Annotated in this window: 51 protein-coding genes and 4 tRNA genes (1 of these 55 running past the window's edge); 22 read left to right on the forward strand and 33 right to left on the reverse strand. The window is 66.3% G+C overall.

The window, feature by feature from the left end; genetic code table 11:
• Both E1J61_RS29355 and aceE read right to left on the reverse strand, forming a co-directional pair.
• The coding region (locus E1J61_RS29355) for a biotin/lipoyl-containing protein (protein ID WP_305791068.1) at nt 1-360 on the reverse strand (360 nt) is incomplete at its 3' end.
• Nucleotides 361-527: 167 nt separating this feature from the next.
• Nucleotides 528-3,215, reverse strand: coding sequence for a pyruvate dehydrogenase (acetyl-transferring), homodimeric type (gene aceE, locus E1J61_RS29360; protein ID WP_133097424.1), 2,688 nt, complete (start codon nt 3,213-3,215; stop codon nt 528-530).
• Between the two features lie 423 nt (nt 3,216-3,638).
• Between aceE and E1J61_RS29365 the strand changes: the two genes are divergently transcribed.
• Both E1J61_RS29365 and E1J61_RS29370 read left to right on the forward strand, forming a co-directional pair.
• Nucleotides 3,639-6,224, forward strand: a complete 2,586-nt coding sequence (locus E1J61_RS29365; protein ID WP_133097425.1) for a PAS domain S-box protein — start codon at nt 3,639-3,641, stop codon at nt 6,222-6,224.
• A gap of 148 nt (nt 6,225-6,372) precedes the next feature.
• The gene (locus E1J61_RS29370) at nt 6,373-7,005 is read left to right on the forward strand and encodes a response regulator transcription factor (RefSeq protein ID WP_029047707.1); all 633 of its coding nucleotides are present in this window, start codon (nt 6,373-6,375) and stop codon (nt 7,003-7,005) included.
• Nucleotides 7,006-7,077: 72 nt separating this feature from the next.
• Here the strand turns inward: E1J61_RS29370 and E1J61_RS29375 are convergent, their stop codons facing one another.
• Nucleotides 7,078-7,758, reverse strand: a complete 681-nt coding sequence (locus E1J61_RS29375; protein WP_133097426.1) for a hypothetical protein — start codon at nt 7,756-7,758, stop codon at nt 7,078-7,080.
• Between the two features lie 195 nt (nt 7,759-7,953).
• Here E1J61_RS29375 and folD point away from each other — a divergent pair, with 195 nt between their 5' ends.
• The 4 genes from folD to E1J61_RS29395 all read left to right on the forward strand — a co-directional run bounded on the left by folD (nt 7,954) and on the right by E1J61_RS29395 (nt 13,871).
• A complete protein-coding gene (folD, locus tag E1J61_RS29380; RefSeq protein ID WP_133097427.1) occupies nt 7,954-8,805 on the forward strand; it encodes a bifunctional methylenetetrahydrofolate dehydrogenase/methenyltetrahydrofolate cyclohydrolase FolD in 852 nt (283 codons plus the stop codon).
• 122 nt (nt 8,806-8,927) lie between these two features.
• Complete coding sequence (locus E1J61_RS29385) at nt 8,928-11,021, forward strand: M3 family metallopeptidase (RefSeq protein ID WP_133097428.1); 2,094 nt, start codon at nt 8,928-8,930, stop codon at nt 11,019-11,021.
• A complete protein-coding gene (xth, locus tag E1J61_RS29390; RefSeq protein WP_195429544.1) occupies nt 11,018-11,848 on the forward strand; it encodes an exodeoxyribonuclease III in 831 nt (276 codons plus the stop codon). The genes E1J61_RS29385 and xth overlap by 4 nt, the downstream gene beginning before the upstream one ends.
• A gap of 178 nt (nt 11,849-12,026) precedes the next feature.
• Nucleotides 12,027-13,871 carry a SulP family inorganic anion transporter gene (locus tag E1J61_RS29395; protein ID WP_371704846.1) on the forward strand — a complete coding sequence of 615 codons (1,845 nt, stop codon included), beginning with the start codon at nt 12,027-12,029 and terminating at the stop codon, nt 13,869-13,871.
• Nucleotides 13,872-14,080: 209 nt separating this feature from the next.
• Here the strand turns inward: E1J61_RS29395 and E1J61_RS29400 are convergent, their stop codons facing one another.
• Nucleotides 14,081-14,344: a DUF1488 domain-containing protein gene (locus tag E1J61_RS29400; protein WP_029047712.1), complete on the reverse strand. Its 264-nt coding sequence runs from the start codon at nt 14,342-14,344 to the stop codon at nt 14,081-14,083.
• 226 nt (nt 14,345-14,570) lie between these two features.
• On the opposite strand from E1J61_RS29400, the gene E1J61_RS29405 reads away from it, so the two are divergent.
• Nucleotides 14,571-14,646: transfer RNA gene (locus tag E1J61_RS29405), tRNA-Lys, on the forward strand.
• A gap of 128 nt (nt 14,647-14,774) precedes the next feature.
• Here the strand turns inward: E1J61_RS29405 and E1J61_RS29410 are convergent.
• The gene (locus tag E1J61_RS29410; protein ID WP_133097429.1) at nt 14,775-16,163 is read right to left on the reverse strand and encodes an 8-oxoguanine deaminase; all 1,389 of its coding nucleotides are present in this window, start codon (nt 16,161-16,163) and stop codon (nt 14,775-14,777) included.
• A gap of 121 nt (nt 16,164-16,284) precedes the next feature.
• Nucleotides 16,285-17,193: a LysR substrate-binding domain-containing protein gene (locus E1J61_RS29415; RefSeq protein WP_133097430.1), complete on the reverse strand. Its 909-nt coding sequence runs from the start codon at nt 17,191-17,193 to the stop codon at nt 16,285-16,287.
• A 138-nt stretch (nt 17,194-17,331) separates the two neighbouring features.
• Between E1J61_RS29415 and E1J61_RS29420 the strand changes: the two genes are divergently transcribed.
• The 3 genes from E1J61_RS29420 to E1J61_RS29430 all read left to right on the forward strand — a co-directional run bounded on the left by E1J61_RS29420 (nt 17,332) and on the right by E1J61_RS29430 (nt 19,491).
• A tRNA-Lys gene (locus E1J61_RS29420) sits at nt 17,332-17,407 on the forward strand.
• Nucleotides 17,408-17,791: 384 nt separating this feature from the next.
• The gene (locus E1J61_RS29425) at nt 17,792-18,772 is read left to right on the forward strand and encodes a tripartite tricarboxylate transporter substrate binding protein BugE (RefSeq protein WP_133097431.1); all 981 of its coding nucleotides are present in this window, start codon (nt 17,792-17,794) and stop codon (nt 18,770-18,772) included.
• A gap of 320 nt (nt 18,773-19,092) precedes the next feature.
• Nucleotides 19,093-19,491, forward strand: a complete 399-nt coding sequence (locus E1J61_RS29430; protein WP_133097432.1) for a hypothetical protein — start codon at nt 19,093-19,095, stop codon at nt 19,489-19,491.
• 63 nt (nt 19,492-19,554) lie between these two features.
• On the opposite strand, the gene E1J61_RS29435 is transcribed toward E1J61_RS29430, so the two are convergent.
• On the reverse strand, nt 19,555-21,072 hold the full coding sequence (locus E1J61_RS29435; RefSeq protein WP_133097433.1) for an acetyl-CoA hydrolase/transferase family protein: 1,518 nt from the start codon (nt 21,070-21,072) through the stop codon (nt 19,555-19,557).
• 409 nt (nt 21,073-21,481) lie between these two features.
• Between E1J61_RS29435 and E1J61_RS29440 the strand changes: the two genes are divergently transcribed.
• Entirely contained in the window at nt 21,482-22,096 is a 615-nt protein-coding gene (locus E1J61_RS29440; protein ID WP_133097434.1) for a MarR family transcriptional regulator, read from the forward strand.
• Nucleotides 22,097-22,302: 206 nt separating this feature from the next.
• A complete protein-coding gene (locus tag E1J61_RS29445) occupies nt 22,303-27,171 on the forward strand; it encodes an NAD-glutamate dehydrogenase (RefSeq protein ID WP_133097435.1) in 4,869 nt (1,622 codons plus the stop codon).
• Nucleotides 27,172-27,201: 30 nt separating this feature from the next.
• On the opposite strand, the gene E1J61_RS29450 is transcribed toward E1J61_RS29445, so the two are convergent.
• The 3 genes from E1J61_RS29450 to E1J61_RS29460 all read right to left on the reverse strand — a co-directional run bounded on the left by E1J61_RS29450 (nt 27,202) and on the right by E1J61_RS29460 (nt 28,298).
• Complete coding sequence (locus E1J61_RS29450) at nt 27,202-27,573, reverse strand: hypothetical protein (RefSeq protein ID WP_133097436.1); 372 nt, start codon at nt 27,571-27,573, stop codon at nt 27,202-27,204.
• A 101-nt stretch (nt 27,574-27,674) separates the two neighbouring features.
• Nucleotides 27,675-27,863 (reverse strand): hypothetical protein, encoded by a 189-nt coding sequence (locus E1J61_RS29455; protein WP_133097437.1) that lies wholly within the window; start codon nt 27,861-27,863, stop codon nt 27,675-27,677.
• Nucleotides 27,864-27,908: 45 nt separating this feature from the next.
• Entirely contained in the window at nt 27,909-28,298 is a 390-nt protein-coding gene (locus E1J61_RS29460) for a hypothetical protein (RefSeq protein ID WP_133097438.1), read from the reverse strand.
• Between the two features lie 229 nt (nt 28,299-28,527).
• Here E1J61_RS29460 and E1J61_RS29465 point away from each other — a divergent pair, with 229 nt between their 5' ends.
• From E1J61_RS29465 to E1J61_RS29480, 4 genes are all read left to right on the forward strand, one after another.
• Nucleotides 28,528-28,803, forward strand: a complete 276-nt coding sequence (locus E1J61_RS29465) for a hypothetical protein (RefSeq protein ID WP_243737040.1) — start codon at nt 28,528-28,530, stop codon at nt 28,801-28,803.
• Nucleotides 28,804-28,841: 38 nt separating this feature from the next.
• Nucleotides 28,842-29,348, forward strand: a complete 507-nt coding sequence (locus E1J61_RS29470; RefSeq protein ID WP_133097439.1) for a cupin domain-containing protein — start codon at nt 28,842-28,844, stop codon at nt 29,346-29,348.
• A gap of 185 nt (nt 29,349-29,533) precedes the next feature.
• The gene (locus tag E1J61_RS29475; protein WP_133097440.1) at nt 29,534-29,782 is read left to right on the forward strand and encodes a hypothetical protein; all 249 of its coding nucleotides are present in this window, start codon (nt 29,534-29,536) and stop codon (nt 29,780-29,782) included.
• Between the two features lie 3 nt (nt 29,783-29,785).
• On the forward strand, nt 29,786-30,070 hold the full coding sequence (locus tag E1J61_RS29480) for a hypothetical protein (protein ID WP_133097441.1): 285 nt from the start codon (nt 29,786-29,788) through the stop codon (nt 30,068-30,070).
• A gap of 206 nt (nt 30,071-30,276) precedes the next feature.
• Here the strand turns inward: E1J61_RS29480 and E1J61_RS29485 are convergent, their stop codons facing one another.
• The 14 genes from E1J61_RS29485 to E1J61_RS29550 form a co-directional block, all read right to left on the reverse strand.
• The gene (locus tag E1J61_RS29485) at nt 30,277-30,558 is read right to left on the reverse strand and encodes a hypothetical protein (protein WP_243737041.1); all 282 of its coding nucleotides are present in this window, start codon (nt 30,556-30,558) and stop codon (nt 30,277-30,279) included.
• Between the two features lie 206 nt (nt 30,559-30,764).
• Nucleotides 30,765-30,841 (reverse strand) — tRNA-Pro (locus E1J61_RS29490).
• Nucleotides 30,842-30,897: 56 nt separating this feature from the next.
• Nucleotides 30,898-31,320: a MerR family transcriptional regulator gene (locus E1J61_RS29495; RefSeq protein WP_133097442.1), complete on the reverse strand. Its 423-nt coding sequence runs from the start codon at nt 31,318-31,320 to the stop codon at nt 30,898-30,900.
• A gap of 133 nt (nt 31,321-31,453) precedes the next feature.
• Entirely contained in the window at nt 31,454-31,864 is a 411-nt protein-coding gene (locus E1J61_RS29500) for an integration host factor subunit alpha (protein ID WP_063238522.1), read from the reverse strand.
• Nucleotides 31,865-31,953: 89 nt separating this feature from the next.
• Nucleotides 31,954-34,401 (reverse strand): phenylalanine--tRNA ligase subunit beta, encoded by a 2,448-nt coding sequence (pheT, locus tag E1J61_RS29505; RefSeq protein WP_133097443.1) that lies wholly within the window; start codon nt 34,399-34,401, stop codon nt 31,954-31,956.
• 70 nt (nt 34,402-34,471) lie between these two features.
• Nucleotides 34,472-35,503: a phenylalanine--tRNA ligase subunit alpha gene (pheS, locus tag E1J61_RS29510; RefSeq protein ID WP_029047729.1), complete on the reverse strand. Its 1,032-nt coding sequence runs from the start codon at nt 35,501-35,503 to the stop codon at nt 34,472-34,474.
• Nucleotides 35,504-35,753: 250 nt separating this feature from the next.
• On the reverse strand, nt 35,754-36,110 hold the full coding sequence (gene rplT, locus E1J61_RS29515; RefSeq protein WP_008650487.1) for a 50S ribosomal protein L20: 357 nt from the start codon (nt 36,108-36,110) through the stop codon (nt 35,754-35,756).
• Nucleotides 36,111-36,138: 28 nt separating this feature from the next.
• Entirely contained in the window at nt 36,139-36,336 is a 198-nt protein-coding gene (gene rpmI / locus E1J61_RS29520) for a 50S ribosomal protein L35 (protein ID WP_006575466.1), read from the reverse strand.
• A gap of 166 nt (nt 36,337-36,502) precedes the next feature.
• On the reverse strand, nt 36,503-37,024 hold the full coding sequence (gene infC, locus E1J61_RS29525) for a translation initiation factor IF-3 (protein WP_081479471.1): 522 nt from the start codon (nt 37,022-37,024) through the stop codon (nt 36,503-36,505).
• Between the two features lie 47 nt (nt 37,025-37,071).
• Nucleotides 37,072-38,979: a threonine--tRNA ligase gene (gene thrS, locus E1J61_RS29530; RefSeq protein ID WP_133097444.1), complete on the reverse strand. Its 1,908-nt coding sequence runs from the start codon at nt 38,977-38,979 to the stop codon at nt 37,072-37,074.
• Nucleotides 38,980-39,346: 367 nt separating this feature from the next.
• Nucleotides 39,347-39,423 (reverse strand) — tRNA-Val (locus E1J61_RS29535).
• Nucleotides 39,424-39,444: 21 nt separating this feature from the next.
• Nucleotides 39,445-41,670, reverse strand: coding sequence for a bifunctional (p)ppGpp synthetase/guanosine-3',5'-bis(diphosphate) 3'-pyrophosphohydrolase (locus tag E1J61_RS29540; protein ID WP_133097445.1), 2,226 nt, complete (start codon nt 41,668-41,670; stop codon nt 39,445-39,447).
• Nucleotides 41,671-41,685: 15 nt separating this feature from the next.
• Nucleotides 41,686-42,048 carry a RidA family protein gene (locus tag E1J61_RS29545; protein ID WP_133097446.1) on the reverse strand — a complete coding sequence of 121 codons (363 nt, stop codon included), beginning with the start codon at nt 42,046-42,048 and terminating at the stop codon, nt 41,686-41,688.
• Nucleotides 42,049-42,100: 52 nt separating this feature from the next.
• On the reverse strand, nt 42,101-42,979 hold the full coding sequence (locus tag E1J61_RS29550) for an alpha/beta fold hydrolase (protein WP_133097447.1): 879 nt from the start codon (nt 42,977-42,979) through the stop codon (nt 42,101-42,103).
• Nucleotides 42,980-43,208: 229 nt separating this feature from the next.
• On the opposite strand from E1J61_RS29550, the gene E1J61_RS29555 reads away from it, so the two are divergent.
• Both E1J61_RS29555 and E1J61_RS29560 read left to right on the forward strand, forming a co-directional pair.
• Nucleotides 43,209-43,985 (forward strand): 3-hydroxybutyrate dehydrogenase, encoded by a 777-nt coding sequence (locus tag E1J61_RS29555; RefSeq protein WP_133097448.1) that lies wholly within the window; start codon nt 43,209-43,211, stop codon nt 43,983-43,985.
• Between the two features lie 9 nt (nt 43,986-43,994).
• Entirely contained in the window at nt 43,995-44,483 is a 489-nt protein-coding gene (locus E1J61_RS29560) for a DUF411 domain-containing protein (protein WP_133097449.1), read from the forward strand.
• Between the two features lie 51 nt (nt 44,484-44,534).
• On the opposite strand, the gene E1J61_RS29565 is transcribed toward E1J61_RS29560, so the two are convergent.
• From E1J61_RS29565 to E1J61_RS29575, 3 genes are all read right to left on the reverse strand, one after another.
• Nucleotides 44,535-44,915, reverse strand: a complete 381-nt coding sequence (locus E1J61_RS29565; protein WP_133097450.1) for a putative zinc-binding protein — start codon at nt 44,913-44,915, stop codon at nt 44,535-44,537.
• 199 nt (nt 44,916-45,114) lie between these two features.
• The gene (locus E1J61_RS29570) at nt 45,115-45,753 is read right to left on the reverse strand and encodes a CoA transferase subunit B (protein WP_133097451.1); all 639 of its coding nucleotides are present in this window, start codon (nt 45,751-45,753) and stop codon (nt 45,115-45,117) included.
• A gap of 11 nt (nt 45,754-45,764) precedes the next feature.
• Nucleotides 45,765-46,466: a CoA transferase subunit A gene (locus E1J61_RS29575; RefSeq protein ID WP_063238512.1), complete on the reverse strand. Its 702-nt coding sequence runs from the start codon at nt 46,464-46,466 to the stop codon at nt 45,765-45,767.
• A gap of 189 nt (nt 46,467-46,655) precedes the next feature.
• Between E1J61_RS29575 and E1J61_RS29580 the strand changes: the two genes are divergently transcribed.
• A complete protein-coding gene (locus E1J61_RS29580) occupies nt 46,656-47,201 on the forward strand; it encodes a PAS and helix-turn-helix domain-containing protein (protein WP_133097452.1) in 546 nt (181 codons plus the stop codon).
• Nucleotides 47,202-47,204: 3 nt separating this feature from the next.
• On the opposite strand, the gene E1J61_RS29585 is transcribed toward E1J61_RS29580, so the two are convergent.
• From E1J61_RS29585 to E1J61_RS29605, 5 genes are all read right to left on the reverse strand, one after another.
• Complete coding sequence (locus tag E1J61_RS29585) at nt 47,205-47,606, reverse strand: thioesterase family protein (protein WP_133097453.1); 402 nt, start codon at nt 47,604-47,606, stop codon at nt 47,205-47,207.
• 52 nt (nt 47,607-47,658) lie between these two features.
• A complete protein-coding gene (locus tag E1J61_RS29590; protein ID WP_133097454.1) occupies nt 47,659-48,687 on the reverse strand; it encodes a DctP family TRAP transporter solute-binding subunit in 1,029 nt (342 codons plus the stop codon).
• A gap of 61 nt (nt 48,688-48,748) precedes the next feature.
• Nucleotides 48,749-50,053 carry a TRAP transporter large permease gene (locus E1J61_RS29595; protein ID WP_207951277.1) on the reverse strand — a complete coding sequence of 435 codons (1,305 nt, stop codon included), beginning with the start codon at nt 50,051-50,053 and terminating at the stop codon, nt 48,749-48,751.
• Nucleotides 50,050-50,652: a TRAP transporter small permease gene (locus E1J61_RS29600; protein ID WP_133097455.1), complete on the reverse strand. Its 603-nt coding sequence runs from the start codon at nt 50,650-50,652 to the stop codon at nt 50,050-50,052. The genes E1J61_RS29595 and E1J61_RS29600 overlap by 4 nt, the downstream gene beginning before the upstream one ends.
• Nucleotides 50,653-50,921: 269 nt before the next feature.
• Nucleotides 50,922-51,707: an SDR family oxidoreductase gene (locus tag E1J61_RS29605; RefSeq protein ID WP_133097456.1), complete on the reverse strand. Its 786-nt coding sequence runs from the start codon at nt 51,705-51,707 to the stop codon at nt 50,922-50,924.
• Between the two features lie 302 nt (nt 51,708-52,009).
• Between E1J61_RS29605 and E1J61_RS29610 the strand changes: the two genes are divergently transcribed.
• Nucleotides 52,010-53,698, forward strand: a complete 1,689-nt coding sequence (locus E1J61_RS29610) for an electron transfer flavoprotein-ubiquinone oxidoreductase (RefSeq protein WP_133097457.1) — start codon at nt 52,010-52,012, stop codon at nt 53,696-53,698.
• Nucleotides 53,699-53,780: 82 nt separating this feature from the next.
• Here E1J61_RS29610 and E1J61_RS29615 read toward each other — a convergent pair whose 3' ends face one another.
• Nucleotides 53,781-54,692: a flagellar brake protein gene (locus tag E1J61_RS29615; RefSeq protein ID WP_133097458.1), complete on the reverse strand. Its 912-nt coding sequence runs from the start codon at nt 54,690-54,692 to the stop codon at nt 53,781-53,783.
• A 244-nt stretch (nt 54,693-54,936) separates the two neighbouring features.
• Here E1J61_RS29615 and E1J61_RS29620 point away from each other — a divergent pair, with 244 nt between their 5' ends.
• Both E1J61_RS29620 and E1J61_RS29625 read left to right on the forward strand, forming a co-directional pair.
• Nucleotides 54,937-55,647, forward strand: coding sequence for a FadR/GntR family transcriptional regulator (locus tag E1J61_RS29620; RefSeq protein ID WP_133097459.1), 711 nt, complete (start codon nt 54,937-54,939; stop codon nt 55,645-55,647).
• A 55-nt stretch (nt 55,648-55,702) separates the two neighbouring features.
• Nucleotides 55,703-56,039: the beginning of an NAD(P)/FAD-dependent oxidoreductase gene (locus E1J61_RS29625; protein ID WP_133097460.1), read on the forward strand. 770 nt of this gene lie beyond the right edge of the window; 337 of the gene's 1,107 nt are visible here — the first part of the coding sequence; it begins with the start codon at nt 55,703-55,705; its stop codon lies off the right edge, out of view.

Genomic DNA, 56,039 nt, shown 5'->3' on the forward strand with positions numbered 1-56,039 from the left:
GCTCGCGGCAGGGGCTGCCGCGGGAGCCGCTGCCGGCGCGGCAGCGGGTGCGGGCGCTGCGGCGGCCGGCGCCGGAGCAGGCGCAGCGGCCCCGGCGGGCGGTGCCGCGGAGGCCTCGTTGGCCGCTTCCAGCATAACCAGCACGGAGCCTTCGGACACGTTGTCGCCCACCTTGATGCGGACGTCCTTGACCACGCCGGCCTGCGGCGAGGGCACGTCCATGGTGGCCTTGTCCGATTCCAGCGTCACCAGCGCGTCTTCCGCGTTGATGCTGTCGCCGGGTTTCACATGCACTTCGATGACGGGAACGGCGTCATAGTCGCCGATATCCGGCACCTTGATTTCAATTGCTTGACTCATTCAGTGTCTCCTGGGCAGGCCGGCGCGCACGACATCCGCAAGCGGCGAGATTACCTTCGCCGCCCGCTTCTGTCACGCCGCCATGCCGCAAGGCGCCAGCCGGCGGTTTGCCGGGGCGCCCGCGGCACGGCGTCGCCGTACTGCGGGGGTGGGTGCAGGCTGCCGGATCAGACCGACATCGGGTTGGGCTTGCTCGGGTCGAGGTTGTACTTCTTGATGGCCTCGGCCACCTTGTCGCGGCTGATGGCGCCCTCGTCGGCCAGCGCCTTGAGCGCGGCCAGCGTGACCCAGTGGCGGTCCACTTCAAAGAAGTGGCGCAGCTTCTCGCGGGTATCCGAGCGGCCGAAGCCGTCGGTGCCCAGCACCACGTAGCGGCGCGGCACGAACGGGCGGATCTGCTCGGCGAAGGCGCGCACGTAGTCGGTCGATGCAATCACCGGGCCGCGGACCGACTTCAGCTTCTGCGTGACAAAGGCTTCGCGCTGGGCTTCGGCCGGGTGCAGCAGGTTGAAGCGCTCGGCGGCCTGGCCTTCGCGGGCCAGCTCGGTGAAGCTCGGGCAGCTCCACAGGTCGGACTCGACGCCCCAGTCCTTCTTCAGCAGCTCGGCGGCGGCAACCACCTCGCGGAAGATCGTGCCGGAGCCCAGCAGCTGCACGCGCGGCGCGTTGCTGTTCTCGACGCCCTTGCGGAACTGGTACATGCCCTTGACGATGTCCTGCTCTACGCCAGCCGGCATTTCCGGATGCTCGTAGTTCTCGTTCATCACCGTCAGGTAGTAGTAGACGTCTTCCTGCTCGGCGTACATGCGGCGCAGGCCGTCCTGCATGATCACCGCCAGTTCGTACTGGTAGGTCGGGTCGTACGAGATGCAGTTCGGGATCGCGGCGTGGAACACGTGCGAGTGGCCGTCTTCATGCTGCAGGCCCTCGCCGTTCAGCGTGGTGCGGCCGGCGGTGCCGCCCAGCAGGAAGCCGCGCGAGCGCATGTCGGCAGCGGCCCAGCACAGGTCGCCGATACGCTGGATGCCGAACATCGAGTAGTAGATGTAGAACGGGATCATCTGCACGCCGTGCGTCGAGTACGACGTGGCGGCGGCGATCCAGTCGCACATGGCGCCGGCTTCGTTGATGCCTTCCTGCAGCACCTGGCCAGTCTGCGATTCCTTGTAGAACATCAGCTGGTCATGGTCTTCCGGCACGTACTTCTGGCCTTCCTGGTTCCAGATGCCGACCTGGCGGAACAGGCCTTCCATGCCGAAGGTGCGCGACTCGTCCGGGACGATGGGCACCACGTGCTTGCCGATCTGCTTGTCCTTGAGCAGCGTGTTCAGGATCCGCACGAAGGCCATGGTGGTGGACACTTCGCGGCCTTCGCCGGTGGCCTTCAGCAGCGCGTCGAACGCGGACAGCTGCGGAACCGGCAGGGCTTCGGCCTTCTGCCGGCGGGCCGGCAGGTAGCCGCCCAGGTTCATGCGCGCCTGGCGCATGTATTCCAGTTCCTTCGAGCCTTCCGGGAAGGTGATGTACGGCACCTCTTCCAGCTTGTCGTCGGCGACCGGGATATTGAACTGGTCGCGGAACTTGCGGATCGCGTCCACCGGCATCTTCTTCTGCTGGTGGGCCACGTTCATGGCCTGGCCGGCGTCGCCCATGCCATAACCCTTGATGGTCTTGGCCAGGATCAGCGTGGGCTGGCCCTTGTGCTCGCTGGCGGCCTTGTAGGCGGCGTAGATCTTGTGCGGGTCGTGGCCGCCGCGGTTCAGGCGCCAGATGTCCTCGTCGGACCAGTCGGCGACCATCGCCTTTAGCTCAGGCGTGTTGAAGAAGTGCTCGCGGACGTAGGCGCCGTCCTTGGCCTTCATGGTCTGGTACTCGCCGTCCACGCAGTCCATCATGCGCTTCATCAGCAGGCCCTTGGTGTCGCGCGCCAGCAGCGAATCCCACTTGCTGCCCCACACCACCTTGATCACGTTCCAGCCCGCGCCGCGGAACTCGGATTCCAGTTCCTGGATGATCTTGCCGTTGCCGCGCACCGGGCCGTCCAGGCGCTGCAGGTTGCAGTTGATGACGAACACGAGGTTGTCAAGCTTCTCGCGGCCGGCCATGCCGATCGCGCCCAGCGATTCCGGCTCGTCGGTCTCGCCGTCGCCCAGGAAGGCCCACACCTTGCGGTCGCCGGCCTTGGCCAGGCCGCGGCTGTCCAGGTACTTCATGAAGCGGGCCTGGTAGATGGCCATGATCGGGCCCAGGCCCATCGACACGGTCGGGAACTGCCAGAAGTCCGGCATCAGCCACGGGTGCGGGTAGGACGAGATGCCGTGGCCGTCGACTTCCTGGCGGAAGTTGTCGAGCTGGTCCTGGCTCAGGCGGCCCAGCAGGAAGGCGCGCGAGTACACGCCCGGTGCCGAGTGGCCCTGCACGAAGACCAGGTCGCCACCGCTCTGTTCCGAGGGGGCGCGCCAGAAATGGTTGTAGCCGACGTCATACAGCGTGGCCGCCGAGGCAAACGAGGAGATATGGCCGCCGACGTTGGTGTGCTTGTTGGCGCGCAGCACCATCGCCATGGCGTTCCAGCGGGTGTACGAGCGGATGCGGTGCTCGATGTCCTGGTCGCCGGGGATGCGGGCCTGCTGCTCCACCGGGATGGTGTTGATGTACTGCGTCTCGGCGTGGAACGGCTGGGTCACGCCGTTCACGCGTGCGTACTCGATCTGCTTGTCGATCAGGAACGCGGCGCGTGCCGGGCCCTCGGCGGCGAGGACGCCCTGCAGGGCATCCAGCCATTCATGGGTTTCCTGGGGATCGGCGTCGTTGGCGCTGGATGCGCCGAGAATCTGCTCTGGTACGGCGGACATGACTGTCTCCTGGGTGAATTCGTGCTTCCGTGCCTGCGCTTCCGGCGCCGGCTTTGGGGGCTCTACGGGTTGACTCGCACCGTTGCGGGTCCGGCGCTGCCGCGCCTTGCATCGGGGCCGCCGCCGGGGAACCTGTTCCGGCTCCTCCGCGCGGCAGGCGCATGGCTACCGCCCGCATTCTTGGGTCGAACCGATTCTATGGAAGCCCATTGGGCAACACAAGTGAAATTTTCAAATTGCGATATCGTTTTTTACGATGTGAAATAATGACGCAATGCACCAAGATCCACGCCACGACGCGCATGGCGCCAGCCGCAAGGGCGCCCGCGCGGACAGCGGCGGCCGGGATTTCATTGGCGCTTTCCCCAAGCGACGCACCGCAATAATCTCGGTACACTGAACGGTCAGCCGTCAATCCCTCCCATGCCGTTCCTCGATCGCTACCTCTCCCGCCTGCGTGCAGCCATGCTTTCCCCCGATGCTTCGGGCACAGCCAAGGCCGCCGGGGGCGACACCGGCCACGCCCCGCCTCCGGCGACGGGGCTCGGTCCGATCGACACCCTCGACCCCGACGACGGCGCGCCGGTGGCGGCCCCGCGCGGCCTGTGGTGGCTGCGCTGGCGCAATCTCGTCGCCACCAGCTGGTTCATGTTCATCCCGCTGGTCGCGATCGTGCTGTTCACGGTGGCAATGGGCGTGATCCTGTGGTCGCTGCACGAGACCGAGCGCCAGCAGCAACGCGATGCGCTGTACCGCGACGCCGCCTGGGCGCAACAGCGCGTACGCCTGTCGCTGCTCAGCAACCAGGACCAGCTGGCCTCGCTGGCGCGCGACATCGCCGCCGCGCAACTGGAGCAAGGCGCCTACCGTACCGCCGCCCAGGAAATCCTGCGCGAGAACTCCGAGATCGTCTTTATCAACTGGCTCGACGCCACCAAGCGCGGCCGCTGGTCGCTGCCGTCGACGTCCGAGTTCGCGGTGCGCCTGCGCGAAAACCAGGACCAGCCGCTCGAGCCCGAAGTGCTGGACACCTTCGATGCCGCGCGCGAAACCCAGCGCGTGGTCTACTCGCGCCCGCTGGTCAACGACCGCGGCGACAGCTTCATGCTGATGCAAGTGCCGATCGTGCGCGACAACGAGTTCCTCGGCACGCTCGGCGCGCTGTACTCGATCAACGGCATCCTGACGCACCTGCTGCCGCCGGAGCTGACCGAGCGCTACCGCTTCTCGCTGATCGATAAGAACAACCAGACCCGCGCCAGCACCTCGCTGCGGCCAGTGCCCGGCAACGCGCTGTCGTATGAAGTGCTGCTGGATCCGCCCGGCCACTCGCTGTCGCTGCGCGCCGACGCCTACCCGCCGCCGTCGAACCTGCCCAACAACATGCTGCTGTGGCTGGTGGTGGGCCTGTCCTGCTTCCTGCTGTGGAGCCTGTGGAGCATGTGGCGCCATACCAGCCGCCGCTCCGAGGCGCAGCGCGCGCTGCTGGCCGAGACCTCGTTCCGGCGCGCGATGGAAAACTCGATGCTGATCGGCCTGCGCGCGCTCGATCTGAACGGCCGCATCACCTACGTCAACCCCGCCTTCTGCCGCATGACCGGATGGCAGGAGAACGACCTGGTCGGCCGCCTGCCGCCCTTCCCCTACTGGCCGCCGAACGACCAGCAGGAGATGCAGAAGCAGATCGACCTGACGCTGCAGGGCAAGTCGCCCGCCGGCGGCTATGAGATGCGCACGATGCGCCGCGACGGCAGCAGCTTCTACGCGCGCATGTATGTGTCGCCGCTGGTCGACAGCCGCGGCCGCCATACCGGCTGGATGAGTTCGATGACCGACATCACCGAGCCCAAGCGCGCGCGCGAGGAACTGGCCGCCGCGCATGACCGCTTCACCACAGTGCTGGAGAGCCTGGACGCCGCGGTGTCGGTGCTCGCCACCGACAAGGCCGAGCTGCTGTTCGCCAATCGCTATTACCGCCAGCTGTTCGGCTGGGAGGCCGAGGGCCACCTCAAGCTCGCCGGCGACGATCTCGACAAGGAACAGGTCTCGAGCGACAACACCGATTACGTCGACGCCTACGCCGGCCTGCCCGCTTCCGAGCTAATGCCCTATGCGTCGGACGCGCGCGAGGTGTTCGTGCCCGACATGCAGAAATGGTTCGAAGTGCGCCGCCGCTATATCCAGTGGGTGGACGGCCACCTGGCGCAGATGCAGATCGCCACCGACATCACCGTGCGCAAGGCCGCCGAGGAAATGGCGCGCCAGCATGAGGAACGCCTGCAGTTCACCAGCCGCCTGACCACCATGGGCGAGATGGCGTCGTCGCTGGCGCACGAGCTGAACCAGCCGCTGGCCGCCATCAACAACTACTGCATGGGCGCGGTGGCGCGGCTGCATTCGGGCCGCAGCACGCCGGAAGACCTGATCCCGGTGCTGGAGAAAACCTCCGCGCAGGCCGTGCGCGCGGGCACCATCATCAGCCGCATCCGCGGCTTCGTGAAGCGCAGCCAGCCGCAGCGCCGCGAAGCGGCGCTGCACGATATCGTCGCCGATGCCGTGGGCCTGGCCGACCTGGAGGCGACCCGCCGCCGCGTCACCATCCTGACCCGGCTGCCGGCGCCGCCGATGACCATCTATGTCGACCCGGTGCTGATCGAGCAGGTGCTGGTGAACCTGCTCAAGAACGCGGTCGAAGCCATGGCCGGCCTGCCGGCGCTGCGCGCCGGCGGCGTGGTGCGCCTGCACGCGCGCGTGGAGCCGGGCGAGTTCGGCGACAACGTCCATATCGATGTCATCGACCAGGGTCCGGGCGTCGACGAAGCGACCAAGGAACGGCTGTTCGAGCCCTTCTTCAGCACCAAGTCCGACGGCATGGGCATGGGGCTGAACATCTGCCGCTCGATCATCGAGTCGCACCAGGGCCGGCTGTGGGTGGAGAACAATGTCGACGGCATTGGCTGCACCTTCAAGATCATGCTGCCGCTGCATCCGGTGATGGCCGAACAATAATCCCCGCATTCGACCGCTGTCCGATTCGTTCCGGACGCCCCCGGCAGGCCGGCGCGGACTCCCTACGCATGTGGGGGATCCGTCTCGCCACAGAGGCCCCGGGGCGGTTACACTTCGCAGCAATGAATTGTTGTCCCGAGGAGACTACATGACCGCAACGCCAAACCCCACGCCCCACCGCGGCGAGACCGTGTTCATCGTCGACGACGATGAAGCCATGCGCGACTCGCTGACCTGGTTGCTGGAGGGCAATGGCTACCAGGTTCGCAGCTTTACCAGCGCCGAGCAGTTCCTCGCCGCCTACGACGCCAGCCAGGTGTCCTGCCTGATCCTCGACGTGCGCATGCCCGGCATGAGCGGCCCGGAACTGCAGGAGCGGATGATCGCCGAGAACATCAATATCCCGATCGTCTTTATCACCGGCCATGGCGACGTGCCGATGGCGGTATCGACCATGAAGCGCGGCGCCATCGATTTCATCGAGAAGCCGTTCGACGAATCCGAACTGCGCGCGCTGGTCGAGCGCATGCTGCAGAAGGCCCGCACCGACCACTCGGCCGCGCGCGAGCAGCGCGCCGCCAAGGACCTGCTGGGCAAGCTGACCACGCGCGAGCAGCAGGTGCTGGAGCGCATCGTGGCAGGCCGCCTGAACAAGCAGATCGCCGATGACCTGGGCATTTCCATCAAGACGGTGGAGGCGCACCGCGCCAACATCATGGAAAAGCTCAACGTCAACACGGTCGCCGACCTGCTGCGCCTGGCCCTGTCGCGCAACAGCTGACCTGCGGCGCCGGCTGGCCTCCTCAAGCCCTCCTGGCCAGCCTTTCCGGGCGCCACTGCCGGCGCCCCGGTCTCAATTCTTCAGGTAATCTTCGTCCCGGAACGTGACCACCCATTGTGGCCGGTAGACCACAAAGACGGCCACCAGCAGCCCGGTCAGGAACGCCTCGCCAAACGCCAGGATCAGCGTAGCCGCCAGCGTATCGGCCACGGTGAACGGCAGCCCCGGCGCCATCACGTGCCGCCACGCCGCCTGCGCGGCGCTCGCGCCCAGCGCGGCCAGCCCCGCGGTGAAATAGCCGTGCCCCAGGATAAAGATGAACGGATGGCGCGGCAGCCAGCGCCGCATCAGCGCCTGCAGTCCGGCCGAAAGCAGCGCCGGCACCAGCGCCAGCCAGGTATAGCGCACCCATAGCGAAGGCCAGTCGAACAGCGCCCAGCTGTGGCCGGCCAGGTATTCGAGCCCGAACAGCGACACCAGGTCCACCACGAACAGCGACAGCAGCGCCAGCGGCAGCCCGAACAGCGTCACCATCAGCGTGGCGCCCAGCAACTGGATCACCAGCCCGCCGACCAGCGTGGCGCGCACCGTCCACAGCAGCGCCACCAGCACCATCGCCCCCAGCCAGGCGTGCTGCAGCGAATTGCGCCGCAGCAGGCGCCACGGCCGGCGGCTCAGCGCCCACAGCAGTCCGGCGAGGGACACGACAACGAGCAGCGGATCTGACAGCAGGGACGGGAGCGCGGTGTGCATGCGGCCGATGCTACCAGTCCCTTACCCCTACAACCCTTGCATCCGGTCAAGCTGCGCGCGCCAGCCCGCACTGACCCTTTATAATTCGCCTTTGATCCGCATGCCCGCATGACGGGCGCACGCCACCCGCGGCCGAAGCCATCTGCCGGATCCGCCCAAATTCGCACAAACCCGCCCAAACCGGTCTTTTCCTCCATGTCTGCCCAACTGATCGACGGCAACGCCCTTGCCAAACAAATCCGCTCCGAAGCCGCCCAGCGCGCCGCCAGCCTGACCGAGCGCGGTCACCGCCCCGGCCTCGCCGTGATCCTGGTCGGCGAGGACCCGGCCAGCCAGGTCTACGTGCGCAACAAGGTCAAGGCTTGCCAGGACAACGGCTTCCACTCCTCGCTGGACCGTTACCCGGCCGACCTGTCCGAGGCGGAATTGCTGGCCCGCATCGACGCGCTCAACCAGGACCCGAGCATCCACGGCATCCTGGTGCAGCTGCCGCTGCCCAAGCACATCGACAGCCACAAGGTGCTGGAAGCGATCGCCCCCGAAAAGGACGTCGACGGCTTCCACGTCGCCAACGCCGGGGCGCTGATGACCGGCGCCCCGCTGTTCCGCCCGTGCACGCCGTATGGCTGCATGAAGATGCTGGATTCGATCCAGTACCCGCTGCGCGGCGCGCGTGCCGTGGTGGTCGGGGCCTCCAATATCGTCGGCAAGCCTATGGCGATGCTGCTGCTGCAGGCCGGTGCCACCGTCACCATCTGCAACAGCAAGACGCGCGATATCGGCGCCCATACCCGCGACGCTGACGTGATCGTCGCCGCGGTCGGCAAGCGCAACCTGATCACCGCCGACATGGTCAAGCCGGGCGCCGTCGTGATCGACGTGGGCATGAACCGCGACGACAACGGCAAGCTGTGCGGCGACGTGGACTTCGCGGGCGTGCGCGAGGTGGCCGGCTACGTCACGCCGGTGCCTGGCGGCGTCGGCCCGATGACCATCACCATGCTGCTGGTCAACACGCTGGAAGCCGCGGAACGCGCCGCGGGCTGAAGCGCGCGCGCGTTCGGCGTACATTCGACCTACAGTACGCCACACGGGGTGCTGGAAATGCCCGCACCCCGCCCCCATCTGCGGGGCATCGACCTTTGAGGCCAGCCAACCGAGAACACGCCATGGACCAAGCCGCACAAGCCACCCCGGCCAACAATCCGCTGCTGGACTTTTCCGACCTGCCCCGCTTCGCCGAGATCCGGCCCGAGCACATCAGCCCGGCGCTGGACGTGCTGCTCGAAAATGCGCAGCAGGCGGTCGCCCGCGCCGAAGACCCGGCCACGCCGGCCGACTGGGCCAACGCCGTGCAGGCGCTGGAAGCGGCCACCGAGCCGCTGGGCCGCGCCTGGGGCGTGGTCAGCCACCTGAGCGCGGTCGCCGACACGCCGGAACTGCGCAAGGCACACGCCGACAACCTGCCGCGCATGACCGAGTTCTGGTCGTCGCTCGGCCAGAGCCTGGCGCTGTATGAAAAGTACAAGGCGCTGGCCGCCAGCCCCGAGTTCGCCGGCATGAGCGCGGCCCGCCACCAGCTGATCGAGAACGAGCTGCGCGGCTTCCGCCTGGGCGGCGCCGAGCTGCCCGAAGACCGGAAACCGCGCTTCGCCGAGATCCAGGAGCAGCAGGCGCAGCTGTCCAAGGCCTTCTCCGACCATGTGCTGGACGCCACCAACACCTACGCGCTGATCGTCGAGGACGAGGCACGCCTGGCCGGCCTGCCCGACGATGCGCGGGAAGCCGCCCGCCACGCCGCTGAGAAAGACGGCAAGGCCGGCTGGAAATTCACGCTGCACTTCCCCTCGTACTTCCCGGTGCTGCAGTACGCCAACGACCGCGCGCTGCGCCAGACGTTGTACGAGGCCAATGTCACGCGCGCCTCGGAACTGGGCGCGCAATACGGCCAGGGCCAGGGCGAGTGGGACAACACCGCCAACATGCGCGACCAGCTGGCGCTGCGCCGCGAAGAAGCGCAGATGCTCGGCTACCAGTGCTACGGTGAAGTCTCGCTGGTACCTAAGATGGCCGAGTCGCCGGCCGAAGTGCTGAAGTTCCTCGACGAGCTGGCCATCAAGGCAAGGCCCTACGCCGAGAAGGACTGGGCCGAGCTGAAGGCCTTCGCCGCCGCCGAACTCGGCCTGTCCGACCTGCAGCCGTGGGACGTGGCCTATGCCTCGGAAAAGCTGCGCCAGCAGCGCTATGCGTTCTCCGAGCACGAGGTCAAGCAGTACTTCCCGGAACCCAAGGTGCTGGAAGGCCTGTTCGGCGTGGTGCAGAAGCTGTTCTCGGTGCGCATCGAGGCCGAGCCGGCGCAGACCTGGCACAAGGACGTGCGCTTCTTCCGCGTGACCACTGCGGACGGCACGCTGCTGGCCCAGTTCTACATCGACCTGTACGCGCGCGAAGGCAAGCGCGGCGGCGCCTGGATGGACGACGCGCGCGGCCGCAAGGTGCTCGAGCAAGGCGGCGTGCAGACGCCGGTTGCGTACCTGACCTGCAACTTTTCCGCGCCGGTGGGCAACAAGCCCGCGCTGTTCACGCACGACGAAGTGATCACGCTGTTCCATGAGTTCGGCCATGGCCTGCACCACATGCTGACGCAGGTGGGCGAGCTGGGCGTGTCCGGCATCAACGGCGTGGAATGGGATGCGGTGGAACTGCCGTCGCAGTTCATGGAAAACTTTTGCTGGGAATACGAAGTGCTGACCGGCATGACGCAGCACGTCGACACCGGCGCGCCGCTGCCGCGCGCATTGTTCGACCGCATGCTGGCCGCCAAGAACTTCCAGAACGGCATGATGACGCTGCGCCAGATCGTGTTCTCGTCGTTCGACATGCACCTGCATACGGACTTCGACCCGGCCGGCGCCGCCTCGGTGCTGGAGCTCTCGCGCCAGATCAATGACCGCGTGCACGTGGTGCCGCAGCATCCGCTGTCGCGCTGGCCGAACACCTTCAGCCATATCTTTGCCGGCGGCTACGCGGCGGGCTACTACAGCTACAAGTGGGCGGAGGTGCTGTCGGCCGACGTCTATGCGGCGTTCGAGGAAGCGGCACAGCTGTCGGGCACCGTGCTCGACAGCGAGACCGGCGCGCGCTACCAGCGCGAGATCCTGTCGGTGGGCGGCAGCCGCCCGGCGATGGAATCCTTCGTCGCCTTCCGCGGCCGCGCGCCGCAGATCGATGCGCTGCTGCGCCACGGCGGGATGGCGGCATGAGCGCGGTTGCACTGCCCACCACCGGTCCGCTGCGGATCGCGAGCTGGAACGTCAATTCGCTGAAGGTGCGCCTGCCGCAGGTGCTGCAATGGCTGGCCGAGCAGGACCAGGCCGGCGCGCCAATCGACGCGCTGTGCCTGCAGGAACTGAAGCTGCCGGACGACAAGTACCCGCTGGCCGAACTGGAGAATGCGGGCTTCCACAGCATCTACACCGGCCAGAAAACGTACAACGGCGTGGCCATTCTCGCGCGCGACGCCAGCATGCCCGGGCCGGTCGACGTAGTGCGCAATATTCCCGGCTTCGAGGATGCGCAGCAGCGCGTGATCGCCGCCACCTACGGCGACCTGCGCCTGGTCTGCGCCTACTTCCCCAACGGCCAGTCGCCCGAGTCGGAGAAGTTCACGTACAAGCTCAAGTGGCTGGAAGCGATGACGGCGTGGCTGCGCGACGAAATGCAGCGCCATCCGCGCCTGGCGCTGCTGGGCGACTTCAATATCGCGCCCGAAGACCGTGACGTGCACGATCCGGCCAAGTGGGTCGGCCAGAACCTCGTGTCGCCGCCGGAGCGCGCCGCCTTTGCCGCACTGGTGGAACTGGGCCTGGCCGATGCCTTCCGCAGGTTCGAGCAGCCGGAGAAAAGCTTCTCCTGGTGGGACTACCGCATGCTGGCGTTCCGCCGCAATGCCGGGCTGCGCATCGACCATATCCTGCTGTCGCCGGAGCTGGTCGAGCAATGCTCCGCCTGCGTGATCGACCGCGTGCCGCGCACCTGGGAACAGCCCTCGGATCACACTCCGGTGGTCGCCACGCTGCACTGCGGCTGAGGCCCGCCACGGGCTGCGGCCGCCACGGCATGCGCCGCCAGTCCACGCATTCACGCAAGCCCGGGCATGCCCGGCTCGCCCCGCGGCGGCCTGCCCGCTACACTGCCGGCATGAACCCCGCATGAACCCCTGAACGCGGCAAGACCGCGGACAGGGGTGCCGAGGCTGTCCTGTTCCCATGTCCGTATCCACGCAAGGCTCATTCCTGCATCGCATGTTCCCGTGGCGCCAGCGCGTCGACCGCGCCACGCTGCGCGCCGACCTGGTCGCCGGCCTGCTCGGCGCGGTGCTGGTGCTGCCGCAGGGCGTGGCCTTCGCCACGCTGGCCGGACTGCCGCCGCAGTACGGCATCTACAGCGCGGTGGTGCCCTGCATCGTCGCGGCGCTGTTCGGTTCGAGCTGGCATGTGATGTCGGGGCCGACCAATGCCAATTCGCTGGCGTTGTTCGCCATGCTGAGCCCGCTCGCGTTCGCCGGCAGCCCCGCGTATATCGGGCTGGCGCTGGCGGTGACCATCGTGGTCGGCGTGATGCAGCTCGCGGTCGGCACGCTGCGGCTCGGTTCTCTCGCCAACTTTATCTCGCCGTCGGTGCTGCTCGGCTTTACCTGCGGCGCGGCGACGCTGATCGGGTTGTACGCGCTGAAGGATGTGTTCGGACTGCAGGTGCCGACCGGCACCAGTGCCTTCGGCGTGCTGCGCCACCTGGCCGAGCATGCCGAGACCATCAACTGGTCCGCAGCGGCAGTCGCCGCCGTGACGCTGGCGGTGACGCTGCTGTGCAAGCGGCTGTGGCGCAAGCTGCCGTTCATGCTGCTGGGGCTGCTCGCCGGCTATGGCGTGGCGCTGCTGCTGAACCAGGCCGGCGCCTTCGCCCAGCATGTGAACGTGGTCGGGCCGATCCCTTCGGCGCTGCCGCATTTCCATGTGCCCGACGTCGACTGGCGCAAGCTGCCCGACCTGCTCGGCATCGCCTCGGCGCTGACCATCGTCGCGCTGGGCCAGTCGATCTCGATCGCCAAGGCGGTGGCGCTGCGCTCCGGGCAGCATATCGACGCCAACCGCGAATTCATCGGCCAGGGCCTGTCCAATATCGCCGGCGGCTTTTTCTCCGGCTATATCTCGTGCGGCTCGCTCAACCGCTCGATGCCCAACTTTGAAGCCGGGGCGCGCACACCGCTGGCCAGCGTGTTCTCGGCGTTGTGGCTGGTGGCGCTGGTTGCGCTCAGCGCGCCGCTGCTGGCGCAGATCCCGATGGCGGCGATCGGCGCCATGCTGCTGCTGGTGGCGTGGGGACTGCTCGATCTCGCCCGGCTGCGGCGCATCTTCACACTCAGCCGTACCGAGTTCGCGATTGCCATCGGCACCTTCGCCGCGACGCTGGTGATCCGGCTCGAAATGGCGGTGCTGCTCGGCACCGTGCTGTCGCTGGTGGCCTACCTGTACCGCACCTCGAGGCCTGCAGTGCGCAGCCTGGTGCCGGATGCCGACGACCCGGGCCGGCGCTTCACGCCGCTGGACGAACTGCACCGCCCGCAGCCGGAATGCCCGCAACTCAAATTGCTGCGCATGGAAGGCGCGATCTACTTCGGCGCCGTCCAGTACGTGACCGACCGCCTGCACTGGCTGCGTGAGGTCAATGCCGGCCAGACGCACTTGCTGGCGATGACCAAGAGCATGAATTTCATCGACCTGGCCGGCGCGGAAATGTGGGAAAACGAGCTGGCCGAGCGCCGCGCGATGGGCGGCGACCTCTACTTCCACCGCCCGCGCACGCAGGTGCTGCAGACGTGGGAGCAGACCGGCTTCAGCAACAAGCTGGGGCCGGACCATATCTTCCCGACCAAGCGGCAGGCGCTGCACACGATCATCGGCAAGCTGTCGCCCGAGATCTGCGCGCAGTGCCGCGCCAGGATCTTTGAAGAATGCGCGTCGCGGCCGGGAGCATCAGGGCACGACGCCGTCGATGCCGATGCGGCCAGCGCACCGCGGCCGCAGGCATGCGCCACCGCGGCGGCACGCTGACGCGTCGCGCGCACAAGATGCCGTCAGCAAGAAAAAGCCTGCCGAGGACAGCGTTAGACGACCGGAAATTGAAACAGCGGGGAAGACGTTGGTGCCTGCGCCGGCGTTGCGGGGCCGGGTACGCAAGGCCGGACGGCCCTACGCGGTGATGCCTGATGGTGGATGGGCGCCCGCGGCATGCCGACGGCTGGCCGGGGCATCCATCCTCATCAGATCGGCGCCACGTGGGCGCGCTTGACGACGATTGGCTGGGGCGCGCCCTGCTCGATCAGCACCACGGCGGCGCGTTCGATGGTTTCGCGTCCGGCACGGAATGCCTCTTCCAGCGACAGCACCTGGTCGGCGCTGAAGCCTTCCCACAGTGCTTCGCGTGTCACTACGCAAGTCACTTTCTCGCCATTGACGATCGCCTGGAAGAGCAAGCCTTCATTATTGATGTCGTAGCGTTCTTGCTCTTGGAATTTGATATCCATCGGTGCAGCCCTCCATATGCAAGTGGAGAAGAATCCTAACATGGCTCCGACCATATCGTGCGGATCCGCCTTGTGCGATTGCGCTCAATCCGATGACCGGCAAGGCTGGCGTTCGGTTCCGTTCACCTGATCGTCACTGGCATCGGCATGCGCGAAAGGCGTTGCACACGGTTGTTTGCAAACTGTTGACAGCGCCGGAAATCATGCTAGAATCTCGTTCTTCGTTGGGGCGTTAGCTCAGTTGGTAGAGCAGCGGACTCTTAATCCGTAGGTCGAGTGTTCGAGTCACTCACGCCCCACCAGCGAATACAGAAAGGCCGGAAGCAGCGATGCTTCCGGCCTTTTGCTTTTTCCGCTGCTGCTTTCCGTTCCGGGTTTTCTCGAAAATGCCGCAGGCAGTGCACGCCTGCGGCAGTTCACCTCCCCGCGCTCACGTGCCGACGCTGGCGCGCTCGAACAGCGTGTGCGCCAGTGCGCGATGCCGCGTCAGCACGTTGGGCAGGTCCGCCGTCAGCAGCACGCCGTCACGCACCACTTCGCGCCCGTTGATCACGCTCGCCGCGACATTGGCCGGCGTGCAGAACACCAGCGACGCAACCGGGTCGTGACCGCCGCCGGCGAAGCCCACCCCCGACATATCGAAGGCAACAAAGTCCGCCGACATGCCCGGCGCGAGCGCGCCGATATCGTCGCGGTTGAGCACGCGTGCGCCGCCCAGCGTGGCGATCTCCAGCGCCTCGCGCGCGCTCATCGCGGCCGGGCCGTAGCCGACACGCTGCAGCAGCATGGCCTGGCGCGCTTCACCCAGCATGTGCGCGCCGTCGTTCGACGCGCTGCCGTCGACACCCAGCCCGACCGGCACGCCCGCATCGCGCATCGCCCGCACCGGCGCGATGCCGGATGCCAGCCGCATGTTCGAGCACGGGCAATGCGCCACGCCGGTGCCGGTACGCGCGAACAGCGCAATGCCTTCGTCGTCGAGCTTCACGCAGTGCGCATGCCAGACATCGTGACCGACCCAGCCCAGGTCTTCGGCATACTGCGCCGGCGTCAGGCCGAATTTCTCGCGCGAGTATGCGATGTCGTTGTCATTCTCGGCCAGGTGGGTGTGCAGCGACACGCCATAGTGGCGCGCCATCACGGCCGACTCGCGCATCAGGTCGCGCGACACCGAGAACGGCGAGCAAGGCGCCAGCACCACGCGCAGCATCGCGTGGCGCGCGCTGTCGTGGTACTGCTCGACCAGCCGCTGGCTGTCGCGCAGGATCGCGGCTTCATCTTCGACCACCACGTCGGGCGGCAGGCCGCCCTTGCTGCGGCCCACGCTCATCGAGCCGCGCGCGGCGTGGAAGCGCATGCCCATCTCCTGCGCGGCGGCGATCGAATCGTCCAGGCGCGAGCCGTTGGGAAACAGGTAGAGGTGATCGCTGGTGGTGGTGCAGCCGGACAGCATCAGCTCGGCCATCGCGGTCCTGGTCGACACGGCAATCATTTCCGGCGTCAGGTGCGACCACAGCATGTACAGGTTGGTCAGCCACGAGAACAGCTCGGCATCCTGCGCGGCGGGCACGGCGCGCGTCAGGCTCTGGTACATGTGGTGGTGCGTGTTGACCAGGCCCGGTGTCACCACGCGGCCGCGCATATCGAGCACCTGCGCGCTGCCATCGTCGACCATGCGGCGGTATTGCGGCGGCAGCCCGGCGGTCGGACCGACCCATTGCACCGCCGGGCCTTCGGCGACCAGCGCGCCGTCGCGGATCTCGCGGCGCTGCGCGTCCATGGTGACGAGTACGTCGGCGTTCAGGGCAATCAGGGTCATGGCGGCATTCCTTAGGTTCTCGGGGACGGATGCCGCCAGTCTAAGGCGAAGGCGTGCTCGCGCCTAAGCATTGAATTCCGAGCACTGTGTCCACAAAAAGTGGACATCCACCCTACCCCGCCTAGCGGGCCTGGGCGAACAACGTGGCCAGTGCATCGCCGATGCGTTCGGCCATCAGCTCCGCGGCCGCGCTGAGGGTGCCGCGGGCACGCGCCACCAGCGTTAGCGTCTGCCCCTGCAGGTGGCGGTCGCGCAGCGGCACGTACACCAGCGCCTGCCGCGCGCGCTCTTCCATCACGTCGAGCGGGTTCAGCAGCGCCACGCCAGTGCCCAGCATGACCAGCTGGCGGATCAGCACGGTCGAGGTCGATTCCGCCACCGGCGAAACTTCGATGGCATTGCGCGAGAAGGCCGCGTCCAGCAGGGCGCGGATCGATAGCGACGGCGCCGGCAGGATCAGCGGATAGCCGACGCATTCGCTCAGCAGCACGGACGGCTGCGCCGCCAGCGCATGGCCCGGCGGCACCACCGCGCCGATCTGCCAGTCGCTGCTGGCCAGGGTGCGAAAGGCGGGCAGCTCCGGCAGATCGTAGCCAAGCCCGAGATCGGCATCGCCCTGCTCGACCGCCGCGACGATATCGGCAACCGGCAGGTCATTCACCCGCACCACGATGCCCGGATAGCGCTGGCGGAAGTCATGCACCAGCGACGGCATCAGCGAGCCGGCCAGTCCCGCGGTGACCGCCACGGTGACCTCGCCGCGGCGAGCGCCCTTGAATTCCTCGATACGTTCGCGCAGCGCGTCATGCTCGCGCAGCGTCTGGCGGACGTGGGCCAGCACCATCTCGCCCAGCGGCGTCAGGCGCAGCCGCTTGTTGATGCGCTCGAACAGCGGCGCGCCCAGCTCGGCTTCCAGGTCAAGGATCTGCCGGTTCACGGCCGTCGGCGCCACGTGCAGGTGCTCGGCCGCCTTGCGGATCGAACCGCGGCGGACAACCTCGTCGAGATAGCGCAGGACTCTGGCGTGCATGGGCTGGCCGTGTCAGGGTGTATCGGGGGGTGCCGAATTGTAGCGGCGGGCGCGAGCCCCGCGGCCGTCCCCTTCGCGGAAAATGGCGAAAGGGTATTGCGCAGTATCCGATACCTTGCTACAATCTTTTTCTTCGTTGGGGCGTTAGCTCAGTTGGTAGAGCAGCGGACTCTTAATCCGTAGGTCGAGTGTTCGAGTCACTCACGCCCCACCAGCGAATTCAGGAAAAGCCGGAAGCTTGCTTCCGGCTTTTTTCATTTCCGCCTTCGTTTCCGTTCTCATTCCCGCTCGCCCTTCCCTCGCCCCCTCTCCTGCGCAAGCCGCTGCCAGGCAGCACGGCACGACCGCCGTTTTCTTGATACGCGGGTTGTCACCAATTCCTTTCCACGCGCTTTCCCGGTTGAATCGCTTCCGCGCACGTTGTGGAACTTGGTTCCGTATCGCGGAACCGCAACGCGCAGGCCGCTGCCGCACCCCGGCGCGGCCGGGTCAGCCGGCGCGGGAAGACTGACGGCGCGGGGCGCACGATGGTGGCGCCCGATAGAAACGCCTGCAGCCCGCCTGGCAAGCAATCAGTGAAAGAAGAACGGAGGCATCCTTGAAAGCAGTCAACAATGCAGGCGCAGCCGCCTGCCTCGCAGCCATCGGCCTGGCCTGTGCCGGCTTTGCCCAGGCGCAGTCCTACCCCACCAAGCCGATCCGCCTGATCGTCCCGTTCGCGGCCGGCGGCACCACCGATATCGTCGCGCGCGCGGTCTCCGACGGCCTGGGCCGCGAGCTGGGCCAGCCGGTGGTGGTGGAAAACCGCGGCGGCGGCGGTGGCGCGATCGGCGCCGACGCGCTGGCCAAGTCCGCGCCGGATGGCTACACCCTGGGCATCGCCACGGTCAGTACCATGGCGACCAACCCAGCCACCAATCCCAAGAATCCGTACGACCCGCTCAAGGATTTCGCGCCGATTACCAACCTGGTCAACGTGCCCAACGTGCTGACGGTGAACCCGAAGGTGCCGGCCAAGACGCTGAAGGAATTCGTCGCACTGCTGAAGGCCAACCCGGGCAAGTACAGCTACGCGTCCGCCGGCAAGGGCAGCATCTCGCATCTGGATGGCGAGCTGTTCAAGGACATCACCAAGACCGACATGGTCCATATCCCCTACCGCGGATCGGGCCCGGCGCTGAACGACACGCTGGCCGGCCAGGTCAACGCGCAGTTTGACAACCTGCCGTCGTCGATGCCGCATATCCAGGCCGGCAAGCTGCGTGCGCTGGCAGTGGCGGCACCCAAGCGTGTCGAGGGCCTGCCCGATGTGCCGACCTTTGCCGAAGCCGGCATGAAGGACATGAACAACATGGCCTGGTATGGCCTGGTCGCCCCGACCGGCACGCCCGCTGCCATCATCACGCGCGTGCACGATGCCGCGGTCAAGGCACTGCAGGACCCGAACGTCAAGCGCCGCCTGGCTGAAAGCGGCGCCTACACCGACGGCAACACCCCGGCCCAGTACGCCGCGCAGATCAAGCGCGAACTGGACCTGCGCAAGAAGATTGCGCATGACCAGAACATCACGCTGGAATAACCGGCCTTTGTGTCAAAGAGGACATCGAACGGCTGCCACATGGCAGCCGTTTTTTCGTCTGGACGCCACAAAACGTGCCGATTACGTCACTCTCCAATGGGAAATTTCTGTTCTCGGAGCCGAATCTTGATCCTGGACAGGACGCAACCTTCGCCCAAGCGTTTCAATATCCATAGAAGAAACTTTCACTTTGCGGACACGCGCCAACTCGGTACATTAGCTGGGTGATCCGCCACACGGCCGGCCGCATGCCGGACCACGCTCGGCCCCAACCCGTCATCGCGCAGGCGCTGCGATGCCGATATCGCGAGGATAAAGAGATGCTGAAGAAGACCGTTTCGACCCTGATCGTTGCAGCATTCGCCGCTGTGGGTGCGACGCAGGTTTATGCGCAGAAGAACTACACCGAGGGCGGCGACCTCTACGGCGGCAGCCACACCAAGAAGCAGGCCAGCCCGAACCAGAACCCGGCGAAGTCGGGCAAGTTCGATCCCTACACCGATGGCGCCAAGCAGTCGACGCGCTCCGACCTGACCAACTCGGGCAAGAAGTTCGACCCGAACACCGACGGCGCCAAGGCCGGCAAGTACGATCCGTACACCGACGGTGCCAAGGCTGGCAAGCCTGATCCGTACACCGACGGTGCCAAGACCGGCAAGTACGATCCGTACACCGATGGCGCCAAGGCGCCCGCCAGCCAGGGCGACAAGGCCCAATAAGCCCGCACTGCCCAGGCAAGACAGCCCGCTTCGGCGGGCTGTTTGCATTGTTGCGTACGCGTTTCAGGCAGCCAGCGCCTGCGCCGGCTGTGGGGGCTGCATCGTGCCGCGATCGCGGAAGCCGACGTGCCAGGACAGCGCCTCTTCCAGCAAGTGCGGCGTGTGGCCACCGTGGGCGCTGGCGCGGCGGAAATAATCGCCCAGCAATTCGCGGTATTGCGGGTCGGCGCAATTGGCGATGACGGTGTGCGCGCGCTCGCGCGGCGCCAGGCCGCGCAGGTCGGCCAGGCCATGCTCGGTGACGATGATGTCGACGTCGTGCTCGGTGTGGTCCACGTGCGCCACCATCGGCACGATGCTGGAGACATCGCCGCCCTTGGCCACCGACTTGGTCACGAACACCGACAGGTGCGCATTGCGCGCAAAGTCGCCGGAGCCACCGATGCCGTTCATCATGTGCGTGCCGCCCACGTGCGTGGAATTGACGTTGCCGTAGATGTCGCACTCCAGCGCGGTGTTGATGGTGATCAGCCCCAGCCGGCGCAGGATCTCTGGATGGTTGCTGATCTCCTGCGGGCGCAGCAGCAGCCGCGAGCGGTAGCGGTCCAGGTTCGACAGAAAGCGCTGGTAGACCTCGCGCGTCAGCGTCACCGACGATGCCGAGGCGAACGACAGCCGGCCCGCATCGAGCAACTCGATGGTGCTGTCCTGCAGCACCTCGGAATACATCTTCAGGTCGCGGAACGGCGAGTCGACCAGCCCGTGCAGCACGGCGTTGGCAATGGTGCCGATGCCGGCCTGCAGCGGCTGCAGCGACGGCGACAGCTTGCCCGCGCGCACTTCGCGCAGCAGGAAGTCATTGAGGTGGCCGGCGATGCTGCGCGTCTCGTCGTCCGGAGGCAGCGCATTGGAGGGGCTGTCGTCCTTGGCGGTGATGACGATGGCGGCAATCTTTGCCGGATCGATCGGGATATACGGCAGTCCGATGCGCTGTTCCGGCGCGATCAGCGGGATCGGCTGCCGGTACGGGCGGTGGACCGGGAAATAGATGTCGTGCAGCCCCTCCAGCTCCAGCGGCATGTTCATGTTGATTTCGACAATCACCTTGCGCGCCAGCATGGCAAAGCTGGCCGAATTGCCCACCGAGGTGCTGGGGATGATGCCGCCCTGCTCGGTGATCGCGACAGCCTCGACCACCGCCACGTCCACCGGCGCGATCTGGCCGGAACGCAGCTGCTCGACGGTTTCGGACAGGTGCTGGTCGATGAACATCACTTCGCCGGCGTTGATCTTGCGGCGCAGCGTGGCATCGGACTGGAACGGCAGCCGGCGCGCGATCACGTCGGCCTCGGCCAGCACGCGGTCGATGTCGTTGCCGAGCGAGGCGCCGGTCATCAGGGTAATGCGCAGTGGCTCGGTCGCCGCACGCCGCGCCAGCGCGAACGGGACTTCCTTGCAGTCGCCCGCGCGGGTGAAACCGCTCATGCCTACGGTCATGCCGTCGCGGATCAGCGCGGCGGCTTCGTCGGCCGAGACTACCTTGTCATGCAGCCTGGCCAGGCGAATGCGTTCCTTGTACATCCATATCTCCGGTCTGGCGGCGCAGGCCCTTGCCCATGCCGCTCGCCCCGCGCCTTGTTTGCCGAAGGCTGGCGTTGTGGGGTCTCCGGCTCGCAGTGTAGCCAGCCGCCCCCATTCCGGCTGTGATTTAAAGTCATGGGCAGCAGTCGCTTTCCTCATAGGCGGCGGCAGTGCCAGCGACCTTCGCTCCACTAACTGCAGCCAGAGTCTCAGGGCATACCCGCAATGTCACAAAAATGGCAAAAGTTTCTGGTACTGTCTCGCCCTATCGGTTGAAGGGGCCCGCCAGAGAGGTCCAGCAACCGTGCCGCCCGGGCCGGCCATGCTCGGCCCATCAACCCGTTGCACCAGCGTGACGGGTGCCCGCAGCATCGTAGTGGCGGCAATTTAAAATCAGGAGACGCCATTCATGCAGCCCAGACCTCTCGAACCCAACGAGCCGGTCGTCCTTGCACTGGTCGACGCCGTCACCGCCTGGCAAGACGCCCTGGAACAGACCCTCTCCGCCTCTGGCCTGACTTACGCCAAATGGCTGTTGCTGCGCGCGATCAAGCGCGGCGACTTCGTACGCGGCGCCCCGTTGCCGGGCGCCATGCCGATCGACGTTCCGCAGTCCGAACTGCTGCTGCATGAACTGCGTCGCGACGGCTGGATCGAGCATGCCGAAGCCACCACGCCCTGCATCGCCGACACCGCCGCGAGCCGCCTCGAACGCGTTTCGCAGGCGCTCAGCGCGCTGCACAGCGTGTCGGTGGCACCGTTCAACCCCCAGGAGCGCGTGGCGCTGGGCAGCCTGCTGGAACGGATGAAGCTCCGGCTGAACGACCACACCATGCGCCAGATCCGGGTGGGCGGCGAAGCCGCTCGCCAGGACAAGCTGGCGAGTGCAGGCGGTACCGGCGCTACTGCCGGCGGGATTGCCCCGCAGGGCGGCGCGCCGGCGCCCTGCGCCTCCTGCACGGGACTGCCCCCGGTCGCGCATCGCCCGGCCTCTTGTCCCACCCTCGCCAGCGCGCGCTTCTGAGGCGCGTAGCCAGGCCGGTTGCCGCCCCTTCTGCAGGCGGGCCGGCCGCACTGTCCGGATCGTTCGCTTTCTTCGCGACTTTATCCCGCCAGGTGCGCTGATTTTTCCTAAAGTATGAGCATGCCCCGGCACATGCCCGACCGGGCGGCGAATTGCCGCGCGGGCCGCGCGAGCCGCGTCGTCTATCGATACCGCGAGGAGAGATCATGCCGCAGGAGAACGAAGACAAAGTCGCGCACCTGCTGGACGAACTGCTTGCCTTTGCGCGGGAGCGGCTGCCGGCGGCCACCTTCAGCGCCGCCGAGCCCTTCCTGCGGCACTACTACGACCAGGCTGACCTCGACGACCTGCTGCACTGCGAAGTCGCCGACCTGTATGGCGCCGTGATGGCGCACTGGCAGACCGCGCAGAAGTTCGTCCCCGGCAGCGCGCGCATCCGCATCTACAACCCCACGCTGGAAGAGCATGGCTGGCACTCCGACCATACCGTGGTCGAGATCGTCAACGACGACATGCCCTTCCTGGTCGACTCAGTGACCATGGAGATCAACCGGCAAGGACTGGCGTTGCATTCGGCCATCCACCCGGTGTTCCGCGTCTGGCGCAGCGCCGCCGGCGGGATCGAGCGCATCGCACTGGGCGGCGCCGGCGAGCCCGGCGACAATTCGCGCCTGGAATCCTTCATCCACTTCGAGGTCGACCGCAGCGGCGAGGCCGCGCGGCTGGAAGCGCTGCGCAGCGGCATCGCGCGCGTGCTGGGCGACGTGCGCGCCGCGGTCGAAGACTGGCCGGCGATGTGCGACATCACCCAGGCCACCATCGCCGCACTGGCGCAGGCGCCTGACGCCGCCTCCCCTGACAGCACCGAGGCCCGCGCCTTCCTGGAATGGATGATGGACGACCATTTCACCTTCCTCGGCCAGCGCGACTACCAGCTGGTGGCGCAGGAAGGGCGCTATTTCCTGCGCGGCGTACCGGGCTCGGGCGCGGGCATCCTGCGCGAGAGCCTGCGCGAGCCGGACGCCGATGACCTGACGCCACTGCCCGCCGCGGCCACCGCCATCATCGAAGGCCCCTCGCCGATCTTCGTCACCAAGGCCAACTCGCGCGCCAGCGTGCACCGGCCGGGCTATCTCGACTATATCGGTGTCAAGCTGCTGGATGCACAGGGCCAGCTATTTGGCGAGCGCCGCTTCGTGGGCCTGTACACCTCGACCGCGTACACGGCGCCGATCGCCGAGATCCCGCTGGTGCGGCGCAAGTGCGCCAATATCCTGGCGCGCGCCGGCTTCCTCACCAAGGGTCACCTGTACAAGTCGCTGGTCACGATCCTCGAGCAATATCCGCGCGACGAACTGTTCCAGGCGAGCGAAGACGAACTGTTCAGCATTACCACCGGCATCCTGCGGCTGCAGGAGCACCAGCGCACGCGGCTGTTCGTGCGGCGCGACCGTTTCGACCGCTTTGTCTCGTGCCTGGTGTTCGTGCCGCGCGACAAGTACAACACCGACCTGCGCCAGAAGATCCAGAAGCTGCTGACCGCGGCCTTCCACGGCACCAGTTGCGAATTCACGCCGCTGCTGTCGGAATCGCCGCTGGCACGCATCCAGCTGACCGTGCGCGGCGAGCCGGGCACGATGCCGCATGTCGATACCGCCGAACTGGAACAGCGCATCGTCCATGCCAGCCGCCGCTGGCAGGACGACCTTGCCGAAGCGCTGCACGAGAGCCACGGCGAAGAACAAGGCAACCGGCTGCTGCAGCGCTACGGCGGCTCGTTCCCCGCGGGCTACCGCGAAGACTACCCCGCCCGGACCGCGGTGCGCGACATCGAGCTGATGGAGCACGCGCTGCGCGCCCACCACAGCGCGCGCGGCATGGCCATGAACCTGTACCGGCCGATCGAGGCCGCGCCGGGCGCGTTCCGCTTCAAGGTCTACCGCGCCGGCGAGCCGATCGCGCTGTCGCACAGCCTGCCCATGCTCGAACACCTGGGCGTGCGGGTGGACGAAGAGCGCCCCTACCTGATCGAGCCCGACAGCGGCGCGCCGGTGTGGGTGCATGATTTCGGGCTGGAGATCGCCGACAGCGGCGGCGCGGCGGACTTCGATATCGCGCGCGTCAAGGCGCTGTTCGAAGACGCCTTTGCGCGCGCCTGGCATGGCGAGATCGAGAACGACGACCTCAACCGGCTGGTGCTGCGCGCCGAGATGGCCGCGCGCGACGTCACCATCCTGCGCGCCTATGCACGCTATTTGCGCCAGGTGGGCTCGACCTTCAGCGATGCCTATATCGAACGCGCGCTGACCGGCAATGCGGGCATCGCGGCGATGCTGGTCGCGCTGTTCATCGCGCGCTTCGACACCGTGAGCCAGGTGGCTGCCGATACCGCGCGCCAGGCACGCTGCGACAAGCTGCTGGCCGAGATCGAGGCCGCGCTCGACAAGGTGCCCAACCTCGACGAGGACCGCATCCTGCGGCTCTTCCTGGGCGTGATCCAGGCCACGGTGCGCACCAACTACTTCCACCGCAGCGACGACGGCCAGCCGCGTCCCTACGTGTCGTTCAAGTTCAACCCGGCGCTGGTGCCGGGGCTGCCCGAGCCGCGGCCGATGTTCGAGATCTGGGTCTATTCGCCGCGGGTCGAGGGTGTGCACCTGCGCGGCGGCCGCGTGGCGCGCGGCGGGCTGCGCTGGTCCGACCGCCGCGAAGACTTCCGCACCGAGGTGCTGGGGCTGATGAAGGCGCAGATGGTGAAGAACACGGTGATCGTGCCGGTGGGCTCCAAGGGCGGCTTCGTGGTCAAGCGCCCGCCGCCGCCGACCGACCGCGATGCCTTCCTGCAGGAAGGCATCGCCTGCTACCAGACTTTCCTGCGCGGGCTGCTGGACCTGACCGACAACCTTGTCGGCGGGCAGCTGGTGCCGCCGCCCGACGTGGTGCGGCACGACGACAACGATCCCTACCTGGTGGTGGCGGCCGACAAGGGCACCGCCACGTTCTCCGACTTCGCCAATGCGATTTCCGCCGAGTATGGCTTCTGGCTCGACGATGCCTTTGCCTCCGGCGGCTCGGTCGGTTACGACCACAAGAAGATGGGCATCACCGCGCGCGGAGCGTGGGAATCGGTCAAGCGGCATTTCCGCGAGATGGGCGTCGATATCCAGACCACCGACTTCACCGTCGCCGGCGTCGGCGACATGTCGGGCGACGTGTTCGGCAACGGCATGCTGCTGTCGCCGCATATCAAGCTGGTAGCCGCCTTCGACCACCGTCACATCTTCCTTGACCCCGACCCGGATCCCGCGCGCACGCTGGAGGAACGCACGCGGCTGTTCAGTCTGCCGCGCTCGAGCTGGGCCGACTACGACGCCACGCTGATCTCCGCCGGCGGCGGCATCTTCCCGCGCACCGCCAAGACCATCGCGCTGACGCCGCAGGTGCAGGCGGTGCTCGGCGTCACGGCCAGCGCGCTGTCGCCGGCCGAGCTGATCCACGCCATCCTGATGGCGCCGGTCGACCTGCTCTACAACGGCGGCATTGGCACTTACGTCAAGTCGAGCCAGGAAACGCATCTGCAGGCCGGCGACCGTACCAACGACGCAGTGCGCGTCAATGGCAATGAACTGCGCTGCAAGGTGGTCGGCGAAGGCGGCAACCTGGGTTTCACCCAGCTGGGCCGCATCGAGTTCGCGCGCAAGGGCGGCCGCATCAACACCGATGCCATCGACAACTCCGCCGGCGTGGACTGCTCCGACCATGAGGTCAATATCAAGATCCTGCTGGGCCTGGTGATGGCCGACGGCGAGATGACCGAGAAGCAGCGCAACAAGCTGCTCGCCGAGATGACCGACGAGGTCGGCCTGCTGGTGCTGCAGGACAACTACTACCAGACCCAGGCGCTGTCGGTGGCCGGGCGCCACGCCACGGCGCTGCTCGACGGCGAGGCGCGGCTGGTGCGCTGGCTGGAGCGCGCCGGCCGGCTGAACCGGGCGCTGGAATTCCTGCCTTCGGACGAAGACATCGCCGAGCGCAAGCTGGCGGGCGAAGGGCTCACGTCGCCCGAGCGCGCGGTGCTGCTGGCCTACAGCAAGATGTGGCTGTACGACGCGCTGCTCGATTCCGACGTGCCCGAAGACCCGCTGGTCGGCGGCCTGCTGGCCGATTACTTCCCGGTGCCGCTGCGCCAGCGCCATGGCGATACCATGCATCGCCACCCGCTGCGGCGCGAGATCCTGTCGACGCACCTGACCAACATGCTGGTCAACCGCATCGGCGCTACCTTCGTGCACCGGATCATGGAAGAAACCGACGCGCGCCCCGCCGACATCGTGCGCGCCTGCCTGATTGCGCGCGACGTGTTCGGGCTGACCGCGCTGTGGCAGGAGATCGATGCGCTGGACAACCGCGTGCCCGATGCCGAGCAGGCACGCATGTTCGGCCAGGTGGCGGTGCTGCTGGAGCGGGCCTGCCTGTGGTTTATCCGCTATCTACGCAGCGGCGGCCAGGCCAGCGCCGAGCTGGCGCGCTTTACGCAGGCGGCGCAGTGGCTGGTGCCGCAGTTGCCCCAGCTGCTGCCGCCCGCCGATGCGGCGGCGCTGGCGGAGCATGCCAGGACCTTTTCCGATGCAGGTGTCGACGAGGCGCTCGCCTTGCGCGTTGCCGGCAGCGAGATCTCGGCGGCGGCGTTGGATATCGCCGAAGTGGCCAACGCGTGCGAGCGCAGCCTCGACCTGGTTGCGGGCGTGTATTTCGCGCTGGACAGCCACCTGAGCTTCAGCTGGCTGCGCGAGCGTGCGCTGGCGCTGCCTTCTGACACGCACTGGGACCTGCTGGCGCGCACCACCACGCTCGAAGACCTGGGACGGCTCAAGCGTGCGCTGACGGTCAGCGTGCTGTCGCAGCAGGGAGAACTGGAATCGCCGGAAGCGATGATCGATGCCTGGCGTGCCAGCCGCCATGGCGCGCTGGAACGCTTTACGCGCATGCTGGCCGACCAGCGCGCATCGGGTGCGGCGGGACTGTCGATGCTGTCGGTCGCGGTGCGCGAGATCGGGATGCTCGAGCGCGGCTAGCGCGCCATGCGTGGCGCGGGCGAGGCGCGCTTATTCGTCCGCGCTGCCTTCGTCGCCGCTGTCGTCATCGCCGTCGAGGTCGGTGTCGAGACCGTCATCGTCCCGGCGGGCGCGCAGCTCCAGCCCGAGCAGCACCAGCAGCTCGAAGGCATCTGACAACAGGTGCTTCTGCCGGGGCAGCAGGCTGGCGTAAGGCATGTCGTAGATCGACTGGTGCGCGGCGCGCTGCCCCTTCAGGCCGCGGTCGCGCGCAATATCCGACAGCAGCGCAGCAAACCCGGACAGGTCCTGCGCCGCCAGCGCCGAATTCAATACCTTGGCGATGACTTCCGGGGAAGCGTTCGCCCAGCCCATGCGTTCAGCATTGGAAGCGGAATCTTGAGGGAAGTCGGCAAAGTCCATTTTGTGTTTAACGGTCTCGCCCAATGGAGCTTAAGTCGGCAGCCATGTGAATTTGACCCCACATGCGTGGGGTTCTGCACAGGCTCGCCGCGCCGATACAGCTAGCGCGCTGCCGGCTTCGCGGCTACCTGCCGATAGACCGTGGTGCCGTCACGCGCGGTGCGGGCTTCGACATAGTTGCGGGCGCCGCATTGCGGGCAGCGGAATACCGGCCCCTGCCCTTCGTTGCGGATCTGCACCTCGTCCGGCTCCCAGCGCGCGCCGCAAGCCTGGTTCCCACAAACAAACATGAACTCTCCTGAAAATTGAAAATTAAGGGCCCAATAGCGGCCCGCTCAACCATTGCGTTGCACCCACTGCCGCGCCCATGAAATCGCCGCGGCGCGGGCATCCTCCGGCGTGGCGTGCGTGGTCGGCGGCGCCCCGCCTTCCAGCACGACGGCGCCGGACTCCCAAATATCGCACAACGCCTTGAAACGTCCCGGCCCCAGCGCGTGGCAGAACACGTGGATGACAAAGCCGCGATACTCGACCACGTCGGTCGCGTCATCGGTCAGCGCGCGATCGGCGGTGGCATTGGATGGCACCACCGGCGCGTCCACACGCGGCTCCGGCCTGCCTCGCGCCGGACTTGCCCGCAGCAACGCCGCGCAGGCACCGCCCAACGCCGCACCGATGGCCACGCCCAGGCCAAACCAGCAAGCCCTGCTTTTACACTGCGCCATCGGCATTCCCTGTCAGCGGCCTCCTGCCGGTCATCCTGTCACCCGCGCAAGACCGCCGGCAGCGTGCGCGGTATTGCTTTCAGAAGGTTATACCAATCCGGAAGAAGGCCATTGGCGGCGCGCGGTGCGCTGAAATAAGAATTCGGAACGTGACCAGACCGCGGGCGGCGACTATACTGTATATTCATACAGTAATCAGCAGGCGTCCTGCATCTGGCCGCGCTGCCGCATGGTCCTTGCCATAATGCCCCTGTACCAGTCCGATTCCATCCTGCTCGAGGCCTTTTACTTCGGCGACGATGCCGAATCCCTGCGCCTGCCCTGCGGCAGCATCAGCATTGACGCCGGCGCCATCATCGTCCACGGCATCGAGCCCAACCTGCTGTGGTCGCTGCGCTGGACGCCCGATTTTCTCTCGTTCGAAGCGCACGGCACGCATCACCGCTATCCGGTCAGCCGCCCTGCGCTGGTCGGCCCCGCGCAGGCACGCTTCGCCCTGCTTTAAGCTATCGCTTCCGCCCGCCATGCCCTGCCGACACCGACATGCCAGACCGCAGCCTTGCCGCCAACGAACTGATCCGCACGCTTGAACTGAAGCCGCACCCGGAAGGCGGCTTCTACCGCGAAACCTACCGCAGCGAAAAACGCGTCGTGTGCGCCGACCAGCGTACGCGCGAAGCCAGCACCGCGATCTACTACATGCTGTGCGGCAACGAATTTTCCGCATGGCACCGCATCTGTTCCGACGAGTTGTGGCATTTCCACGCCGGGTCGCCGGTAGACGTGCACAGCATCGCCGACGGCGGCATCGTCACGCAGCGTCTCGGCGATCCGTTGCGCCACGACGGTGCGTCCTTCCAGGCGATGGTGCCCGCGGGCCGATGGTTCGCCGCGGAACGCGTGGACCTTGGCGACAGCGTCGACTTTGCGCTGGTCGGTTGCACCGTGGCGCCGGCCTTCCAGTTCAGCGAGTTCGAACTGGCCGATGCAGCCGCGCTTGCGGGCCTGGCAAGCGGGCATGACGCCCTGCTGCGCCGGCTCTCGCGATAGCGCGCGGCAAAAAAACAGCCCACCGCGGCGGAGTGCGGGCGGGCCGTCAGCACTGCGGCGCCAGTCTACGCCGTCACCGCGCGCGCCCATCGGCAAAGAACCCGGGTAGCCCACCGCTTTTTCCTCCGACAGTCCGCACAGAGCGCTATACTGTATATCCATACAGTACTTCTTCTGTGCGCCCTATGTCACCCGAACCCGCCAACTGCCCCGTCTGCGGCGCCGCTGCCGAGCGCCTGCGTGCCGCGCCGCGCAGCTACCGCTACACCTGCCCCAGCTGCGGCATTTTCCAGATCAGCTCACGCGCGCTGACCTGCCGCCCCGGCCTGCCGGCCTCGGCGCGCGAGGATATCCGCCGGCTGCGCGCCTACGGCCACCTGCCGCTGCTGGACCTGACCCGGGACGGCGTCAGCATCAGTCCTGGCAGGCCCTGACCGATGGGCAACAACAAGCGCGCGTCCCGCTGCCACGTGCCGGCAGCGGCACCCGACAGCTATCCCGTCCCCGGGGCCAACGGCATCCTGGGCCGCATCCCCGGCCACTACATTGCCGCCGCGCTGGGTACGCTTGGCCCCGCCACGCGCGACGGTCCCGCCCACCGCGAAGTGCTGCTCGAAGCCGGCCACGCCGGCACCGTGCGGCTGTTTATCGAAAGGAAGCAGGCACGCCATGGCCGGTACACGCATTACTACTGGTCCGCATACCGCGCCGAGCCCGAGTGAGCAAGCGAATCGGAAGGCGGCACCGGCGGGCGCCAGCGGTTTGCGTCGCAAGAAGACGCGATCCGTCCTCCGTCGTAATCAGGACTAAAAACGGGACTAAAAACAGGACTAAAGCAGGAAGGACGCCATCGTCCGGTCATGCCATGGCCGCAGCCAGAACATTCACTACAGGCGTAATGCGGAAACGGTTGCGGCGAAGGTCGCGTTCATGAACGCTTGCATTCAACCTTCTCTTCATACTCTCCGTCCTCATCCCATTTACGCTCGATCAGGCACGGACCGTCGCGATACTTTTCCTTGTGCTCATAGCCGCGCGGACCGCCCTTGCACTTGCGCTCTTCCTTGTATTCGCCATCCCGCTTGACCTCGCGCTCGATCTTGCAGGGGCCGCTGCGGAATTTCTCCTTGTACTCGCCGCCGGCATGGGAAACCGGTGAGCCAATCAGGCAGGAGAAGATGACGATAGGGGTAAGGTGTTTGCGTACCATGGGAACGACCTGCGCAGGGGATGACCGAGCATAACAACAGCCGCTGCCAGCGGCTGTGTCAAAGCGTTACGCCTCGTCACATCCGTGCGCCCCGATGTGGACGCACGGCGATGCGATGCAAGCCATGGCAAACGAAATCGCCCATTGCGGGCAATGGCGCGCCAAGAAAAAACCCGCTTGGCTTTCACCAAGCGGGTTTCTTGTCCTGGTCGGGGCGAGAGGATTTGAACCTCCGACCACCTGCACCCCATGCAGGTACGCTACCAGGCTGCGCTACGCCCCGAAAGAAAAAGATTATATCAGAAGCATTTCCCGTATGACTAGCTCCGGAAGCACAAATTATCCGGGCTTCGCGATCTCGCGCAGCTGCGCGAGCAGGTGCTGCACCTCGACCAGTTCGTTGCGCAGACCGGCTACATCGATCGACAAGGCTGCCGGGCTTTCCTCGCGGCGTTCGTCAGCGGGTTCCGCCGCGGCGGCAGTGTGATGACGGCCTTCGTCGAGCCGGTTGCGCGCGCCGTTGATGGTGAAGCCTTGCTCGTACAGCAGCTCGCGGATGCGCCGGATCAGCAGCACCTCATGGTGCTGGTAGTAGCGGCGGTTGCCACGGCGCTTGACCGGCTTGAGCTGCGTGAACTCCTGCTCCCAGTAGCGCAGGACATGCGGCTTGACGGCGCAAAGCTCGCTCACCTCACCGATGGTGAAGTAGCGCTTGGCCGGGATCGGCGGCAACGCGATGCGTTCGCTGGATTTGTCCGACATGCAGTGTGTAGACGAGCGTCAGGCCATGCCGGCCATGAGGTTGGCGCGCAGGGTTTTGCGCGCCCAGAAGGATACCGATGCAGGCCTGCGGAGGCAATCCGCCTTTCGGGTGATGCGGTGACGTGGCGAAGCGTCAGCCGGCGATGTCCGCGCGCTCTTCCACCAGGCCCTTGAGCTTCTGGCTGGCGTGGAACGTCACGACCCGGCGCGCGGTGATCGGAATCACTTCACCGGTCTTGGGATTGCGGCCGGGACGCTGCGGCTTGTCACGCAACTGGAAATTGCCGAAGCCGGACAGCTTGACGCTGTCGCCCTGCTCCAGCGCTTCGCGGATGACGTCGAAGAAAGCTTCGACCATGTCCTTCGATTCGCGCTTGTTCAGGCCGACCTGGTCGAACAGCATCTCGGCAAGTTCGGCCTTGGTCAGCGTGGGAACTTCGGGCGCGCGGGTATCCGGCGTCGCGTCGTCAAGGGTGGAAGCCTGCCGGTCGCTCATGTCACCCAGTGCTGCAGCGGTCATGGAATTCGCGTCTCGATCATTCATGTCGATCGCTCTAGTGTCTGTCTGGCGATCCGCCCGGGGCAAGGCCCGGGCGCCCTTGTTTATCGTAAGCCGTCGCTAGTAGCGTCAGTCTAGCCACGCAGCCGGGCCTGGAAGGCCTCTGTCAGCGCGTCGACCATGGAGCGCACTGCGCTGTCGACGGTTTCGTCCTGGAGGGTCGACCCAGTATCTTGCAAGGTCACCCGGAACGCAAGGCTTTTCTCGTCCGCGCCGATGGCGGCCGAAGCGGCCTTGGGACGGAACTCGTCGAACAGCGCGAGGCTCTGGCAGAAGCGGCCATAGCCCTGCTTTTCCAGCGCCGCGCGCATGGTGTCGAGCATGTCCTGCACGCGTACCGATTGCTTCACCACCACGGCCAGGTCGCGCACGGCGGCCGGGAACTTGGAGATTTCGGTGTACGTGGGCAGGCCGGTCTCGCGCAGCGCGTCGAGCTCCAGTTCGAACAGCACCGGCGCGTGCTGCAGCTCGTATTCCTGCAACCAGCGCGGATGCAGTTCACCGACCACGCCAACCGGCTTGCCATCGACCAGCACGCGCGCGGCGCGGCCGGGATGCAGCGCCGGGTGCGACACCGGCTCGAAGCGCGGCACGCGCGGATGGAACAGCGCCTCGACATCGCCCTTGACGTCGAAGAAGTCGACGTTGCGCGTGGCGATGCCCCACTGCTCCTCAAACGCCGGGCCGTAGGCGATGCCCGCAGCCATCATCGGCTGGTGGTAGCCGGCCACCGTCAGGCCGCCGTCCTGCACGTTCTCGTCGCGATGGAACACACGGCCCACCTCGAACATGCGCACGCGCGCGGCCTTGCGGTTCAGGTTGTAGCGCACCTTGTCGACCAGGCCGCCGACCAGCGACGAACGCATCACGGCCAGCTGGCTGGCGATCGGGTTGAGCAGGCGGATCGGCTTGTCGTTGGCGGCGAAGTCGCGTTCCCATTTCTCTTCGACGAAGGCGAAGTTGATGACTTCCTGGTAGTCGCGCGCAGCCAGCGCGTGGCGCACCACATGCGTCGAGCGGCGGGCTTCGTTGGTCGGGCGCATTTCGCTTTCGGCGATCGGCGGACGCGCCGCGATGCGCTCGAAGCCGTAGATACGCGCGACTTCCTCGATCAGGTCCTCCTCGATCTCGATGTCGAAGCGGTAGCTCGGCGGCGTGACCTCGAACACGTCGCCTTCGGCGCCTTGCACGCGCGTGAACGGCAGCTGCAGGCGCTGGAACACATCGGCGATGGCGGCCGGCGACAGCTCGATGCCGAGCACGCGCTCGGCGCGCGCCACGCGCAGGCTGACCGGCTTGCGCACGGGCAGGTTGACCACGTGGTCGTCCACCGGGCCGGCCTGGCCGCCGCAGATCTCCAGGATCAGCGCGGTGATGCGCTCGATATGCTCGACCGTGGTGGCGTAGTCCACGCCGCGCTCGAAGCGATGGCCCGCGTCGGTCGAGAAGTTGTAGCGGCGGCTGCGGCCCTGGATCGCGGCCGGCCACCAGAATGCGGCTTCGAGGTAGATGTCGGTGGTGTCCAGCGTGACGGCGGTGCTGTCGCCGCCCATGATGCCGGCCAGGCTCTCGATCTCCTTCTCGTCGGCGATCACGCCGACCTGTTCGTCGACCTCGATGGTGTTGCCGTTCAGCAGCTTGATCTGCTCGCCCTTGCGGCCCCAGCGCACGTCCAGGCCACCGTGGATCTTGTGCAGGTCGAACACGTGCGACGGACGGCCCAGCTCCAGCATCACGTAGTTCGAGATATCGACCAGCGCGGACACGCTGCGCTGGCCCGAGCGCTCCAGGCGCTGCACCATCCACAGCGGCGTGACGGCACGCGCATTGACGCCGCGGATGACGCGGCCGGAGAAACGGCCGCACAGGTCGGGCGCCGACACCTTGACCGGCAGCTTGTCCTGGATCGTCACCGGCACCGGCTTCATGTCGGGCAGGTTCAGCGCGGCACCGGTCAGCGCCGACACTTCGCGCGCGACGCCGTGGATCGACAGGCAGTCCGCCTTGTTGGGCGTCAGCTTGATGACGAAGACCTGGTCATCCAGGTCCAGGTACTCGCGGATGTTCTGGCCGACCGGCGCGTCTTCCGGCAGCACCAGCAGGCCGCCGTGCTCCTCGGACAGCTTCAGTTCGCGCGCCGAGCACAGCATGCCGTAGCTCTCCACGCCACGCAGCTTGCCGACCTTGATCTCGAACGGCTGGCCGCCGTCCTCTGCCGGCGGCAGCACCGCGCCGACCAGTGCGCACGGCACCTTGATGCCGGGCTTGACGTTGGGCGCACCGCAGACGATCTGCAGGGTCTCGCCGGTGCCGGCATCGACCTGGCACACGTTGAGGCGGTCGGCATTGGGATGGCGCTCGGTCGACAGCACGTGCGCGACCACCACCTTGTCGAACGGCGGCGCGACCGGGCCCACCTCTTCCACTTCCAGCCCGGCCATAGTCAGGCTGTGCGACAGCGCGTCGGTGGAGATCTTTTCAGGGTTGGCGAAGGTGCGAAGCCAGGATTCCGAGAATTGCATGGCGCTTCTGATCCGGTAAGTATTCTGTGTAGTCGGTGACGAGTGATGCGGCGGCTGAATCAGTCCCGCGTCAAGCGAACTGGCGCAGGAAGCGCACGTCGCCCTCGAAGAACAGGCGCAGGTCGTTGATGCCGTAGCGCAGCATGGTCAGGCGCTCGAGGCCGGAGCCGAACGCGAAACCGATATAGCGCTCGGGATCGAGGCCCATGTTGCGCAGCACGTTCGGGTGCACCTGGCCCGAACCGGATATTTCCAGCCATTTCCCATTGCCAAAGGCCATGTCGATTTCCGCCGACGGCTCGGTGAACGGGAAGTACGACGGGCGGAAGCGCACCTGGATGTCATCGCGCTCGAAGAACTTGCGCAGGAAATCGGTGTACACGCCCTTCAGGTCGGCAAAGCTGACGTCCTCGCCGATCCACAGGCCTTCGACCTGGTTGAACATCGGCGAGTGCGTGGCATCGCTGTCGACGCGGTAGGTACGGCCCGGGCAGATCACCTTGATCGGCGGCATCGCCTTGCCCGCGTACTTCTCCACGTGCATCTTGGCGTAGCGCACCTGCATCGGGCTGGTGTGCGTGCGCAGCAGCAGGAGCTTGTCGTCGCTGTCGCGGCCATCGACGTAGAAGGTGTCCTGCATCGAACGCGCCGGATGGTTGTCCGGGTTGTTCAGCGCAGTGAAGTTCATCCAGTCGGTTTCGATCTCGGGGCCGTCGGCCACGTCGAAGCCGATCGAGCCGAAGATCTGCTCGACACGCTCCCACGTGCGCATCACCGGATGCAGGCTGCCGCGGGCGACCGCGCGGCCCGGCAGCGTGACGTCGATGGCTTCGGCGGCCAGGCGCGCGTTCATCAGCGCGTCGGCCAGCGCCTGGCGTCGCGCCTGCAGCGCGGCTTCCACCTGCTGCTTGACCTGGTTGATGCGCGCGCCCTCGCTCTTGCGGGTCTCCGGGTCGAGCTTGCCGAGGCCCTTGAGCAGTTCGGTCAGCGCGCCGGTCTTGCCCAGGAAGCGGGCCTTTTCGTTTTCCAGCGTGGCGTTGTCATTGGCGGCGGCGAAAGCGGCCTGGGCGTCAGCGACGATTTGGTCCAGATCCTGAGACATGGCGGCGGTCGTGGAGTGTTCTGACGTCGGCGGAACAATGTCAAAAAACAAAGCCGGCGCGACGTGGGTTGGCACTGCGTGCGGTATGCGTTTCCGGATGCCGTCTCGATAACAAACGCAAGACGGGATCCGGAACTGCAAATAAAAACGGGGCTCGGTGAGGAGCCCCGTTTCAGCGGACCTTGCGGTCGGCGGTCGACCTTGCGGTCGGTGCTTGCCCGGCGGCGCTTACGCGCCGCCGCAGCCGGCATCAGGCAACGGTGGCTTTCACCTGGTTGACGATGGCGGCAAAGGCAGGCTTGTCGTGAATAGCCATGTCCGACAGCACCTTGCGGTCCAGTTCAATCGAGGCCTTCTTCAGACCGTTCATGAACACGCTGTAGGTCATGCCATGCTCACGCGTCGCGGCATTGATACGCGCAATCCACAGGGCGCGGAACACGCGCTTCTTGTTGCGGCGATCGCGGTACGCGTACTGGCCAGCACGCATGACCGCCTGCTTGGCGATGCGATAGACATTATTGCGACGGCCGCGGTAACCCTTGGCAGCGTCGATGACTTTCTTGTGACGGGCCCGTGCAGTGACCCCACGCTTTACTCGAGGCATGTAATTCTCCTTTCGTTATCGTCAGGGGTTATGCGTAAGGCATCATCGCGCGCACCGACTTCAGGTTCGTCTCATGGACGTCCTGAGTACCGCGCAGTTGACGCTTGTTCTTGGTGGTCTTCTTGGTCAGGATGTGACGCTTGAAGGCCTGGCCACGCTTGAACGAACCGTTCGGACGGGCAGTAAAGCGCTTGGAAGCGCTTTTCTTCGTCTTCATCTTCGGCATGAAAAACTCCAGCTCATATGACATGCATGCAGGTGGCCGGCTCACGCCGACGCTTGCAAGACCCGCATCCACTTGTTGTTGCACGACGCCCTTGCGGGCGCGCGCGACTTCCGCACGAAGCAACGCCGGAATGCGCTGGCATCCCGGCCGCTGCACCGCGCAAGAATTACTTCTTCTTCTTGGGGGCGAGCACCATCACCATCTGGCGCCCTTCCATCTTCGGCATCTGCTCGACCTGGCCGATCTCTTCCAGATCCGCCTTCAGGCGTTCGAGCATGCGCGCGCCGATTTCCTGGTGGGCCATCTCGCGACCACGGAACCGCAGCGTGATCTTGGTCTTGTCGCCATCTTCCAGGAAGCGCTTCAGGTTGCGCAGCTTGACGTTGTAGTCGCCATCATCCGTACCCGGCCGGAACTTGACTTCCTTGACCTGGATGATTTTCTGCTTCAGCTTGGCCTCGTGGGCGCGCTTGGCTTCCTCGTACTTGAACTTCCCGTAATCCATGATCCGGGCGACGGGCGGAGTCGCGTTGGGGGCGATCTCCACCAGGTCCAAGTCCTTGTCCTCAGCCAGCCGCAGAGCGTCCATGAACTTGACGATGCCGAGCTGCTCGTTATCAACCCCTACCAGGCGCAATTCAGGCGCGCTGATTTCCCGGTTGATGCGATGACCTTTGTCCGTAGCGATGTTGCGTTACCTCAAGAAGACAAAAAAACAAGCCGTGCTCACCACCCTCAGGCTTTGCTGGCGACGTCGTGTTGCAGACGCTCAACAAACGCGGAGACGGGCATCACACCCAGATCCACGTTGCCACGGGCACGCACGGCCACTTGATTGGCATCCCGTTCCTTGTCGCCCACCACTATCAGGTAGGGAACCTTCTGAAGGGAATGCTCGCGGATTTTATACGTAATTTTCTCGTTGCGCAAATCGGCCTTGGCCCTAAACCCTTGTTTTTGCAGCAATTGCACGACGTTTTCGGCGTATTCTGCCTGCGAATCCGCAATATTCATGACCACGACCTGGTCCGGGGCCAGCCAGGCGGGCAGCGCGCCGGCATGGTTTTCCAGCAGGATGCCCAGGAAGCGCTCGAAGGAGCCCAGGATCGCACGATGCAGCATGACCGGGCGCTTGCGCGAGTTGTCCTCGGAGACGTACTCGGCACCCAGGCGCTCCGGCAGCACCAGGTCGAGCTGCAACGTGCCGCATTGCCACGAGCGGCCGATTGCGTCCTTGATGTGGTACTCGACCTTCGGGCCATAGAACGCACCCTCGCCCGGCAGCTCCTCCCATTCCACGCCGCAGGCGCGCAGCGCCAGGCGCAGGCCTTCCTCGGCGTGGTCCCAGACCTCGTCCGAGCCGGCGCGCTGGTCGGGGCGCAGCGACAGCTTCACCGAAACGTTCTTGAAGCCGAAGTCGTCGTAGACCGAGAACGCCAGTTCATTGAAGGCCTTCGCTTCCGCGACGATCTGCTCTTCCGTGCAGAAGATGTGGGCATCGTCCTGCACAAAGCCGCGCACGCGCATCAGGCCATGCAGCGCGCCCGAAGGCTCGTTGCGATGGCAGGCGCCGAACTCGGCCAGGCGCAGCGGCAGGTCGCGGTACGAACGCAGGCCGTGATTGAAGATCTGCACGTGGCCCGGGCAGTTCATCGGCTTGATCGCGTAGTCGTGTTTTTCCGACTCCGTGACAAACATGTTCTCTTTGTAGTTCTGCCAGTGGCCGGACTTTTCCCAGAGCGAACGGTCCATCACCTGCGGCGTGCGTACTTCGTCATAGCCGGCGTCGCCCAGGCGGCCGCGCATGTATTGCTCGACGGCCTGCCACACCTGCCAGCCCTTCGGGTGCCAGAACACCATGCCGGGCGCCTCTTCCTGCAGGTGGAACAGGTCGAGCGTCTTGCCCAGCTTGCGGTGGTCGCGCTTCTCGGCCTCTTCCAGCATGTGCAGGTAGGCTTCCTGGTCTTCTTTCTTGGCCCAGGCCGTACCGTAGACACGCTGCAGCATCTCGTTGCTGGAGTCGCCGCGCCAGTAGGCGCCGGCCACCTTCATCAGCTTGAAGACCTTGAGCTTGCCCGTCGACGGCACGTGCGGGCCGCGGCACAGGTCGACGAAATTGCCTTCGCGGTACAGGCCGATTTCCTGGTCGGCCGGGATCGAGGCGATGATCTCTGCCTTGTACTTCTCGCCCATCGACTCGAACAGCGCCACCGCCTCATCGCGGTTCCACACCTCGCGCGTGACCTTCTCGTCCTTGCGGGAGAGCTCCGTCATCTTCTTCTCGATGGCCGCGAGGTCTTCCGGCGTGAAGGGACGCTTGTAGGCGAAGTCGTAGTAGAAGCCGTTCTCGATCACCGGCCCGATCGTAACCTGCGCTTCCGGATACAGTTCCTTGACGGCATAGGCCAGCAAGTGCGCCGTGGAGTGGCGGATGACGTCCACGCCGTCGGCGTCCTTGTCCGTGACGATGGCCAGCTGGGCGTCGTCTTCGATCTTGTAGCTCGTGTCGACCAGCTTGCCGTCCACCTTGCCGGCCAGCGCGGCCTTGGCCAGGCCGGAGCCGATGCTCTGCGCCACTTCGGCAACCGTCACCGGGCCCGGAAACTCGCGGCGGGACCCATCCGGCAGCGTGATTGCGATCATTTGGACTCTCCAGGATTCCGCCGGCGGCGCGCTGCGCATGGGCCGGGCGGATCAAACTGCATCTTGCGGGCACCGGTCCGCGGCTGCGCGACCCGGCGATTGTTCGATTGCTTTTTGCCGCACACATCGCTCCGCCGAAGCGCGCGAGAGCGGCAGCTTATCAGGCTGCTGGCAGGCGACAGGCGAAAAAAAACGCGGCCAAGGCCGCGTTTCTCTTTGTCAAACCCGTTTCAACCGGGTCGGAAGGCGCACCTCGACTACTGTCGCTTGCCAGCGGTAGTAGTTCGCGGTGTCATGAACATGATGCCTTTCCGTTCCATTTCAGGTTGAATCGGACTTGCCGCACTTCGTTGTTACTGCAATTCGTTGGTAGGCTCGATTGGACTCGAACCAACGACCCCCACCATGTCAAGGTGGTGCTCTAACCAGCTGAGCTACGAGCCTAGCGAAGACGCAAGTATAGCATCACTTTCTTTTTGCCTGCAATACCCCCTGCACCTCTTCGATCAGTGACAGCGCGCGCTGCAACTGCGTGGCCTCCGACACCTCCGCGGTGAACTGCATGCGTGCCACGCCCTTGCTCGACAACGTCTTTACGCCGGTGACGTTGATCTTCTCGCGCGACAGCACTTCCGAGATATCGCGCAGCAGCCCTTGCCGGTCGATGGCTTCGACATGGATGTCGACCGGATAGACCGCGGCATGGCTCTTCTTGCCCCACTCGGTCTGGATGACCCGCTCCGGCGCGCGCGCCGACAGCTGCTGGAAGGTATGGCAGTTGCGCCGGTGGATCGACACCCCGCGTCCGCGCGTGACAAAGCCGACGATATCGTCCGGCGGCGCCGGCTTGCAGCAGCGCGACATCTGCGTCATCAGCGAATCCACGCCCACCACCAGCACGCCGCTCTTGGCGCCGCGCGCCACGCTGGTGGCGCGGCTCTTCTTGGTGACGGCGTCTTCCTCGCTGAGCGGTGCCTGGATTTCGCCTTCCGGGTGGCGCAGCGCATGCTCGACATGGCGCAGGCTGAACTCGTCCTTGGCCACCGCGGCGAACAGGTCGTCGGGCGTCTTGAAGTTCAGCCGCGCGGCCAGATCTTCCAGCTTGATCGCGGTCTTGCCCTCGCGCTGCAGGGTCTTGTCGATCAGCGCGCGGCCCTGCGCGATGGTCTCCTGCGAATCGAGCGCGTTGAACCACGCCCGCACCTTGGCGCGCGCACGGCTGCTGGCCAGGTAGCCAAGCTCCGCATTGAGCCAGTCGCGCGACGGCCCGCCCTGCTTGACCGCGATGATCTCGACGGTCTGGCCGTTCTTCAGCGTGGTATTCAGCGGCACCATGGTGCCGTCCACGCGCGCGCCGCGGCAGCGGTGGCCGAGGTCGCTGTGCAGGTAATAGGCAAAGTCCAGCGGCGTGGCGCCCTGCGGCAGCGCCACCACGCGCGCCTGCGGCGTCAGCACATAGATGTGGTCGTCGATCGCCGCGTGCTTGATCTGCTCCCACTCGTCATGCGCCACGCTGTGGTCGGCATCGTCCTTCCATGCCAGCAGCTGGCGCAGCCAGGCGATCTTCTCGTCGTAGCGTTCGCTGGCGGAGAACTGCCCACCGTAGCCCTTGCTGCCCGCTTCCTTGTAGCGCCAGTGGGCCGCGACGCCGTATTCGGCGAAGTGGTGCATCTCGTGCGTGCGGATCTGCACCTCGAAGGCGCGGCCGTCATCGCCGATCACCACCGTGTGCAGCGACTTGTAGCCGTTGGCCTTGGGCCGCGAGATGTAGTCGTCGAACTCGCGCGGGATCGGCTGCCAGATATGGTGGACGATACCCAGCACCGTATAGCAGTCCTTGATATCGTCGACGATCACGCGGAAGGCGCGCACATCGTACAGGTCGGCAAAATCCAGCTCCTTGCCGCGCATCTTCTTCCAGATGCTGTAGATGTGCTTGGGCCGGCCGCTCACTTCGGCACGGATGCCCGCGGCCGTCAGCTCGGACTGCAGCCGCGCGATGGCGCCGGCGATATAGCCTTCGCGCTCGATGCGCTTTTCGTCCAGCAGCCTGGCGATGCGCTTGTAGGTGTCGGGCTGCTCGAAGCGGAACGCCAGGTCTTCCAGCTCCCACTTCATCTGCCAGATACCGAGGCGGTTGGCCAGCGGCGCGTAGATGTCGAGCGTTTCGCGCGCCACGCCGGCGGTCGGCGTGTGCTTGGTCTCGGCCAGCCAGCGCAGCGTCTGCAGACGCGAGGCCAGCCGCACCAGCACCACGCGGATGTCCTGCGCGAATGCGAGCAGCATTTTGCGCAGCGCCTCGACCTGCTCGTGGCGCGCCTGCGCCTCGTTCTTCGACGGCGTGGCCGCTTCCACATCGGGGCGATTGCCGGCGATGGCACCGATGCGCAGCAGCTGCCGCACACCGTTGACCAGCCGCGCCACTTCTTCGCCGAAGCGCGGCTCGATCTCGGCTTCGGTGTCGGGCACGAATGCCGCCAGCCCGAACAGGCAGGCGGCCGCGCGCGCGGCATCGTCCACGCGCAGGCCATCGAGGATGCGCAGCATCCCCTCAGCGTGCGACTGCACCGTCTCGCCCGTAGGCAGCGCCACGCCGGCGCCGTGCTCGCGCACGTACGCCAGCGCACGGCCCACCAGTTCAGCATCCGGAATGCCTGCGATCCGGCCAGCCAGGTCGGTCGACGTCACCATGTCCCTACGCCTGCATCAGTTGAGCGCAGCGGTCACCACCACTTCGATCAGGTAATCGGGATTGGCCAGGCGGGCTTCCACCGTGGCGCGCGGGGGCGTGTTGCCTTGCGGCACCCAGGCGTCCCAGACCTCGTTCATCTCGCCGATCAGGTCGACGTTGGCGAGGAAGATCTGGCACGACAGGATGCGGGTCTTGTCGCTGCCGGCCTCGGCCAGCAGGCGGTCGATATGGCCGAGCACCTCGCGCGTCTGGCCGCCGATATCGGCCTTGGGGTCGACCTCGGGCACCTGCCCGGCCAGGTAGACCACGCCGTTGTAGACCGCATATTCGGACAAACGCTTGCCCACGTGGGCGCGCTTCAGTTCAAGGTTACTCATGACAATGCGTTGATCGATAAAAATACAGGTCCGCCGCGCGATGCGCGCCAACTCACCCGACAAAAAACTGCCGGGCGATCGCGATCTGCGCCGGATCGACAAAGGTTGGTGCATGCCCCACTTCGGGGACTTCCACCGAGCTCACATGCTTGCCGCGTGCCACCATCTCGGCGACGGTCTCGCGCAGCAGCAGGTCGGACTGCGCGCCGCGCACCACCAGCACCGAGGCTTCGATGGCCTCGAAGCTGCGCCACAGCGAGGCCTCGCCCGCCGCCACCGCTTCCGGCGTGGACTTGCGGAAGGGCACGGCCAGTTGCGGGTCGTAATGCAAGCCCCATTCCAGGCCGTCGCCGCCCTGCACCGGCTTCAGGATGGCGGCGTTCAGCTCGCGCCACTGCTCCGGCGTGTGGCGGCCGAACGACGCGCTGATGGTCTGCAGGTATGCCAGCCCTTCCTCAAAGGTCTTGAAGCGTACCGGCAGGCCCAGGTAGGCACCGATGCGCTCGACCGCCGACGGCGCGATCCTGGGGCCGACGTCGTTCAGCAGCAGCTTGCGCACCGGCGACTTGGGCAGCCCCGCCAGTCCCATGCCGATCAGCCCGCCCATCGAGGTGCCGAACCAGTCCACCTGCTCGACATTGAGCCGGGCGATCAGCGTGACCATGTCGGACACGTACTGCGGCACGATGTAGCTGTCCGGATTGGCCAGCCATTCCGAGCGGCCGCGCCCGACCACGTCGGGGCATACCACGCGATAGTCGCCGCACAGCGCGCTGGCGACGGCATCGAAGTCGCGGCCGGTGCGCGTCAGCCCGTGCGCGCATACCAGCACGCGCGGATTCGCGGGATCCCCCCATTCGTGGTAGGCCATGCGGTGCAGGCCCGCCGGACTGATGCACTGGACAAAACCGAGGCGCGGACTGGCAGACATCTGGACTCCCTGACGGACCCGGCCGGGACCGCGAAAAAGCGGCGCTGCCGGTGGTTGAGCAAAACTGGATTGTACGCCGCACCGGGTACAATGCCACAGCACACTGTCTGCGCCACCGCACGCGCCCGCGCGCCGATGCATGCCGGTGCGTGGCGGTGCCAGACCAGGCGGACCGGGCCACCCGGGCCGCCCTTTCCTTCCTGTGGAATCTCTCTCGACGGAGGCTTACATGCTCAAAGGCAAGACTGCTCTGGTGACTGGCTCGACCAGCGGCATCGGGCTCGGCATCGCAAAGGCACTGGCGGCCCAGGGCGCCAACATCATCGTCAATGGCTTTGGTGACGCGGACGCCGCAAAGAACGAGATCGCGCAGGCCGGCCAGGGCATCCAGGTCGGCTACCACGGCGCGGACATGAGCAAGGCGTCAGAGATCGAGGACATGATGCGCTATGCGCAGGCCGACTTCGGCGGCGCCGACATCCTGGTCAACAACGCCGGCATCCAGCACGTGGCCCCCATCGAGGACTTTCCCACCGAGCGCTGGGACGCCATCATCGCCATCAACCTGACCTCGGCCTTCCACACCACGCGCCTGGCGCTGCCCGGCATGCGCCAGAAGAACTGGGGCCGCATCATCAATGTGGCCTCGACGCACGGGCTGGTGGCGTCGGCACAGAAATCGGCCTACGTGGCAGCCAAGCACGGCATCGTCGGCTTCACCAAGGTGACCGCGCTGGAAACCGCGCAGACCGGCGTGACCGCCAACGCGATCTGCCCGGGCTGGGTGCTGACCCCGCTGGTGCAGAAGCAGGTCGAAGCCCGCGCGCAGAAGGAAGGCATCCCGGTCGAACAGGCCAAGCGCGAGCTGGTGCTGGAGAAGCAGCCCTCGGGCGAGTTCGTGACGCCCGACGAGCTGGGCGCGCTGGCAGTGTTCCTGTCGTCCGACGCGGCACGCCAGGTTCGCGGCGCGATCTGGAACATGGATGGCGGCTGGGTGGCGCAGTAAGGATCTACGATGCAACGACGACGTTTTCTCGGCACCCTGAGCGCGCTGGCGCTCGGCACGATCGCGGTGGGCGCGCTGGGGCCTGCGGCCGATGCCTTCGCGCAGGCCAGGCCTCTTGCCATCGACGTCTACAAGAGCCCGCTGTGCGGCTGCTGCGAGGAATGGGTCAAGCACCTGCGCACCAATGGCTTCACGGTGACGGTGCATGATGTCGAGGATACCGGCGATTACCGCAAGCGCTTCGGCATGCCGGAGCGCTTCGGCTCCTGCCATACCGGCTACATCGGCGGCTACGCGATCGAGGGGCATGTGCCGGCCGCCGATATCCGCAAGCTGCTGGCCGCCAAACCCAAGGCAGTCGGGCTGGCGGTGCCGGGCATGCCGGTCGGCTCGCCGGGCATGGAACAGGGGCCGCGCAAGGATCCGTTCGACGTGCTGCTGGTCAAGGCCGACGGCGCGGCCTCGGTGTTCACCCGCTACAACAAGCCGGCGGCCTAAGGCGTCCGCCCCGCCGCCCTGCCGGATGCGCCGCCGCGCGTCCGGCCTTCCCTAAACCCCCGCAAGGCTTTCCAAAGCCGCTTCGACTTCCCGCCACACCGCCTCGGTCTCGCCCTCGGTGCATTCACCGTGCTGCCGCTTGACCGCCCCCAGCCGGTTCAGCACCAGGTGCTGGTCCGGCACCACGCCCACGTTTGCCAGGCAAGCCTGCACGCAAGCCAGCGGGCAGCCATCCAGCGCCAGGATCGGCCGGCCCGATTGCGCCACGCGCGTCAGCGCCGGCACGCCGCCGCCCACGCCGCTGATGCACGACATTTCGGCGCGGCCGCTGCGGTCCAGCCGCACCGCGCACGCATTGGCCAGTTGCGCCACGCTGGAGCAGCCAGAGCAGGCATACACCAGTGGCAGGGATCGGGTGGGAGAAGCCGGCATCGCGTACCTTCCGTCAGGACTTTGGTTGGCAGGACCACGCCTGCCGGGAAGCGGCCAGCATAGTGACTTGTGCGGCGGCGGGCCATTCGCCGATAGAGCTAGCCCGCACGGCCGATCGGCGTGGTCGGCAACACCAAATGAAAAAAGCCCTGTGGCGCAGTGCGCCACAGGGCCCGTCAGGCAATGGCCGAAGGCTTGCTTACAGCAACGGCGCCCCGGTCTTCGCCTGGATTTCCTCGCGGCTGACGCCCGGTGCGGTTTCGACCAGCTTCAGGCCTTCCGCAGTCACGTCCATCACGCCCAGGTCGGTGATGATGCGATTGACCACGCCCACGCCGGTCAGCGGCAGGTTGCACTGCTTCAGGATCTTGATGTCCTCGGTGCCGTCCTTCTTCTTGGCGGTGTGTTCCATCAGCACCACCACGCGGCCGACGCCGGCGACCAGGTCCATCGCGCCGCCCATGCCCTTGACCATCTTGCCCGGGATCATCCAGTTGGCCAGGTCGCCCTTCTCGCTGACCTGCATCGCGCCCAGGATGGCCAGGTCGATGTGGCCGCCGCGGATCATCGCGAAGGAATCGGCCGAGGAGAAGATCGACGAGCCCGGCAGCGTCGTCACGGTCTGCTTGCCGGCATTGATCATGTCGGCGTCGACTTCTTCCTCGGTCGGGAACGGGCCGATGCCGAGCAGGCCATTTTCCGACTGCAGCCACACTTCCATGCCCTCCGGCACCCAGTTGGCCACAAGCGTCGGCAGGCCGATGCCCAGGTTGACGTAGAAACCGTCCTGCAGCTCAGCCGCGGCGCGCGCGGCCATTTCGTCACGTGTCCATGCCATGATGCGTCTCCTTAGCTGGCCGCGCGCACGGTGCGCTGCTCGATGCGTTTTTCGGGATTGGTGTTCAGCACCAGGCGCTTCACGAAGATGCCGGCCAGGTGGATCTCGTCCGGGTCCAGCTCACCGGTCTCGACGATATGCTCGACCTCGGCGATGGTGACCTTGCCCGCCATCGCGCACATCGGGTTGAAGTTGCGCGCGGTGCGGCGGAACACCAGGTTGCCGGCCTTGTCGGCCTTGTATGCCTTGACCAGCGCCACGTCAGCCGTCAGCGAACGCTCCATCACGTACGTCTCGCCATCGAATTCGCGGACTTCCTTGCCTTCGGCGACGATGGTGCCGACACCGGTCTTGGTGAAGAAGGCCGGGATACCCGAGCCGCCGGCGCGCAGCTTCTCGGCGAGCGTGCCCTGCGGGGTGAATTCGAGTTCGAGTTCGCCCGCCAGGTACTGGCGCTCGAACTCCTTGTTCTCGCCCACATAGGACGAGATCATCTTCTTGATCTGGCGCGTGGCCAGCAACTGGCCCAGGCCGAAGCCGTCGACGCCGGCATTGTTGGAGATGCAGGTGAGCTGCTTGACGCCGCTGTCGCGCAGCGCGGCGATCAGCGCCTCGGGGATGCCGCACAGGCCGAAACCGCCAACGGCGATCGTCTGGCCGTCGCGGACGACGCCTGCAAGCGCTTCTGCGGCGCTGGCGTAGACCTTGTTCATGTTCGCTCCTTCCTCGGTAGTTCCTCGGGGTTCCGCTGTTGTGCTTCCGCCGCCCGCTTGTGCGGTGGGCGACGCAGGGAAATTGTAACGGTACAATCGGCGCAGTCGATGACGGGCGCCGTTTCTCGTCCGACCGACAGCATACGCAAGCCCCGCCGGCTACGCCATTACGTAAAAATACATAAGTAGATGCCCGCCATCGACTACCAGACCGCTTTCCAGCTCGCCCCCGTGGGCCTGGTGCTGTCACGCGAGCGCGTGATCGAGGACTGCAACGAAGAGGTCTGCCGGATCTTCGGCACCACGCGCGAGGCGCTGCTGGGCCAGTCGTTCCAGGTACTCTACCCTACCGCCGACGAGTTCGAGCGCACCGGCGCCCGCATCGCGCCGATCATGAACAAGCGCGGGATGTATTCGGACGAGCGCATCATGAAGCGCGCCGGCGGCGAACTGTTCTGGTGCCACGTCACCGGACGCGCGCTGGACCGCGCGCAGCCGCTGGGCGCGGGGATCTGGACCTTTGAAGACCTGTCGCAGAAGCGGCAGGTGACGGCCGAGCTGACCGCGCGCGAACGCGACATCGCGGCACAACTGGTGGAAGGCAAGACCAGCAAGCAGATCGGCAAGCTGCTGGCGATCAGCCCGCGCACCGTGGATATCTACCGGGCGCGGCTGATGAAGAAGTATGGGGCGAGTACGTCGGTGGACCTGGTGCAGCGGCTGGTGAACCACTGAGGGTTAGCCTTCGATAATCGCCCGGATCTCCGGCGGCACCGGCACCGATTTCTCCACCGCATAATCGCACCACACGACCTTCGCCCCGCCCTCCGCCCACACCACGTCAGGCAGATCGGTACGCCGGATCTCCATGCGCGTTTCGAAACTGGTGCGCCCCAGTTGCCCCGCATAAACGCGGCATTCGATATTGCCCGGATAGCGCAGCTGCTTCAGGAAGGTCATATGCGCATTGATGATGACCGGCCCCTGCCCTTGCGCATCCTTGCCGCCGCGCCCCAGCGACGCGAACCACTCGATGCGCGCCTGCTCCAGGTACTGGAAGTAGACGGTGTTGTTGACATGGCCCATCGCATCCATGTCGCCCCACCGGATCGGCATGACCACCGTATAAACGTGCTTCATCTCAGCCTCCAAAGCAACAGGCCCGCCAACGCTGGCGGGCCTGCTGCATGACTTAGCGCTTGGCGATCGCGCCTTCGGCCTTGGTCACCAGGTCGGTGCCGATCTGCTTCTTCCACTTGTCGTAGACCTTGGCGGTCGCCTTGCGGAAGGCGTCATGCTCGGCCGGCGTCAGGTGCGTGACCTTGACGCCATGGGCTTCCATTTCCTTCCAGGCGGGCGCACCGGCCTCGGCCAGGCCCTTGCGGGCCAGCGCGATTTCCTGCTTGCCGGCGTCGATGGCGGCCTGCTTGACGATCTCGCGGTCGGCCGGGGTCCAGCTTTCCCAGATCTGCTTGTTGACCACGAAGATCAGCGGGTCAGCCACGTAGCCCCAGGTGGTCACGAACTTCTGGCCGACCGTGTACAGCTTGGCGGCGGCGAACACCGATTGCGGGTTCTCCTGGCCATCGACCGCGCCCGAGGCCATCGCCGGCTGCGCGTCGGCCCAGCTCATCTGCGTCGGGTTCGCGCCCAGCGCGTTGAAGGTCTCGATGTACAGCGGCGAGCCCACCACGCGCAGCTTCAGGCCCTTGAGGTCGTCCGGCTTGCGCAGCTCGCGCTTGGAGTTCGACACCTCGCGGAAGCCGTTCTCGCCCCAGGCCAGCGGCACCACGCCGGCCTTCTCCAGCGTGGAGAAGATCGACTTGCCGACTTCGCCCCGCGTCAGCGCGTCCAGCGCCTTGTAGTCGGGCATCAGGAACGGCAGCGAGAACAGGTTCAGCTCCTTGACCTGCGGCGACCAGTTGATGGTCGAGCCGACCGCCATGTCGATCACGCCCTGGCGGATCGCCGAGAACTCGCGGGTCTGGTCGCCGGCCACCAGCGAAGTGCCCGGGTACAGCTTGATATTGATGCGGCCGTTAGTGCGCTGCCTGACCAGGTCGGCCCAGATCTCGCCGCCCTTGCCCCACGGGAAGGCCGGGCCGAGCACCAGCGACATCTTGTACTCGGACTTGTAGGTCTGGGCCATCGCGCCGGCGGGGGCGAAGGCGGAAGCGGCAATGGCGGCGGCCGTTGCAAGCATCAGGGCACGACGTTTCATTTCATCTCCTCTCGGGAATCGTCAGTTCTTGTTTGTGAATGCAAAATGAAGTCAACAGCGATCAATAGCCGAGGTACTCCGGCAGCCAGGTCGCCAGCGGCGGATAGGCCAGCACCATCAGCATGGCGATGAACATCGCCAGCAGCATCCAGATCACCCAGGGCACGGTTTCTTCCATGCGCACGCGGGCGATCCGGCACGACACCATCAGGTTCACGGCCAGCGGCGGCGTGAACTGTCCGAGCGCCACCTTCAGCGTCAGCACCACGCCGAACCACACCGGGTTCCAGTGGAAGGCATTGGCGATCGGCAGCAGCAGCGGCACGAAGATCAGGAAGATCGAGATGCCGTCGAGGAACATGCCAACCGTCATCAGCAGCAGCACGATCAGCGCCAGCACGCCGTATTCGCCCAGCCCGGAGGTGGCGATCGCCTGCGCCAGCGGATCGATCACGCCGAGCGTCGACAGCGCATAGGCGAAGATGCCGGCCAGCGCGACCACCAGCAGGATCACCGCCGAGGTCTCGGCCGCTTCCTGGAAGATCGTGAACAAGTCGCGCATGCCGATGCTGCGGTACACCACCATGCCGACGAACAGGCCATAGACCACCGCCACCACCGCGGCTTCGGTCGGCGTGAACCAGCCCGCGCGCATGCCGCCGAGGATCAGGAACGGCGCCACCAGGCCCCACGCCGCTTCGCGCAGGCTCTTCCAGAACGGGGGGCGCGGCAGCGCGGCTTCGGCGGCGCCCATGTTGTGCTTGCGCGCCAGCCACACCGCCGGCACGATCAGCGCCACGCCGGCCAGCACGCCCGGGATCATGCCCGCGGCGAACAGCGCCGGCACTGAAGCGCCCGGCACCAGCACGCTGTAGATGATGAAGGCCACCGACGGCGGGATCAGGATGTCGGTCGCGGCCGCCGCGCCGACCACCGCGGCGCTGTACGAGCCGGGATAGCCCGCGCGCGACATCGCCGCGATCATCACGCCGCCGACCGCGGCCGCGTTGGCCGGGCCCGAACCGGAAATGCCGCCGAGGAACATCGCCACCAGGATCGCCACCAGCGGCAGCATGCCCGGTCCACGCCCGACCACGGCAATGGCGAAGGTCACCAGCCGCTGCGCCACGCCGGAACGGTCGAAGATCGACCCCACCAGCACGAACATCGGAATCGCCAGCAGCGGATACTTGGCCAGCCCCGCGTAGAAGTTCTGCGGCACGGCCAGCAGGCCGAACATCTGGGTGTCCAGGTTGGACAGGCCGATCGCGACCAGGCCACCCAGCCCCAGCGACACGCCGATGGGCACGCCCAGCAGCATCAGGCCGATAAAGACCACGAACAGGATGATGGCAACCAGCGTCATTGCAAACGCTCCTTCGCTACCCGGTTCTGTTCATGCAGCGCCTTGAGAGCACGCACGTTGCGCAACGCCAGGCCCAGCGCGCGCAGTGCGATGCCGGCCGACAGCACCGGCAGCCAGATCGAGTACCACCAGCTCGGCACGCCGATGCCGGGCGAAGTTTCGCCGAAGGTGTACTCATCCCACGTAATGCGCGCGCCCAGCACCGCCAGCGCGACGAACATTACAGCCACCGCCAGTGCCGACAGGATCGCCAGCCGGCGCTGTCGCGCCGCGCTGCCGCGCTCAAAGAAGAACTCGATGCGGATATTGCGATCGCGCGCCACCGCGGCGCTGCCGGCAACGAGCGCCAGCACGATCATCAGGAAGACCGAGAATTCCTCGGTCCAGGCAAACGACTCGTCGGTGAAATAGCGGACGACCACGTTGGCGAAGGTGATGCCGACCAGCAGCAGCATCACGATCACGCCAATCCAGTCCTCGAGGCGGGGTGAAACCCGGAATTCAGCGTCCTGCGCTTCGTCTGCCGCCCGCGGGATCACCGCGGAATCGACGACGTGTTGCGGCACGGCATTGCGCCGTGCCTCTTCTTGTTGCTCCATCTCCCCGGCCTCCGGTCCAGGGCCGCTTGGGCCAGGCGGCCACTGCGGCATTTTTTGCTTGTATGTAAAGACTTAGTCTAAAGACATGGCGGATTATGCCAAGACTGGCACACCGCGCATCAACTTTCTTTGATTGGAAACTGGAAGCCGCGCTCGAAAGCCCGCCCCAAGGGGACCGGATAAAGCCCTGGGGTGGCCAATGGTGGTGCTCCGCCGCACGCTTGTGGCGCGCGGGCGGCAAGCGGGCGGCGCGGCGCCGGCGGCCGGGCTCAGACCATGCCGTCGTCAGCGGTGATCACCGCGCCATTGATGAATTGCGACTGGTCGGAAGCCAGCAGCAACAGCAGGCCGTCGAGGTCGTCGGGCTTGCCCAGGCGCTTGCGCGGCAGCATCTGGATCAGTTTCTGGCCGGCGTCCGAGTCCCAGTGGTGGTGGTTGATCTCGGTATCGATATAGCCGGGACAGATCGCGTTGGTATTGATGCCGTGGCGCGCCCATTCCAGCGCCATGGCCTTGGTCATGTGCACCACCGACGCCTTGCTCATGCAATAGATGCCGATCTGCGACAGCACCTTCAGGCCCGCCACCGATGCGACATTGACGATGCGCGCCTGCGGCAGCGGGGTGCCGTTCTTTTCGGCGCCCTTGGCCCGCGCGATCATGCGCTTGGCGACTTCCTGCGCGACGAAGAAGGCGCCGCGCGTATTGGTGTCGAAGACGAAATCAAAATCGTCGGGCGTGACGTCGGTCAGCTTCTGCGTGGTCGACACGCCCGAATTGTTGACCAGGATGTCGATCGAGCCGGCTTCGGTTTCCGCATGCGCCACGGCGGCGCGGATGCTGTCCGGATCGGTGACGTCGAGTCGCACCACGTGCGCGCTGCCGCCCTCGGCCTCGATCGCCGCACGCAGTTCCTTGAGGCGCTCGGTGCGGCGCGAGGCCAGCACGACCTTGGCCCCGGCGGCGGCCAGCACCGTGGCAAAACGCGAGCCGAGCCCGCTCGATGCGCCGGTCACCAGCGCTACCTTGCCTTCCAGATTGATCGACAAACCCATGATGACCTCTTGTGCGGGCGCCCCTCCAGCCTCTTCGGGTGCGGAAGGCGGCATACCATAAAAAAGAACGACCGTTCCAAAAAAATCCTTGCCTGTGGGTGGCGAGTCCCGGACAATGCCGGAGATTCTAAGAACTTGGCCTGCAAAGGGAAAGAGGGAAAACGAGCGATCCGGCCGGCTATCGGCCGCAAACAGCCGTCAAAATCCCTTCCGGCGCCCCGCCGGCTCAAGTTCGAGCAGAACGATCACCGCACTTCCCACAATTGCATAGCTAGCAGCAAAGAAATAGAGGGTTAGAGACAATGGATCAGCAACAGCTCCTGGAGCAGTTCGGCCCGCGTGAAGCCATGGAATACGACGTGGTCGTGGTCGGCGGCGGCCCCGCCGGCCTGGCCACGGCCATCCGCCTGAAGCAACTCGCGCAGGAGAAAGGCAGCGACGTCAACGTATGCGTGCTGGAAAAGGGTTCCGAGCCCGGCGCGCATATCTTGTCGGGCGCCATCATGGATCCGCGCGCCCTCAACGAGCTGATCCCGAACTGGCAGGAGCTGGGCGCGCCGCTGAACCAGCCGGTCAGTGAAGACAAGTTCCTGTTCCTGAACGAGTCGGGCTCCAAGGGCACGCCGCCGGCGCTGCTGCCGGAGTGCTTCCACAACCACGGCAACTACATCATCAGCCTGTCGAACTTCGTGCGCTGGCTGGGCCAGCAGGCCGAGGCGCTGGGCGTCGAGATCTTCCCGGGCTTCCCGGCCGCCGAGGTGCTGTACAACGAAGACGGCTCGGTCAAGGGCGTGGCTACCGGCAACATGGGCATCAACAAGGAAGGCGAGCCCACCGACAACTTCCAGCTCGGCATGGAGCTGCATGCCAAGTACACCATCTTCGCCGAAGGCTCGCGCGGCCACCTGGGCAAGCAGCTGATCGCCAAGTTCGGCCTGGACGCCGGCAAGGATCCGCAGAGCTACGGCATCGGCCTGAAGGAGCTGTGGGAGATCGACCCGGCCAAGCATAAGCCCGGCCTGGTGGTGCACACGGCCGGCTGGCCGCTGGACCCGGCCACCTACGGCGGCTCGTTCCTGTACCACATGGAAGACAACAAGGTCGCGGTCGGCTTTGTGGTCGGCCTGGACTACACCAACCCGTGGCTGTCGCCGTTCGAGGAATTCCAGCGCTTCAAGACGCACCCGGAAATCCGCCAGTACTTCGAAGGCGGCAAGCGCCTGTCGTACGGCGCGCGCGCCATCACCGCCGGCGGCCTGCTGTCGCTGCCCAAGACCGTGTTCCCGGGCGGCGCGCTGGTCGGCTGCGATGCCGGTTACCTGAACGCCTCGCGCATCAAGGGCAGCCATGCCGCGATCAAGACCGGCATGCTGGCCGCCGAGGCCGCCTATGACGCGCTGCAGGGCGGCCGCCAGCACGACGAGCTGACCGCCTACCCCGCCGCGTTCGAGCAGAGCTGGCTGTACAAGGAACTGCTGCAGGCCAAGAACTTCAAGCAGTGGTTCAAGAAGGGCCGCACCACCGCCACGCTGATGACCGGCATCGAGCAATGGCTGCTGCCCAAGCTGGGCATCCGCAACCCGCCCTGGACCATCCACCGCGTCAAGCCGGACCATGTGTACCTGAAGCCGGCGGCCGAGTGCGAGAAGATCGCCTATCCGAAGCCGGACGGCAAGCTGACCTTCGACCGCCTCAGCTCGGTGTTCATCAGCAACACCAACCACGAGGAAAACCAGCCGGCGCACCTGACGCTGAAGGACGCCAGCGTGCCGGTCAGCATCAACTGGGACAAGTTCGCCGGCCCCGAGTCGCGCTACTGCCCGGCGGGTGTGTACGAGTTCGTGCAGGACGAGACCTCGGGCAAGGAACGGCTGCAGATCAACGCGCAGAACTGCGTGCACTGCAAGACCTGCGACATCAAGGACCCCACGCAGAATATCGTGTGGGTCACGCCGGAAGGCGGCGGCGGTCCGAACTACGTCGGCATGTAAGGCCCCCGGCGCGCAAGCGCCCGGCGCGTGGAACGGCACCGGTTTCCCGGTGCCGTTTTTTTATTGGCGGGCTGCGCGCAGGCTACAGTGGCAGGCGCGTCGTGGATAGCAGCTGCTCGTAGATGTAGCACTGCAACAGCGTCATCTCGCGCTCCGCCAGCAGGTCGAAAGCCACGCCGAAGGCAGGGAAATCGCCGTCGTCCTGTCCGGCCGCGCCTGGTGCCACCCTGACCCAGCCGTCGACGATGACTTCGCTGTCGAACGACGCGGCCCGGAGCTGGAAGCGCAGCCGCACGCGGCTGCCCGGCGCGGGCGACGGCGCGGTGGTCTGCACCAGCGCACCGCCGGTGCTGAGGTCGGACAGCAGCGCCAGCCGCGCCGTGCCCGCCCGCACCGCGACGGCCACGCCATGAACGCCGTCGTCGTCTTCCGGAGGCTCGGTCAGGTATGCCGCCAGCCGCGTCGGCACGCGCGCCGCCTTGCGGACCGGGGTCGCGTGCAGGTTGGTCGGCGCCGACAGCACCAGGTAGCGGAACGGGCTGCGGCAGACCGCGGTGATGGTCGAGGTAAAGCTGTGGATCGCCTGTCCGGAGAAGCCGCGCAGCAGCACGGTGTCGCCCGCCTGCAGCGCCAGGTCGCGCCCGCCCAGTTGCGGCCAGGTCACGAACAGCCCCTGCTCGATAAAGCCGATCAGGCGGCTGGCGGCGGCGCGTGCGGACTCGCCTTCATGCTTGATGTGGAGCAGCGTGCCGACCTGCAGGCCGACCGGCCCGGGCAACGTGCGCGTGCCGGCGTCGGCCACAGCATCGCCGCTGTCGTCGCTTTCGCTGCCATTACCGGCGCGGCAGAGCACGCCGTGCCGGAACACCAGGGCGAGGTCGCGCGCATCGGGAATGACGCTGCCGCTGCCGAGCACCAGGTTGCCGTCGCCGTCGAGCAGCGACCAGGGCAGCGGGTGTCCGACCGGAAGATCGTTGGGATTGAGCTGGATCATGGCTGTTTGCAAAGAGCCCCGCGTTTGTCGCCGCGCGCGTGGCATGGCAAACCCACGGCGGCGCTGCCGGGCAGTATCCGCCACCTGTATCCGGGTTCTATCGGCCGCAGGCCGCAGAAGTTAAGCAAATACCGGTGGGTCTAGGCCACCATGTGTAGCACCGGCTATTGCGGAAAGCTTGACGTGCGACAACTTCAGCACCACAATCACACGAAAGCTGTCTGACAGCCTGACATATCTACCCATGACCCTGCATCGCCCGCCCTCGCTGGCCAGCCGTATCGCCCAGTCCTTGCACGATGACATCCTCGCCGGCCGCTACGTCGCGGGCGGACGCCTGCCCGCCGAAGCCACTCTGGCCGACACCTTCGGCGTGAGCCGGCCGATCGTGCGCGAAGCCATCGCCCAGCTCAAGGCTGATGGCGTGCTGGTCACGCGCAAGGGCTCTGGCGCCTTTGTTTCCGAGACTCCGGGCGGCCAGGCCTGGCGCGTGGCGAGCGCACCGGATGGCGGGCCCACGCTGGCGCAGCTGTTCGAGTTGCGCCGCGTGGTCGAGACCGCCTGCGCCGAGATGGCGGCCGAGCGCCGCACCACGGCCGATGTCGACGCGATCCGCGCCGCGCTCGCAGCCATGCAGGCGCAGGCCGACGGCCATGGCGACATGGCCAGCGCGGCCGCGGCCGACATGGCCTTCCACCACGCCATCGCCGAGGCCGCGCACAACCCCTGCTTTACCGGCCTGACCGATTTCGTCAGCCAGCAGATGCTGGCGGCACGCCAGCGCGCGTGGGAGAACACCGCGCGGCTCGGCGCCGCCACCGGTGCCCCGCGCGCCGCCGACACCGAGCACGCGGCGCTGGCCGACGCCATCGCCGCCGGCAATGCCCCGGCGGCGCGCGAGGCCGCGCAACGGCACCTGTCCGCGGCGGCCGCGCGGCTGGGCCTGGCGGGCTGAATCCCGCCACACGGCAACCAGTACTGCAACAAACCATAGCAACAAGGAAACGAGCATGGAAAAGGTGGACTGCGTCGTCATCGGCGCCGGTGTCGTAGGACTGGCAGCCGCGCGCGCCCTCGCGCTGCAGGGCCGCGAGGTGATCATCCTGGAAGCGGAAAACGCCTTCGGCACCATCACCAGCGCGCGCAACAGCGAAGTCATCCACGCCGGCATCTACTATCCCGCCGGTTCGCTGAAGGCAGAGCTGTGCGTGCGCGGCAAGGCCATGCTGTACGACTACTGCGCCACGCACCACGTGGCGCACCAGCGCTGCGGCAAGCTGATCGTCGCCACCAGCGCGGCGCAGGTGGCGACGCTCGACGGCATCCGCGCCAAGGCGGCGGCCAACG

The organism is Cupriavidus sp. L7L (assembly GCF_004353535.1).
Classification (GTDB): Bacteria; Pseudomonadota; Gammaproteobacteria; order Burkholderiales; family Burkholderiaceae; genus Cupriavidus; species Cupriavidus oxalaticus_A.

What these genes read in the sequence shown, in the direction of transcription:
- E1J61_RS29445 (WP_133097435.1), top strand. Translation starts at nt 22,303, where the DNA reads ATGCCGCAGGAGAACGAAGACAAAGTCGCGCACCTGCTGGACGAACTG.
- E1J61_RS29440 (WP_133097434.1), top strand. Translation starts at nt 21,482, where the DNA reads ATGCAGCCCAGACCTCTCGAACCCAACGAGCCGGTCGTCCTTGCACTG.
- E1J61_RS29455 (WP_133097437.1), bottom strand. Translation starts at nt 27,863, where the DNA reads ATGTTTGTTTGTGGGAACCAGGCTTGCGGCGCGCGCTGGGAGCCGGAC.
- E1J61_RS29550 (WP_133097447.1), bottom strand. Translation starts at nt 42,979, where the DNA reads ATGTCTGCCAGTCCGCGCCTCGGTTTTGTCCAGTGCATCAGTCCGGCG.
- E1J61_RS29460 (WP_133097438.1), bottom strand. Translation starts at nt 28,298, where the DNA reads ATGGCGCAGTGTAAAAGCAGGGCTTGCTGGTTTGGCCTGGGCGTGGCC.
- E1J61_RS29430 (WP_133097432.1), top strand. Translation starts at nt 19,093, where the DNA reads ATGCTGAAGAAGACCGTTTCGACCCTGATCGTTGCAGCATTCGCCGCT.
- E1J61_RS29585 (WP_133097453.1), bottom strand. Translation starts at nt 47,606, where the DNA reads ATGAAGCACGTTTATACGGTGGTCATGCCGATCCGGTGGGGCGACATG.
- E1J61_RS29470 (WP_133097439.1), top strand. Translation starts at nt 28,842, where the DNA reads ATGCCAGACCGCAGCCTTGCCGCCAACGAACTGATCCGCACGCTTGAA.
- E1J61_RS29580 (WP_133097452.1), top strand. Translation starts at nt 46,656, where the DNA reads ATGCCCGCCATCGACTACCAGACCGCTTTCCAGCTCGCCCCCGTGGGC.
- rplT (WP_008650487.1), bottom strand. Translation starts at nt 36,110, where the DNA reads ATGCCTCGAGTAAAGCGTGGGGTCACTGCACGGGCCCGTCACAAGAAA.
- E1J61_RS29590 (WP_133097454.1), bottom strand. Translation starts at nt 48,687, where the DNA reads ATGAAACGTCGTGCCCTGATGCTTGCAACGGCCGCCGCCATTGCCGCT.
- E1J61_RS29480 (WP_133097441.1), top strand. Translation starts at nt 29,786, where the DNA reads ATGGGCAACAACAAGCGCGCGTCCCGCTGCCACGTGCCGGCAGCGGCA.
- aceE (WP_133097424.1), bottom strand. Translation starts at nt 3,215, where the DNA reads ATGTCCGCCGTACCAGAGCAGATTCTCGGCGCATCCAGCGCCAACGAC.
- E1J61_RS29485 (WP_243737041.1), bottom strand. Translation starts at nt 30,558, where the DNA reads ATGGTACGCAAACACCTTACCCCTATCGTCATCTTCTCCTGCCTGATT.
- E1J61_RS29465 (WP_243737040.1), top strand. Translation starts at nt 28,528, where the DNA reads ATGGTCCTTGCCATAATGCCCCTGTACCAGTCCGATTCCATCCTGCTC.
- E1J61_RS29620 (WP_133097459.1), top strand. Translation starts at nt 54,937, where the DNA reads ATGACCCTGCATCGCCCGCCCTCGCTGGCCAGCCGTATCGCCCAGTCC.
- E1J61_RS29375 (WP_133097426.1), bottom strand. Translation starts at nt 7,758, where the DNA reads ATGCACACCGCGCTCCCGTCCCTGCTGTCAGATCCGCTGCTCGTTGTC.
- E1J61_RS29570 (WP_133097451.1), bottom strand. Translation starts at nt 45,753, where the DNA reads ATGGCATGGACACGTGACGAAATGGCCGCGCGCGCCGCGGCTGAGCTG.
- E1J61_RS29365 (WP_133097425.1), top strand. Translation starts at nt 3,639, where the DNA reads ATGCCGTTCCTCGATCGCTACCTCTCCCGCCTGCGTGCAGCCATGCTT.
- E1J61_RS29615 (WP_133097458.1), bottom strand. Translation starts at nt 54,692, where the DNA reads ATGATCCAGCTCAATCCCAACGATCTTCCGGTCGGACACCCGCTGCCC.
- E1J61_RS29495 (WP_133097442.1), bottom strand. Translation starts at nt 31,320, where the DNA reads ATGTCGGACAAATCCAGCGAACGCATCGCGTTGCCGCCGATCCCGGCC.
- folD (WP_133097427.1), top strand. Translation starts at nt 7,954, where the DNA reads ATGTCTGCCCAACTGATCGACGGCAACGCCCTTGCCAAACAAATCCGC.
- E1J61_RS29575 (WP_063238512.1), bottom strand. Translation starts at nt 46,466, where the DNA reads ATGAACAAGGTCTACGCCAGCGCCGCAGAAGCGCTTGCAGGCGTCGTC.
- E1J61_RS29565 (WP_133097450.1), bottom strand. Translation starts at nt 44,915, where the DNA reads ATGCCGGCTTCTCCCACCCGATCCCTGCCACTGGTGTATGCCTGCTCT.
- xth (WP_195429544.1), top strand. Translation starts at nt 11,018, where the DNA reads ATGAGCGCGGTTGCACTGCCCACCACCGGTCCGCTGCGGATCGCGAGC.
- pheT (WP_133097443.1), bottom strand. Translation starts at nt 34,401, where the DNA reads ATGCAATTCTCGGAATCCTGGCTTCGCACCTTCGCCAACCCTGAAAAG.
- E1J61_RS29435 (WP_133097433.1), bottom strand. Translation starts at nt 21,072, where the DNA reads ATGTACAAGGAACGCATTCGCCTGGCCAGGCTGCATGACAAGGTAGTC.
- thrS (WP_133097444.1), bottom strand. Translation starts at nt 38,979, where the DNA reads ATGATCGCAATCACGCTGCCGGATGGGTCCCGCCGCGAGTTTCCGGGC.
- E1J61_RS29545 (WP_133097446.1), bottom strand. Translation starts at nt 42,048, where the DNA reads ATGAGTAACCTTGAACTGAAGCGCGCCCACGTGGGCAAGCGTTTGTCC.
- E1J61_RS29540 (WP_133097445.1), bottom strand. Translation starts at nt 41,670, where the DNA reads ATGGTGACGTCGACCGACCTGGCTGGCCGGATCGCAGGCATTCCGGAT.
- E1J61_RS29555 (WP_133097448.1), top strand. Translation starts at nt 43,209, where the DNA reads ATGCTCAAAGGCAAGACTGCTCTGGTGACTGGCTCGACCAGCGGCATC.
- E1J61_RS29370 (WP_029047707.1), top strand. Translation starts at nt 6,373, where the DNA reads ATGACCGCAACGCCAAACCCCACGCCCCACCGCGGCGAGACCGTGTTC.
- E1J61_RS29400 (WP_029047712.1), bottom strand. Translation starts at nt 14,344, where the DNA reads ATGGATATCAAATTCCAAGAGCAAGAACGCTACGACATCAATAATGAA.
- E1J61_RS29475 (WP_133097440.1), top strand. Translation starts at nt 29,534, where the DNA reads ATGTCACCCGAACCCGCCAACTGCCCCGTCTGCGGCGCCGCTGCCGAG.
- E1J61_RS29595 (WP_207951277.1), bottom strand. Translation starts at nt 50,053, where the DNA reads ATGACGCTGGTTGCCATCATCCTGTTCGTGGTCTTTATCGGCCTGATG.
- E1J61_RS29560 (WP_133097449.1), top strand. Translation starts at nt 43,995, where the DNA reads ATGCAACGACGACGTTTTCTCGGCACCCTGAGCGCGCTGGCGCTCGGC.
- pheS (WP_029047729.1), bottom strand. Translation starts at nt 35,503, where the DNA reads ATGTCTCAGGATCTGGACCAAATCGTCGCTGACGCCCAGGCCGCTTTC.
- E1J61_RS29385 (WP_133097428.1), top strand. Translation starts at nt 8,928, where the DNA reads ATGGACCAAGCCGCACAAGCCACCCCGGCCAACAATCCGCTGCTGGAC.
- E1J61_RS29410 (WP_133097429.1), bottom strand. Translation starts at nt 16,163, where the DNA reads ATGACCCTGATTGCCCTGAACGCCGACGTACTCGTCACCATGGACGCG.
- E1J61_RS29600 (WP_133097455.1), bottom strand. Translation starts at nt 50,652, where the DNA reads ATGGAGCAACAAGAAGAGGCACGGCGCAATGCCGTGCCGCAACACGTC.
- E1J61_RS29610 (WP_133097457.1), top strand. Translation starts at nt 52,010, where the DNA reads ATGGATCAGCAACAGCTCCTGGAGCAGTTCGGCCCGCGTGAAGCCATG.
- E1J61_RS29415 (WP_133097430.1), bottom strand. Translation starts at nt 17,193, where the DNA reads ATGCACGCCAGAGTCCTGCGCTATCTCGACGAGGTTGTCCGCCGCGGT.
- E1J61_RS29500 (WP_063238522.1), bottom strand. Translation starts at nt 31,864, where the DNA reads ATGAATGATCGAGACGCGAATTCCATGACCGCTGCAGCACTGGGTGAC.
- E1J61_RS29395 (WP_371704846.1), top strand. Translation starts at nt 12,027, where the DNA reads ATGTCCGTATCCACGCAAGGCTCATTCCTGCATCGCATGTTCCCGTGG.
- E1J61_RS29605 (WP_133097456.1), bottom strand. Translation starts at nt 51,707, where the DNA reads ATGGGTTTGTCGATCAATCTGGAAGGCAAGGTAGCGCTGGTGACCGGC.
- E1J61_RS29450 (WP_133097436.1), bottom strand. Translation starts at nt 27,573, where the DNA reads ATGGACTTTGCCGACTTCCCTCAAGATTCCGCTTCCAATGCTGAACGC.
- rpmI (WP_006575466.1), bottom strand. Translation starts at nt 36,336, where the DNA reads ATGCCGAAGATGAAGACGAAGAAAAGCGCTTCCAAGCGCTTTACTGCC.